Source organism: Halomonas sp. KX33721, from assembly GCF_001596805.1.
Classification (GTDB): Bacteria; Pseudomonadota; Gammaproteobacteria; order Pseudomonadales; family Halomonadaceae; genus Vreelandella; species Vreelandella aquamarina.
The window spans coordinates 1-57,173 of sequence record NZ_LVIA01000004.1 but is presented as its reverse complement, the minus strand read 5'-3'; the positions used below and the strand labels follow the sequence as shown (position 1 = coordinate 57,173).

Sequence of the window (57,173 nt, the reverse complement as noted above, 5' to 3'; positions counted from 1 at the left end):
TTGTATTCGCCGTCGAGCCTGCACCCCACCCCAACCTGATTGACCGCTATCTGGTAGCCGCTGAAGCTACCGGCATCGCGCCTGTGCTGGTGCTGAATAAAACCGATTTACTGCCAGACGATGGCGGCGAACTCGGTCAGCTGCTGGAGCGCTATCACCAGCTAGGCTATCCGGTGGTACGCACCACCACGGCCAACCCCGAAGGGCTGGACAAGTTGCGCCAGCAGCTCGCGGGCCGCACTTCGGTATTTGTCGGCCAAAGTGGCGTGGGCAAATCATCGCTGATTGACCTACTACTGCCCGACGAAACCCTGCGTATTGGCGCGCTATCGGAAGATTCGCGTAAAGGCACGCACACGACGACCACAGCGCGTCTCTATGCCATGCGCAGCGACGAAGTCAGCAATGGCGAACTTATCGACTCGCCCGGCATTCGCGAGTTTGGCCTGATCCATCTGGACGAGCAGGAAGTGACCGATGGTTTCATCGAGTTCCACCCCTATTTTGGCCTTTGCCGCTTCCGGGACTGCCGCCACCGCAATGAGCCGGGCTGCGCTTTACTGGACGCCGTCGAGGCAGGCAAGATTCATCCAGAGCGTTTCGCCAGCTATCGACGTATTCTCGATAGCTTGAATCCGCAGTGACGAACCTACAATGACCAGGGCAACACCGCCGTTAGCCTCGTTGCAGTTGTCTTAATGTTAAGGGAGCCGGATATGAGCACCGCCAGCCACTCATCAGAACACAATCTATTGCCACTCATCGTGGAGCCGGAGCAGTTACAAGAGCACTTACAGGCGCCTGAACTGCTGATTATCGATGTGCCCGCCAATGGCGAAAGCTACCGTCAGGGCCACGTTCCCGGCGCCATTTATCTGGATTTTCGCTACTTGATGCGCGGCGAAGGCCCAGTGCCGAACGACGTGCCGTCGGTGGAGTTTCTCTCCAAGTTATTCAGCGCGCTGGGATTAACCCGCGACACCCATGTAGTGGCTTACGACGACGAAGGCGGCGGCTGGGCAGCTCGCCTGCTCTGGACACTGGAGCTGATCGGCCACACCCGCTACTCCTATCTAAACGGCGGCATTCACGCCTGGCGCGACGCCGGTCTGGAAGAGAGCACCGAACTCACCGCGCCAACCCCCAGCGAATACCACGCCGAGATTCTTAACCCCAGTGCCGCCATCACTTGTGATGAGATCAAAGATAAGCTCGGCAACAAACAGTTTGCCATCTGGGACGCTCGCTCCAAAGCGGAGTACGACGGAGAACGCGGCAACAATAAACACCTGGGACACATCCCCGGTGCGGTGAACATGGATTGCTAGACGCCATGGATCGCAGCCGGGCGCTGAGAATCCGCGACTACGCCGAGCTCATGACCGAACTTAATGCCCTAGGGCTCACTCCCGATAAGGAAATTGCCACCCACTGCCAAAGCCACCACCGCAGCAGCTTTACTTGGCTTGTAGGTAAAGCGCTAGGCTTTAATATACGCGGCTACGCGGGTTCCTGGGGTGAATGGGGCAACCGCGACGATACACCCATCGAGAAATGAAGATATTACTGTGACCCTTTCCCAAAAAGCCTTTTCACTACTTCAATACCCCTTGCCTCAACACGCGCTGTCGCGTCTGACGGGTAAGTTTGCCCAGTGCGATACCCCCTGGGTGAAAGACACCCTGATTAAAGCGTTTATCAAGCGCTTTAAGGTGGATATGAGCCAGGCGCTGGAGCCAGACCCCACCGCCTACGCCACATTCAACGACTTTTTTACCCGCGCGCTGAAAGCGGATGCTCGCCCACTGGGCGAAGGTCTACTGAGCCCTGCGGATGGCACGCTTTCACAGTTTGGCCGCCTCACCACGGCGGGCAAACTGGTGCAGGCAAAAGGGCATACGTTTTCCGTCCAAACCCTGCTGGGCGGCGACAAAGCGTTAGCTGATGAGTTTTTGAACGGCAGCTTCGCGACGGTTTATCTCTCGCCAAGCGACTACCACCGCGTGCATATGCCAGTGACCGGCACGCTGCGGGAAATGATCTACGTGCCGGGGCGACTCTTTTCGGTCAACCAAGCCACCGCCAACTACGTGCCCGGCTTGTTCGCCCGCAATGAGCGTTTGGTGTGCATCTTTGATACCGAGCACGGCCCTATGGCGATGGTGCTGGTCGGCGCCATGATTGTGGCCGCCATTGAAACCGTCTGGTCTGGGCAAGTAACACCGCTGTCGGGCCACCCTCAGCGCATGCGCTTCGGGCAGCCGATTGTGCTGGAGAAAGGTGCTGAGATGGGCCGCTTCAAGCTCGGCTCCACCGTCGTGTTGTGTTTCGCTAAACCCGTGGCGTTTGGCAACCACGCGCTAGGGGCAACAGTGCAAATGGGGCAGAGCCTCGCCACCCCAACGCCCTGAGCCAGGCTGGCCGCGTTGTTAGCAGTTAGCCGTCGAAAACGCCAAGACCTCTTCCAGGCGCGCTTTACCCAGCGCTAATTGGATCAAACGATCCAGCCCCAGCGCCACGCCGGAAGAGGCTGGCAGCCCCTGTTCTAGCGCTGCCAGTAGATGAGCATCGACATCTACTTCAGGCAGCCCCAACCGGCGACGCTCGGCATTATCTGCGTCGAAACGCTGGCGCTGCTCCTCGGCATCGGTCAACTCATCGTAGCCATTGGCGAGCTCGATACCGTTCAGGTATAGCTCAAAGCGAGAGGCCACCCATTCGCCATCGGCATCCTGATGACGTCGCGCCAGCGCCGCTTGGCTCGCAGGATAGTCAACGACTACGCTAAGCTCCTGTTGCCCCAAGGTTGGCTCGATAACCATTCCCATGAGCAGATCCAGGCAAGTATCGCGCCCCTCCTCGGCTAGCGCTTGGGCCGACATATTGCCCCGCTCTGCTGCTAGCGACCGCAGCGTGACCAGCGACGTGGTGAACGGGTCTACCTCCAAGTGGCGATGAAAGAGTTCGCGATAACGGTAGTACACCACCGGGCCAGGTGACTGGGGCAATACGTGCTCCACCAGCGCCGTTGTCTCCTCTATCAACTGCGCCAGCGTGAAACCAGGGCGGTACCACTCCAGCATGGTGAATTCGATATTGTGCCGAGCCCCCACTTCGCCATCACGAAAGCTTTTTGCCAGCTGAAAAATGGGGCCGCTGTCGGCCGCCAGCAGTCGCTTCATATGAAACTCAGGCGAGGTTTGCAGCCATAGCTTGCGCTGACCTTTATCGGTGCGGGCAAGCGACGATAGCGACACTAGATGCACGTCGGTGCTGCCCCCTTGGCCGAGCACTGGCGTCTCCACCTCCCATATGCCCCGAGCAGCAAAAAAAGGCGCGCACCGTCGCGATCAAACGTGCGCGCTCGCGCAAGGTGCCTATCGTTGCCGTTGGCTGCCAGTTCAGTGTCATTCCCTTCTCCCTAACAACATAAAGCCACGCAACAGTATCGCGTGGCTTTATGAACGAAACGCTTAAGCGACTATGTCTGCCGCTTTTATCATCGCGCGGTTAAGCGCGTGATACGTACTCACCAGAACGGGTGTCGATTTTCAGCACTTCACCCTGATTGATGAACAGCGGTACGCGAACCACAGCACCCGAAGATAGCGTAGCAGGCTTAGAACCACCCTGTGCCGTATCGCCTTTTAGGCCTGGGTCAGTCTCTACGACTTCCAGCTCGATGAAATTAGGCGGCGTTACGGAAATGGCCTTATCGTTCCACAAGGTAAGAATGTAAGGTACCTGCTCTTTTAGCCACTTGACGGTATCACCCAGCGCTTTTTTCTCTACCGCATACTGCTCAAACGAGCCGTCGGTCTTCATGAAGTACCACATATCACCGTCGGTATAGAGGTACTCCATTTCCAGATCCATGACGTCAGCGCCTTCTAAAGAGTCGCCAGACTTGAAGGTTTTCTCACCCACACGGCCTGTCATCAGGTTGCGCAGCTTCACGCGGTTGAACGCCTGGCCTTTACCCGGCTTCACCAGCTCGTTCTCAACGATCGAACAGGGGTCGCCGTCGAGCATTACTTTCAAACCTGCCTTGAATTCGTTGGTAGAATAGTTCGCCATAATGCCTCTCAATGGTCTGTTTCAATTGTCTATGTCGTACGTGCGGCGATCCGCCAGCCACTTACGTTACCGTCAGTTGCGTCATTGCGAATAGCAACGCCGCTAAGTGCGCGCATGATAACCCGAAGGAGGGCTTTTTGCAGGAGAACATCATTATCGCTGGTCACCACGCCCATGCCCAGGTTTCAACCTCCTGGCAGCAGCAGCTTTCTCATGCGATTCGTGATCCCGACACGCTCTGCCAACGCCTTGGTTTAGACGCCCAATGGCTGCCCGAAGTGCAGGCCGGACATCGTCTGTTCGATATTTGCGTGCCCGACGCTTACCTTGCCCGCATTAAGCCCAACGACCCTAATGACCCGCTGTTGCGTCAAGTGCTGCCTATAGGCGATGAAACACTGGCCTCACCGGGCTACGTCACAGACCCGTTAGAGGAAGCCGACCACCGCCCCGTCAAAGGGCTGATCCATAAATATGCAAACCGGGTACTTCTGATAGCAAGCCCAGCCTGCGCAATCAACTGCCGCTACTGCTTTCGCCGCCATTTTCCTTATAGCGAGAACTCGCCTTCCCGCGCCCAGTGGCAGGAAGCGCTGGACTACCTACGTGCCGACACCTCGATTCACGAAGCCATCCTATCAGGAGGCGACCCCCTTGCCGCCAGCGACCGGCAGCTGGCGTGGCTGGTTGAACAGCTAGAGAGCATTCCTCACCTAAAACGGCTGCGCATTCACACCCGCTTGCCCGTGGTCATTCCCGACCGTGTGGATGAAGGCCTGCTGAGCTGGTTAGGCAGCACCCGCTTACAAAAAGTCGTCGTGCTGCATATCAACCACGCCAATGAGATCGACCAAGCCGTGGTGGATGCCTGCACGCGCTTAAAACAGGCAGGCGTCACGCTGCTAAACCAGAGCGTTCTATTACGGGACATTAACGACAACGTGCCTACCCTCGCAGCCCTCTCGGAACGGCTGTTTGAAGCAGGCGTGCTGCCCTACTACCTCCACGTACTCGACCCAGTTCAGGGCGCCGCGCACTTTGACGTGCCTGACAAAGAGGCGCAAGCGCTCATACAAGCACTATTGGAACACTTACCCGGCTTTCTCATGCCACGGCTGGTGCGTGAAGTGCCAGGTAAGATGAGCAAGACGCCTTTGTAGCGTTACGCTACAGGTTTGTGTGATTGTGGTGCGTCGCGGCAAATCTGCGCACCACGATAACGCATCGTGCGAGCACTCAACGTATAGAGAAGCATCGGAAACTTGATAACCCTTTAAAATAAAAAACCTTTTTCGATGGCGGCCGATTTTTTGCTGTGTAGTTAATCGTTACACATGGGGTATTGGCTGCCTTCGCTGCCACACAATCGAGTTTCCAATAGATCGCTAGGGTTCCGACGCCATCAATGATATGCCCCCGATGGACGTGGCTGGTCCGAGAGCGATCGACCTTGCAAGCGCAAGGTTACACGGCGGGATAAAAGCCCGGGAGGATAAGGCACAGTGATGAGCCGATGCCCCCTGAGTTTTTTCTTAGCCGCTGGAGGCTCTCATGACCCGTTCCAACCGCTCTGCCCTCAAAAGCCTGTCCCTAGCTCCGCTGACCGCGGCGCTACTAGCATCATCTTTGACGATCACACCTACCCAAGCGCAAGAACGCAGCGACTTTAGCGTCTGCTGGTCGATTTATGCCGGCTGGATGCCCTGGGCCTATGCCGACGTAGAAGGCGTGGTCAATAAGTGGGCCGACGAATACGGCATTAGTATCGATGTCGTGCAGGTGAATGATTACGTGGAATCCATCAATCAGTTCACTTCTGGCAACGTCGATGGGTGTGCCATGACCAACATGGATGCTCTAACGATTCCAGCGGCCAGCGGCGTCGACTCCACCGCACTGATTATCAACGATTATTCCAACGGCAATGATGGCATCGTGCTGAAAGGCAGCGATGACCTAGCCGATATCGCAGGCCGTCAGGTCAATCTCGTTCAATTCAGCGTCTCTCACTACTTTCTGGCCCGTGCTCTCGAAAGCGTTGGCTTGACTGAACGCGATATCGAAACGGTGAATACGTCCGATGCGGATATCGTCGGCCTGTTCGCGAGCGACACCACAGAAGCCGTCGCTGCCTGGAACCCCCAGTTAGGTGCCATCGAGGATATGGCGGATAGCAACGTGGTGTACACCTCAGCTGAGATCCCCGGCGAGATACTCGACATGATGGTCGTGAATACTCAAACCTTGGCGGATAACCCGGCACTGGGTCATGCCCTGGTAGGCGCTTGGTATGAAGTGATGGGACTCATCGAGGCAGATGATGAAAATGCGCTTGGCATCATGGCAGATGCCGCTGGCACTGATATTGACGGTTATCGTCAGCAACTTGCCGCCACCTACCTCTACACCGACCCCGCCGAAGCCATCGCGCTCATGGAAAGCCCAGAGCTACTCGACACCATGCAGCGAGTGGCTGAATTCAGCTTCCAGCACGGCCTACTAGGCGACATGGCACCAAACGCAGAAGTCGTCGGCATTGAGACACCCAGCGGCGTCTTCGGAGACGAGAGCAACGTGCAACTGCGCTTCGACCCCAGCTTTACCCAAGCTTACCTCGACGCTCAGTAACTAGCGCCATGGGAGTAGCCACGGCTGCTCCCTCTGCTTTTATCTTCGATGGACATCCGCCATGAAGCGACTCATTAATCTAGCCCCATCCCGAGGGAGCAGATGGCTGCTGGGACTGTTGCCTTTCCTGTTATTGGCCATGGTTTACCTGAGCCTTTCCAATGCCCGACTGGCCGAGAACCCTAATGATCGGCTACTGCCCACTCCGGCCACCATGGCAAGCTCATTTTATCATTTGGCCACCGCAGAAAACGTACGCACTGGCCAAATCGTTCTATGGACAGACACTTTCGCCAGCTTAGAGCGGATTCTCATTGGCGTGGCGATCAGCGCTTTCATCGGCCTCGTAGTGGGTATTTTAAACGGCGGCATTCCGCTCATCCGCGCCAAACTCTCACCGCTGGTCACCGTCGCGTCGCTCATCCCTCCGATGGCGATACTTCCGATTCTATTCATCGCCTTTGGCACCGGTGAGGCCGCCAAGATCGCGTTGATCGTGATTGGGGTGACGCCGTTTCTGATTCGCGACCTGCAAGGCCATACGCTGCGACTTCCCGATGAACAGCTGATCAAAGCACAAACCCTGGGAGCCAGCTCCTGGCAGGTACTGTTGCGGGTGCTACTGCCCCAACTCACGCCGCGGCTACTGAATGCCACTCGCTTGGCCCTCGGCAGCGCCTGGCTGTTTTTAATAGCTGCCGAAGCAATTGCCGCCCAAGAGGGGCTTGGTTACCGCATTTTTCTGGTTCGCCGCTACCTGTCGATGGACGTGATTCTGCCCTACGTGGCGTGGATTACGCTGCTGGCGTTCCTTCTTGACCAGATTCTCGCCTGGACATCGCGCCTTGCCTTTCCCTGGTACCACTCGGGCGAAGGAGACAAATCATGAGCCTACTGTCCGCCCAACGCCTAGAAAAGCACTACGGCCATCACGTCGTACTTGAAAATCTTAATTTCAGCGTCGAGCAGGGAGAATTTGTCACGCTGGTAGGCGCCTCTGGCTGCGGTAAAACCACGTTTTTAAAGATGCTGCTAGGCACCGAAGCCATTTCAAAAGGCAACCTTCTATTAGATGGAAAGCCCATTCCTAACGAACCCGGCCCAGACCGTGGCGTGGTATTTCAGAAGTATTCCGTCTTTCCACACCTGACTGTGCTGGGCAACGTGATGATGGCCGATGAGCTGCATAGTGCCAAGCTGCTTGGAAAAAGTTTTGGCACTGCCAAACGGCACGCGATTGCGAAAGCCCAAGCACGTATTGAAGAAGTTGGCCTAAGTCACGCGCTTAATAAGTATCCCCATGAGCTGTCCGGCGGCATGCAGCAACGTCTAGCCATCGCCCAGGCGCTCATGATGCGGCCACGCATGCTGTTGCTGGATGAGCCATTTGGTGCCCTGGACCCCGGCATTCGCCAGGACATGCACGAATTAATCACGCGACTTTGGCAAGAGCAGCAGCTCACCATCTTCATGATCACCCACGACCTAAAAGAGGCCTTTGAGCTGGGCACACGTCTATGGGTATTCGACAAAACCCGCCAAGACCCTCAAGCCCCAGAAGCCTATGGCGCCACCATTACCTACGATCTGCCCATTTCGAGAGACCGTCCAGCGACAGCCTTAACGGAAGCACTTCATCAGGGCGGTCTGAAAACCCACACTCAGGAGACGCTGCTATGACGAGCGCTGCCATGAATAGCGAACCGTACTACACCACCCATTTACCCGGCGGGCACCACTGGTCCCTTCGCCTACGTCGCGGCGCGACGCTAACCCTGACCGCCGAGCAAGCTGACACCAACGTAGGGCTACTCTGCTACAACCCAGAAAACCTGCTGGAGCGCCTGAACCTGCCGGACACCTTGAAGTGCCAGCACACGTTCAAACTGACCCAAGGCCACTGCCTTTACTCGGATATGGGCCGCATTTTTGCCTCGATCACGCATGATGATCTTGGCTGGCACGACAGCGTTGGCGGCAACCTGATGCCCCAGCATTTGCTGGCCAAAGGCTGGCAGCCAGTGAGCTACCAGCAGGCCCACAATGACTGGACACGCACCGGCTTCGACGCCTTCCTGGTCGAACTCGCCAAGTATGGGCTTGGCCGCCGAGACATGGCTGCCAATTTCAACCTGTTCTCTCGCGTCGAGAGCGATGACGAAGGCAAGCTGCACTATGTCAGCAACCACTGCCAGCCGGGCAACAGCGTCACGCTGCGCTTCGAAATGGATACCCTCGTATTGTTGCATACCTGCCCTCACCCGCTGGACCCTGCCACTGACTACCCGCGCCGTGGCGTCGATATCGCGTTAGGTACGGCTGAGCCACCGACAGAGGACGATCCTTGCTACCGCTCACGGCCAGAAAACGCCCGTGGCTTTGCCAATAACCGCCTATACCACCTCGGCCTTTAAGGGGAAAACCATGATTATCGAGAGTACCTTACGCCCCGAAAACGCGATTAGCCGCACTACCGTTAATGCGGGCGATCACTATATTGGCACCGTGAAGCAGGGCCAAACCTTGCGGATTTTAGACCTGGAAGGCAATCAAGCGGCTGACACGCTGTTCTTCAGCGCCGACGACATCGCCGAGCGCTACAGCGCCATGGATACCGTTCGCGAACAAGGAGCGGTCTATCTCACCGCAGGCTCCAAGCTGATCTCCAGCGAAGGCCGCACGATGCTTACCCTCACCGCCGACACCTGCGGCCGCCACGACACCCTAGGTGGCGCCTGCGCCAGCGAAAGCAACACCGTGCGCTACGACCTGGAAAAGCGCCATATGCACTCCTGCCGGGACAACTGGATGCAGGCCATCGCCAACCACCCAGAGTATGGCCTGACCAAGCGGGATATCACCCACAACATCAATTTCTTTATGAACGTGCCGGTCACCGCCGACGGCGGGCTGACGTTTGAAGACGGTATCTCCGCACCGGGCAAGTATGTGGAAATGGTCGCAGAAATGGATGTCATCGTGCTGATCTCCAACTGCCCTCAGCTCAACAACCCCTGCAACGGCTACAACCCCACGCCCATCGAGCTACTGATTTGGGGTTAAGTAATTCGCCCTAGGGACGACCCTAGAAGGCCAAACAACCTGCGGGACGACCCGCCTTTGTTTGCAGGCAGTGCCATGTCCATCCATAAAACGTTTAGCAAAGTCCTGATTGCCAATCGCGGCGCGATTGCCGCCCGTATTCTACGCACGCTTAAAGCTTTAGGCGTGGGGAGCGTGGTGGTGTACGCCGATGCCGACCGTGACGTCCCTTATGTGCATCAAGCCGATGAGGCCTACTCACTCGGAGAGGGGGCGGCTAGCGATACCTACCTGAACATCGACAAACTGATCGCTATCGCCCAACAAAGCGGTGCCCAGGCCATCCATCCTGGCTACGGCTTCCTCTCGGAAAACACGCGATTTATTACCGCCTGCGATGCCGCCGGGCTCGTCTTTCTAGGCCCCACCGCCGAGCAGATACAGCAGTTTGGCCTCAAGCACGAAGCCCGCGCACTCGCCGAAAAGGCAGGCGTACCGCTGGTGCCAGGATCACAGCTGCTGGAGACCCTCGAAGACGCTAAGCAAGCCGCCGAACGAATTGGCTACCCGGTCATGCTGAAATCCACTGCTGGTGGCGGTGGCATCGGCATGCAGGTCTGCCACTCTCACACGGAGCTGGCACGCGCCTTTGAGTCAGTGAAAGGCCTTGGCGAGCGCAACTTTGGCGATGGCGGTGTCTTCCTGGAAGCCTATATCGCACGTGCCCGCCATCTGGAAGTACAGCTGTTTGGCGATGGCCAGGGCAGTGTTATCGCCCTCGGTGAACGAGACTGCTCTACCCAGCGCCGCCATCAAAAAGTACTAGAAGAGTGCCCAGCCCCGAACCTCCCCGAAGCCGTGCGCCAATCACTGCACGCCACGGCGGTGCAACTAGGCAAAGCGGTCAACTACCGCAGCGCGGGAACCGTCGAGTTCATTTACGACGCCGAGCGTGAAGCTTTCTATTTTCTGGAGGTTAATACTCGCCTACAGGTGGAGCACGGCGTCACCGAGCTGGTCTACGGCGTCGATATCGTCGAATGGATGGTAAAGCTCGGCGCCGGAGAACTCCCTCGCCTGGAAACACTTGCCCAGACGCTCTCTCCCACTGGTCACGCCGTCCAGGCACGTCTGTACGCCGAAGACCCTGCTCACGATTTTCGCCCCAGCGCCGGGCTACTGACGGAAGTCATCTTTCCTGAAGCCAGCGGCCTGCGCATCGACCACGCCATTGAGGCAGGCCTGGAAGTGTCACCGCTATTTGACCCCATGCTAGCCAAAGTGATGGTGCATGCCGAAAGCCGCAAGCAGGCGACGGCACAGCTGGCGGATACGCTGGACAACACCAGCGTTTATGGCATTGCCACCAACCGTAGCTGGCTTGCCCACGTTCTGCGTGCCGAACGCTTTCAGCAGGCGGATATCGACACCCACTGGCTTACCACCCTGGCGTGGGCACCTCCCGCCATGGAAGTGATCGCCCCTGGCACGCTCACCACAATTCAGGATTTTCCCGGTCGCCAGGGTCACTGGGATGTGGGTGTGCCGCCTTCCGGCCCGTTTGACGACTGGTCGTTTCGCCTTGGCAATCGCCTGCTCGACAATCCCACGGATGCCGCTGGCCTAGAAATTACCCTCCAGGGCCCCACGCTGCGCTTTCACCGGGCCACACAGGTCGTGCTAGCAGGCGCCAAGTTGCCCGCCTCGCTGGATGGCAACCCCATTAATCACTGGGAAGTCATTGATGTGCCGGCCGGTGCCACGCTTACGTTAGGCAAGGCCACCGCTGGGGCACGCGCTTATCTTCTAGTGCGCGGCGGCATTGAATGCCCTCGCTATCTGGGCTCTCGCAGCACCTTCACTCTAGGCCAGTTTGGCGGCCATGGCGGGCGGGCACTGCGCAGCGGCGATATGCTGGAGCTGCCCACGCTGATGCCTGCGCCCTCACGCACGCTGGATAACGCGCTAGCCCCCGCCATTGGCAACGGTTCCGAAAGCGTGACGGAAATTGCCGTGCTTTATGGCCCCCACGGCGCGCCAGACTTTTTCACTGATAGCGATATCGAACGCTTCTTCGACCACGATTGGGAAGTGCACTACAACTCCAGCCGCACCGGTGTACGGCTAATTGGCCCACGCCCAGAGTGGGCACGGGCGGATGGCGGTGAAGCGGGCCTGCACCCTTCCAATATTCACGATAACGCCTACGCCTTTGGCACTATCGACTTTACCGGCGACATGCCGGTCATTCTTGGACCGGACGGCCCGTCACTGGGTGGCTTTGTCTGCCCGGCCACCGTGGTGCGCGCTGAACGCTGGAAGCTGGGGCAACTCACCGCTGGTGACAAGGTCCGCTTTGTCCCGGTAACCCTCACCACCGCCCGCGACTTAGAGGAGCGCCAACTCACTCAACTCGCGTCACTAGCACCTATCCCCAACGTTGCGTTAACCACAGAGCGGGCTAGCCCGATTCTACGAGATGTACCTGCCTCTGAGGCCGGTGAACGGGTCGTATACCGCCGTGCCGGAGATGACTTCCTGCTGATCGAATTTGGCCCCATGGAGCTGGATATCGCCCTCCGGTTCCGGGTTCACGCCTGGATGCTGTGGCTGCGTGAACATCCGCTTACAGGGCTTCGAGAGCTAACGCCCGGTATACGTTCTCTGCAAGTGCATTTCGAACCGCTAGAGCTGAGCCTTGACGATCTGCTTGTCCACCTACAACAAGCCGAGCAGGCGCTGGTGGATGTGGAATCACTGGAAGTAGAGTCCCGGGTCGTGCATCTACCGCTCTCCTGGGATGACCCCGCCTGCCAGGAAGCTATCGACAAGTATCAGCGCAGCGTACGCCCAGATGCTCCCTGGTGCCCCAGTAATTTGGATTTTATTCGTCGCATCAACGCCCTTGAAAGTGAACAGCAAGTGCGCGATATCGTCTTCAACGCCCGTTATCTGGTGATGGGCTTAGGAGATGTGTATTTGGGGGCGCCCGTCGCGACACCCCTCGACCCGCGCCACCGCTTGGTCACCACCAAATACAACCCCGCCCGTACCTGGACGGCGGAAAACTCGGTGGGTATTGGCGGCGCCTACTTATGCGTTTATGGCATGGAAGGCCCCGGCGGCTACCAGTTCGTTGGCCGCACGCTGCAGATGTGGAACCGTTACCGCACCACACAGTACTTCAATAACCCTTGGCTGCTGCGATTTTTTGATCAACTTCGCTTTTATGAAGTCAGCCACGAAGAGCTACAGCAAATTCGCCGTGACTTTCCCCACGGGCGCTTCGAGCTGCCTATTGAAACGGCCCGCTTCAAACTGGCCGACTACCAAGCCGATATCGATAAAAACGCCGACGCCATCGAGGCATTTCGCACTAAGCGCGAGGCCGCCTTCCAGGCAGAAATGGCAGCCTGGCGCGCCAACGGCCAGTTCACCTTTGAAGACCAAGCACCAGCTAGCGCAGAAGTCGATACTCTGGACGAAAATGAACTGGGTATCGAAAGCCCAGTGACCGGTAGCCTGTGGAAACTGCTGGTCAAGGAGGGGGAGCAGGTAGACGCCGGTCAGCCGGTGGCGCTGGTGGAGTCGATGAAAATGGAGGTAGAGGTCACGGCCCACTGCGCTGGGCGTGTTGCTAGGCTGCCGCTTGCAGAAGGTGCAGCCATTGGACCCGGCCAGCCTCTGGTGGTGCTCACCCAAGAAGAGGAGGCTGACGCATGAATACGTCTGCCGCAGACCAACGCTTAGCAGCCTTTCAGGAGATCCCCATTATCGACATTCATCCCCTGCTGCACGGGGATGAACAGGCACGCCGCGAGGTCGCCGCTGAGCTGGGCCGCGCCGCCCGAGACGTGGGCTTTTTCCAAATGGTGGGCCATGGTATTGATGGTTCACTGCGCGAAGGCCTGATTCATCAGGCCAAGCGTTTCTTCGCACAGTCTGAAGCGATCAAAATGGAGCGCTACATCGGCCTCTACCATCACCATCGCGGCTATGTGCCGCCCGGCGAAGAATCGCCAGACCCAGCCAAGCCCGACATGAAAGAGGCTTTCGACCTCGCTTTCGAGCTACCTAGCGATGACCCGGACGTGCTGGCCGGAACGCCACTGCTTGGCCCTAACCCCTGGCCTAACCTTGATGGTTTCAAGGAGCCAGTGGCCGCTTATTACGACGCGGCGTACCACGTCGGGCGCGCACTGATGGGCGGCTTTGCTATGGCGCTGGGGCTGGCTCCCCAGCAACTGCTTCAGCACGTCAATAAGCCGCCCAGTCAGCTGCGCCTGATCCATTACCCTTATAACCCTAATGCTGAGGATGCCCAAGGCATCGGCGCCCACACTGACTACGAGTGCTTTACCCTGCTACTGCCTACCGCGCCAGGGCTTGAGGTGATGAATGGGAAAGGCGAGTGGATCGATGTACCTTTCAAGGAGGGCGCGTTGATCGTCAATATTGGCGATATGCTTGAGATCTGGAGTAATGGCGAGTTTGTTGCCACCTCCCATCGGGTACGTAAAGTGAAAGAGGAGCGCTACTCGTTCCCGCTGTTTTTCGCCTGTGACTACCACACCGTGGTCGAACCACTCCCCGAGCTGGTCGCTCGCCACGGACAAGCCCGGTACTCAGCACTAAAAGCAGGCGACCACCTCTTCGCCCAAACCATCCAAACCTTCCGCTACCTGCGCGAGCGCTTGGAGAAGGGTGAAATTGCGCTCCCCGAAGGGACCCGGGAAGTGGGTAGTCTGGGCCAGCATGGTAAGCATAAGGAAGACCCCTTATGAACGTCGGCTTACCTGCCACACCTCAAGCATTTCGTGGCGTATGGCAGCGCACGCTCTACGATGAGCCCGCTAAAGCACCCTACCAACAGACCGACACCACTACTCAGGTTTATTGGCTTCAGGGCAAGCACTGGCATGCCGACCTGCGCCTGCCTGCAGACTCGCCTGACTTTTCAGGCATCACTGGTTTAGACGACTGCAACCGCCGCCAGCTTGAATGGCTGGCGAGACTCACTGCTTTTGCAGGTATTACCCAAATCGATAGTGAGCTAGGGGTATGCACCTGGCATCGCTATCAGGATCTATGCCCTAGCCTGGAAAAGGATGTAGGGCTACTGCGCTGGATTGACGGCACCATTATAGAAGAGCGACATCCGCACGATCAGTACGTTGAGCACTGGCAACAGCTTTCCAACGATGCCGTTGAAGACGTAATTCAAGACGCGCAGGGCCAACTGCGCTGGCTGCAAATCGGCGACCACGCTATGGCAATCACACCTCGCCCTTGGGCAGATAATGCAGACGCACTATTCGCCCCAATCAATAGCTTAACTGACAGCGCTCTTCTCTGGCGCGCCAGCCTATGCTTTGACTACTTAGAGCGTAGCCAAGACGGTTGGCGGGTAGTGCTATCTACCCAGCCGTGGCGGAAGGGAGTGATTTATGACAGTGCAGCAAACCGACTTCATTCTTCTTTAGTGACACCGATTTAATTAAGGAATTTATTATGACGCTTCCTATTGCACTCGATATTGCCAGCCTGCATGCAGCCTACCGTAGCGGCAAACTCACCCCTTCTGATCTTATCAGTCAGCTGTTGGCAGCGGCCGAAAACCACGGTAAAGAGCCCGCCTGGATTACCCGCTTAAGTCGCGAGCAGTTGGCGCCCTATTTACAGCGCCTAGAAGGTGAGTCACCGGAAACGTTGCCGCTTTACGGCATTCCCTTTGCGCTGAAAGACAACATCGACCTCGCAGGGATACCCACCACTGCGGGCAGCCCGGCCTATGCTTACACGCCCTCGGAAAACGCTTTTGTGGTGCAGCAGTTGATCGATGCGGGCGCTATTCCCATGGGTAAAACCAATCTGGATCAGTTCGCCACCGGGCTGGTAGGCGAGCGGGCGCTGGAAGTTTATGGCACCCCTGCCAATGCCTTCGACCCAACGCTGGTGCCTGGCGGCTCCAGCAGCGGCTCTGCGGTGGTTACAGCCGCTGGCATGGTCAGTTTTGCACTGGGCACCGATACGGCAGGCTCTGGCCGCGTGCCTGCATGCTTTCATAACTTATACGGAGTTAAACCGAGCTTGGGGCTGCTTAGCACCCGGGGCGTGGTACCCGCTTGCGCCACACTGGATACCATTAGCCTGTTTGCGCTGACCGCTGACGATGCCGCAAAGGTGCTGGATATTACCGCAGCCTATGATGCCGAGTGCGCTTGGTCGCGCCAGCATGACTTTGCCGTACACGGCAAACGCTACGGAAAAGCGCCCGCTACGTTTCGCTTTGGAGTGCCACTGGAATCCCAGTGGCAAACCGATGCGGCCTATACCCAAGGCATGCACCATGCAATTGCTGAGCTTGAAGCACTGGGCGGTGAAAAGGCCGAGCTGGACTGTTCGCCGTTACTGGCTGCTGCGCGCTTACTTTATGAAGGCCCCTGGGTGGCCGAACGCTACCATGTTATTCGTGAGCTAATGAAGAGCAACCCGGATGCGGTACACCCGGTGACTTTCCAAATCACCCAGGGTGGGGCAACGCCGCTGGCAGTAGACGCCTTTGATGCGCGCTATAAACTCGCTGAATATAAGCGCCAGGCCGACGCACTCATTAGTCAGGTGGATGTGATGCTCACGCCTACAACGGTGACTCACCCAAGCAAGGCCGAGGTGGCAGCGGACCCTATCGGTGTTAACTCCCGCCTGGGTACCTGGACCAACTTTATGAACCTGCTCGACTATAGCGCCCTGGCGGTGCCAGTGGGATTTAGCGAGCGCGACCTACCGGTGGGCGTCACGCTGTTTGGGCCAGCATTTGCAGACTTAACGCTACTCTCCCTCGCCCGCGCCCTTGAAGCGCGCCTAATGCTACCGTTAGGCGCAACCAGCATTCCACACCCGCCTTTAGAGGAACTACCCGCTCCTGCCCAGGATGGCAGCATGGAGCTGGTGGTGTGCGGTGCGCACTTAAAAGGCCTGCCGCTTAACCATCAGCTCACACAGCGGGGTGGCGTATTGGTGAGCACCACCCACAGCGCCCCGCGCTATAAGCTCTTTGCTCTGGCAGGTGGGCCTCCAAAGCGCCCGGCGATGCTTCGCGACGACACCGGCCAAGCCATTGAAGTAGAAGTTTGGCGTTTGCCTATCGAAACCCTGGGCAGCTTTTTAGCGGGCATTCCTGCCCCGCTCGGCTTAGGCCAGGTGGAGCTTGCCGACGGCAGTTGGAAGTGTGGCTTTATCTGCACCGCGGGGGCGCTAAATGAAGGCGGTGAAGCTGAAGACATCACCGAATTTGGCGGCTGGCGGGGGTGGTTGGCAAGTCAATCTTAACGCTGATATACAAGGCCCATGCACATGTAAAACATTGCGTATGGGCTTCTTTACACAAGCTCCTTCGCTTGCTCTTGAGTTCGCTTGCCAAGCGAACGATTAGCGGCTTTAAAACATACCCGCATCAGTGGCATCAACAGCCACAAAAGTGGTGTAAGTAGCCAGCGATAAATAAAGCGCGCAATGAACATTACCGGTAATAGCACAATTAACCAGACAAGAAACTGCCCGAGCCACGTTGGCCAGCCTAACCACTGAGATAGATTGGCACCCAATGCACTGACTAGGCTGGGGTGGCGAATGACCACATAAGCCGTGCCGGCTACCGCTGCAACTTTGGCCATGCGCGGCAGCGTTGCGAAGCGCCCGCTTGTGGCAACGATCCCTTGACGCACACCCGTGCGAGCGGCCTGTGCCTCAACGCTTCCCACACGAGCCGTACGAGCGGCTCTTCCAGCGCGGAGTACTTTCACGGCACTGGCCATTACCAGTAGATCAACACCCGCCCAGCCCAGATCGCTTGCGCCTATTGCCTCGCCACGCCGCCACTGGCTTTCCAGATCACGTAGGCCGCTAGTAAAAAAGTCGCCTACGCCGGAAACCAAGCGTTCGCCCTGCAGCCACGCTACGTTGCCTTCGTCATCCACGACAAACTGGTTGAGCAGCCCATGGCCGTTGCTGCCGAGTAACGCGATACCCATCTGGCCACGCCGCAAAGGGGTTAGCTCGGCCATGGCCGCCTCTACGTCTGCGTCACCTAGCTCATTGGTATCCGATGGCTCATCGCCCCACCAGCGGCTGACTTGCTGATAGCGCACTCCTATCCAGTGCTGAGCGCGCAGCGTCGTCACGTCGTGATCGCGGAAGTAGCTGATAGGCAGCACGGCATCCGCTCCGAAGCGCACCAGCACCTGTTGGAATTGGGGCGATAACCCATAGTCGAGAAGCGTGCTTCGAGCGATATCACCGTGACGTAATATCGCCAACGCGGCGCTCATCCATAGCGCTTGATCCGACGCATAGTGAAGAAACAGTGCGTTGATCTCAGCAGACTCTTCTTGAAACGTGGGCTCAAGAGCGGGCAGTGCCCGCTCTACTTCCAAGCGTACCAACGTCTCTTCAAACGGCTCATGGGAGGCCGTCTGCGAGAGCAGCCCAGCCAGGGCCATGGCGACTAATACGATGAACAGCCAAGGCCGTTTGAGCATTTACCCCAGCGACTCCGCCGTCACATTGGCAGCAGGCGCTTGGGTAAAGTGATGGCGATTGATTGCACTCAGCACACCTTTCATGGAGGCACTGGTGATACTTTCATCGGTGCCTACGCCGAACACGGCTTTGCCATCAATACGCACTTCCACGTAAGCGATCGCTTCGGCATCCGCCCCTTGGCCGCGGGAGTGTTCATGATAGTCAATGATTTCGACCTCTTGGCCGCTCGCCACCAGCGCCTTGATGAACGCGGCCAGCGGGCCGTTGCCTTCACCGGTCAGAGTCTGGCGTTGGCCGCCGTTTTCGACAATAGCCTCTAGCGCGACTTTGGGGCTATCTGGCTCGGAGGAAAGACGGTGATTCACCAGTGCCAGCGGTGACCGCTGCTCTAGATACTCATCGGCAAAGGCTTGGTAGATCATTTGTGAGGTGATCTCTTTGCCGGTGCGGTCCGCCACTTCCTGCACCACTTGGCTGAACTCGATGGAGAGCCTGCGCGGTAGCTCGATGCCGTGCTCCTGTTCTAACAGGTAAGAGATGCCGCCTTTGCCTGACTGGCTGTTCACGCGGATAACCGCTTCGTAGCTGCGACCTACGTCCAGCGGATCGATGGGTAGGTAGGGAACGTCCCACGGCGCTTCTGGATGGGCGCGACGGTCGGCCATGCCTTTTTTGATGGCATCCTGATGAGAGCCGGAGAACGCGGTAAAGACCAAATCGCCCACATACGGGTGGCGCGGGTGAACGGGCAGCTGATTGCAGTACTCGGCTTCGCGCATGATCGGGGTGATATTGGAAAAATCGAGCTGGGGGTTCACCCCTTGGGTATACATGTTCATCGCCAGCGTGACGATATCTACGTTGCCAGTACGCTCGCCGTTGCCAAATAGCGTGCCCTCGACTCGATCTGCCCCCGCCATCAACGTGAGTTCGGCCGCCGCCACGCCGGTGCCGCGGTCGTTGTGCGGATGAACGCTAACGATCAAGGTATCGCGCTTTTTGACATGGCGACAGAACCACTCAATCTGATCAGCGTAGTTGTTGGGCGTAGCGACTTCGACTGTGGCTGGCAGGTTGACGATCATTTTGTTGTCGACGCTGGGGCCAAAAGTGTCCATCACCGCTTCGACGATCTCGACCGCGAACTCCATCTCCGTGGTGGTGAATAGCTCGGGAGAGTACTGGAAGGTCCAGTTCGTTTCCGGGTTGGCCGCCATCAAATCGCGAATCTGCGCGGTGGCATCCACGGCAATTTGGATACACTCGGTTTTATCCACGTTGAACACCACCCGGCGGAACATCGGGTCGGTGGCGTTATAAACGTGCACGATGGCGTTCTTGACGCCTTTCAGCGCTTCGAAGGTGCGTTCAATCAGGTGCGGACGCGCTTGGGTCAGCACTTGAATGGTCACGTCTTCGGGAATCTTGTTTTGCTCGATCAGCGAGCGAACGAAATCAAAATCGGTCTGCGATGCAGAGGGAAAGCCCACTTCGATCTCTTTGAATCCGATCTTCAACAGCATGTCGAACAGGCGCTGTTTGCGCTCTTGATCCATCGGGTCAATCAGCGACTGATTGCCGTCGCGCAGGTCAACGCTACACCAGATGGGCGGTGTTTCGATACGTTGGCTTGGCCACTGGCGGTCAGGCAGATCCACGGCCACGAAAGGGCGATACTTTTTAGAAGGGTCGGACAACATCATAGCGGCGCTCCTGTCGTTAATCTGTTTTAGCGGAATCAGTAGGACTATTGGGGGGAGGCGAAGCTGTATTTCGCTCTGCCAACGCGGCTTCCATACGATCGAGCTGCGCTTTGAGCGAGTGAACGTCGCTACGCAGTGCCTGCAGCTGTGCAGGCTCCCCTTCGCCACTGTCAAAATCGAGCTGGGCACTCTCTTTCTGCATCACGTCCAGCACAATACCAATCATCATATTAAGAAAAATAAACGCAGTAAGGAAAATGAACGTCAGGTAGTAAATCCAGCTCCAGGCATATACCTCCTGGGTGGCGTACATCACGTCCGTCCAGTCTTCAAATGTGGCGATACGAAACAGCGTCAACATGGCAATGGAGATGTTGCCCCACAAAAACTCATCCACGTTGTGGAAGAGAAAGCTGCCCAACGCCGCGTAGATATAAAAGATGATAAACATGAGCAGCACCACGTAGCCCATGCGGGGAATCGATTTGACCAACGCGCCCAGCAGCATCTGCAGCTCTGGAATCATCGACACCAGGCGCAGCACGCGGAAAATGCGTAGTAGCCGCGCCAGCAGCACCATCTCTGAATCGTCCATAGGAATCAGACTGGCGGTGACGATTAAGAAGTCAAAAACGTTCCAGCCCTTCTTAAAAAAGCTGACTAAGTTGCGCTCGGCTGCCATTCTGATCAAAATCTCGACCAGGAAAAATACTGTGACTGCGACATCCAGGTAGAGCAACCACTGCTCAATTCGAGAGGTTTCTTCGTAGGTTTTCGCGCCAATGACCAACGCAGAAATGACGATAATGGAAATCACTACTCCCTCAAAAAGCTTGTTACTACGCAGCTTTTCAAAGCGGGCTTGCCAGGTATTGAAAGGTTCACTCATGGAACAAGGAGTCTCTAAACGGTTAACGTCAACACTTTATACTAAAATTACACACCTTCCATACAAGTGATATCCTGTTGTTTCACTTGATGTATCTTCGCCTCCAGGGCAACCCTCTTTGCTCTGGAGATTTTTTTGATTTTTTGCGCTGGATGACCTCATGACACTGCTGTGGATCGCCTTACTGCCGTTACTGGGCGTACTGGTGCCGGCACTGACTGCCCAACGCGGCCGCACTTGGTGCTCGCTCGCAACGGGCATACTGCCAGCAACAGCACTGCTACTTACGCTGCTGCAAATACCTGCCCTGATGGAGGGTGAAGCGCTGCGTTTTGCTGCCACCTGGATGCCCGCACTCGGCCTGGAGCTTGCGTTTCGTCTCGATGGCCTGTCGCTGCTCTTCAACCTGCTCATTTTGGGCATTGGGCTATTGATTCTATTGTATGCCCATTTTTACTTGGCAAGCGATGAGCCTTTTGGACGCTTTTACGCCTTCTTGATGCTGTTTATGGCCTCGATGGTCGGCATCTCGATGTCCGATAACCTTATCCTGCTCTGGCTATTTTGGGAGTTGACCAGTCTCTCCTCCTTCCTGCTGATTGGCTTTTGGTCTTATCGCAGCGATGCCCGTAAAGGCGCGCGCATGGCGCTTACGGTAACCGGTGCAGGCGGCCTAGCACTGCTAGCAGGCTTACTGCTGCTGGGCGATATGGCCGGTAGCTATCGGATGGATGACGTGCTGGCCAGCGGCGCCACCATCGTGGCTGATCCGCTTTATCCGCTCATGCTCGGGCTTGTACTACTGGGCGCATTCACCAAATCTGCTCAGTTTCCGTTCCAGTTCTGGCTTCCCCATGCCATGGCGGCTCCCACGCCCGTTTCTGCCTACCTGCACTCAGCCACGATGGTAAAAGCGGGTATTTTCTTAATGGCCCGGTTGCATCCCGCCATTGCGGATAGCGCGCTGTGGAGCGTGGTCGTGCCGCTGGTAGGTACCATCACGCTGCTTTACGGCGCGTGGTTTGCGCTGTTCAAAACCGACTTGAAAGGCATTCTGGCGTTTTCGACCGTCAGCCATTTGGGGTTGATCACCGTTCTGCTGGGCATTGGCAGCCCCATGGCCGTGTTGGCTGCGCTGTTTCATATTCTGAACCACGCTACCTTTAAAGCGGCGCTGTTCATGAGCGCGGGCATCATCGACCACGAAACCGGCACCCGGGAGCTGAAGCAGCTTGGCGGGCTCAGAAAGGCAATGCCCGTCACCGCACTGCTGACCACCTTAGCCGCCGCCGCTATGGCGGGGGTGCCGCTGTTTAACGGTTTCCTCTCGAAAGAGATGTTCTTTACCGAAACCCTCGCCACTCCAGTACTCGGCGGTTTGAGCTGGGTGCTGCCCGCCCTGGCGACGCTGGGCGGCATTCTCTCCGTCGCGTACTCACTGCGGCTGGTTCATGCGGTGTTCTACAAACCCGCCCGCGAGCAAACGCCGAAAGCTCCCCACGAGCCGCCCCACCTGATGCGCTTGCCCGTAGAGCTGCTGGTGGCGCTCTGTGTGCTGGTGGGTTTATTCCCTGCCTTTTTCGCGACGGGCATTTTGGAATTAGCCACTCAATCCGTTCTGGTCGAACCGTTGTCGTTCCATCTCGCCATCTGGCACGGCGTGAATTTGCCGCTGATGATGAGCTTGCTGGCCTTTGCAGCGGGCATTGCCATGTACTGGCGTCATGCCGATCTGCGCCGCTTTGTGCAGCCCTTCGCCAGTGTGGATGCGCGTCGCGTGTTCGAGCGGTTTATCATTACCGTGGGCTATCGCGCCGAGCAGATCATCACCAAGCTGGAAGGCAACTCGCTACAGCGCTATATGGGATGGTTGCTGGGTGCCGCCCTGCTGATGGGGCTGATCGGCCTTGCCAGCGTGCAAGAATTGACCGGCACCAAAGGCAACCAGCCGATAGATGGCGTGGTGCTGCTAGGCGCGGGCATGCTAATTTTTGGTGGTATTGCCACCGCCGCGACTCACCGCTACCGCTTAATTTCGCTGCTGATGCTGTCGGTAGTAGGTCTGTTTGTGGCCCTCACCTTCGCACGCTTCTCGGCCCCGGATCTCGCTTTGACCCAGCTATCGGTAGAAGTCGTCACCATGATTCTGCTGATGCTGGCGCTATTCTTCTTGCCACAAAAAACCCCCACCGAATCGAGCCCGTTGCGCAACGTGCGCGATATTCTGCTAGCCGGTGCGCTGGGGCTGGTGGTCGCCAGCTTGAACTACGCGGTGATGACCCGCGAAACGCTATCGATCTCCAACTTCTTCGTGGAGAACAGCAAACCCGGTGGCGGCGGCTACAACGTAGTCAACGTCATCTTGGTCGACTTCCGGGGCTTCGATACCCTGGGCGAAATTACCGTACTGGCCATTGCAGGCCTGGCTATCTTCAAGCTGCTCAACCGCTTGCGTCTGTTCATGCCCCACAGCGACGGTGAAGGCCGTGCTTGGTCGCCGGATCGCTACCCGGCCATTCTGACGTCTATCTCAATGACGCTACTACCACTGGCGCTGCTGGTCTCGGCCTTCATCTTCTTACGCGGCCATAACCAACCCGGCGGCGGCTTTATTGCCGGTTTGATCACTGCGGTTGCGTTGATCCTGCTGTACATGGCGCGGGGCGTTGAGTGGGCGCAGGAGCGCCTGAACTTCCCCTTCCAGCCGGTCGCCGTGGTCGGTGTGGCCATTGCCACGCTCACCGGGCTAGGCAGCTGGCTATTGGGCTATCCCTTCCTGACCTCGTCGTTTGGGTATTTCAGCCTGCCGCTGATTGGCACGTTCGAGCTTGCCACGGCTCTGCTGTTTGACTTGGGTGTGTACCTTGCAGTGGTAGGTGCCACGCTGATGATTCTGGCCAACCTGGGTAAGGTGACGACACCACACCGCCCGGTGACCGACCCGAAAACGTCAGACACCCACGACACGCCGAATGAAAAGGAATCCCACTAATGGAAATGCTCTACGCCATTACTACGGGCATCTTAACCTCCTGCGGGCTCTACCTGACGCTGCGTGGAAGAACGTTCCCGGTCGTTGTGGGCCTGACGCTGCTCTCCTACGCGGTCAACCTGTTCCTGTTCTCCATGGGCGGGCTGACGACGGACGGTGCTGCGCTGGTGAACGAAGGCTCTCAGTTTGCCGACCCGCTGCCCCAGGCGCTGGTTCTCACCGCTATCGTCATCGGCTTTGCCATGACGGCGTTCGTCGTCATTCTTGCCATGCGGGCGCGCAGCGAAGTGGGTAACGACCACGTGGATGGTAAAAAGGAAGACCGCGAATGATTCAGCATCTAATTGTGTTGCCCGTGGTACTACCCCTGGTCGCGGGTATTTTATTGCTTTACCAACGCCAGGGGCTGGCGCACTACAAGCGCGCTGTGAGCGTTATTGCCACCATGCTTCTGCTGCTGGTGTCGATTGCCCTGGTGCGCCAAGCCACCAGCGGTGAGATCACCTATTACGCCCTAGGCGACTGGCAGCCACCGTTTGGCGTTGTGCTGGTGCTTGACCGCCTCTCCGCGCTGATGGTGCTGCTCACGTCCCTTCTTGCCGTGGGTGCCGTGGTGTTTGCCTGCGGTGGAGACGACGAGAAAGGCAGTAACTTCCACGGTTTGTTTCAGTGGCAGTTGCTAGGCATCAACGGCGCGTTTTTGACAGGGGACTTGTTCAACCTATTTGTCTTCTTTGAAGTGCTGCTGCTGGCCTCCTACGCGCTGCTGCTACACGGTGGTGGCAAAGCGCGCATTCAGGCCAGCGTTCACTATGTAGTGCTTAACCTAGCGGGCTCGTCGCTATTTTTGATCGCCGTGGGCATTCTGTATGGGGCCACCGGCACACTCAACATGGCGGATATGGGCTATAAGCTTGCTAGCCTGCCCGCCGAGCGTGAGGGCTTAGTGACCGCAGGGGCGCTAATGCTGCTGGTCGTCTTTGGCCTCAAAGCCGCTATTTTGCCGCTCTATTTCTGGCTCCCCCGCGCCTATGCGGCGGCACCTGCCCCGGTGGCAGCGCTGTTTGCGATCATGACCAAGGTGGGCATCTACGCCATTCTGCGGGTCTATTCGCTGATTTTTGGCGAGCAGGCTGGCGGACTTGTGGCGCTAGAGCAGCCTTGGGTGTGGTGGTTAGCGCTGGCCACCTTGGCAGCCGCTGGCGTTGGTGTGATGGCCGCTCGCGATTTGCGCCTGCTGGTAGCCTACTTAGTACTGATTTCGGTCGGCACGCTGCTGGCGGGCGTCGGCATGCGCTCAGCAGAGGCCACCTCTGCCCTGCTCTACTACCTAATTCATACCACGCTGGTCACCGGTGGCCTGTTCTTGCTGGCTGAGATGATTGGCCTGCAGCGCGGCAAGCCGGGTACGCGCATCGTTAAAGGGCGTCCGCTGGTACAGGGTAACGCCCTGGCGATCACCTTTTTCATTGGTGCGATTGCCGTGGTGGGAATGCCGCCACTGTCAGGGGCACTGGGTAAAGCGATGGTGCTAGTAGCCGCAGAAGGCACTCAGCGCGTGTGGCTATGGCCACTGCTGCTGCTCGCCAGCCTAGCATCACTCATCGCGCTCTCCCGTGCAGGCTCTACGCTGTTTTGGCGCAGCCACCGGGGCAGCCCCAGCGGTAGCACCCTTTCGCGCTACCAGTGGATCGGCATGCTCTGGCTACTCAGCGCCGCGCCTTTACTGGTAGCGTTTGCCGGGCCGGTGAGCAGCTATACCCAAGCCACCGGAGAGCAGCTCGCCAACCCACAGCTGCTAATTGAAACGCTGCTGCCCGATGCAGGAGAGACTCCATGATTACCCCTCGCAAATGGCTGCCCACTCCAGTTCTTTCGATACTGCTGCTGTTGGTGTGGCTGCTGCTGGTGCGCAGCTACGCCTTTGGCCAGCTCGTTCTGGGGGGTGCGCTGGCTATTCTGATCCCTTTGTTAACCCACCGCTTTTGGGATGCTCGGCCACGCATAAGTAAGCCTATGATGCTGCTGCGTTTTGGCCTGCGGGTATTGGGCGATATCGTCACCGCCAACTTTGAGGTCGCGTACCTGATCGCTAACCCATGGCGCAAGCTAAAGCCTCACTTCATCGAGTACCCGCTGATGTTGGAGGAGCGTTTTACCATCACGCTGCTGGCCAGCACGATCAGCCTGACCCCGGGCACCGTTTCGGCCAACCTGCGAATGGATGGCAAATCCCTGCTGATTCACGCACTGAACGTGGATGATGAAGAAGCGCTCATTGAGCAAATACGCGAACGCTACGAACGGCCGCTCAAGGAGATTTACGAATGCTGAGTATTGCGCTCTATATCACCTTAGCGCTGGTGGTGATGGCCCTGCTAATGAACCTTTATCGGCTTACCGTAGGCCCCGATCTCCCTGACCGGGTACTGGCGCTGGACACCATGTACGTCAACTCCATCGCGCTAATCGTATTGCTCGGCTTGTGGCTCAACAGCAAGACTTACTTTGAGTCAGCGCTGTTGATCGCCATGCTTGGCTTTATCAGTACGGTAGCCGTGTGCAAGTACATTCTACGCGGGGATATTATTGAATGAGTCCGATTAATGAGGTGCGTTTATGCCATTCTTAGTTGAAGCACTGATTTCCCTACTGTTAATAGCCGGAGGCGTGTTTGTGTTTATAGGCTCGCTAGGCATGGCACACCTGCGCGATTTCTATATGCGCCTACACGGCCCTACTAAAGCCACTACGTTGGGCATCGGCTGCATGCTGATTGCCTCCATGGGGTATTTTTGGAGCGTCGATGGTAAGCCGGATATCCAAGAGCTGCTGATTACGCTGTTCCTGTTTATTACCGCCCCAGTAAGCGCTCACCTGCTGGCCAAAACCGGTTTGCATATGCAGTTAAAGCACAGCCAAAAAACCCAGGGCAAACCGGTCGAGTTGCGCTCTGAAGAGGTCGGCGAAAAGCCGGTACCTCATCCGGACAAAGGGCACGGCTAAGCTTCGCTGCCCTATTTTCTCAAGCGCTGGCAACCGCCAGCGCTTTTTATTGCCCGCTATGCTAAACATCTGAGCGAGCACCAAAAGTGTCAGCCTCACGCATAATCTGCTCTCAAGAGAAAGTAGTGGCGGATGCCACTTTCCGGTAAGCTCTTGCCGATTGATTTTTTGTGGTGAGGTACATCTATGTGGAGCCTACCCAGGCTATCTGCACTTTCATTATCCGCCTTGGTACTCGTAGGCTGCTCCGACCCGAAAGTCGATACGAGTTCCATGCCTGCAGCGGTGGTCTCAATCGAGAAAGTGCGTGAGTCGCTGCCCACCTATAAGCGCGACGAGTTTGATACCGCGCTGAAGATCATAGCCATGTCATCGTTTAACGGTATCGATCTCTTTAACCCCCAACGCATGAACGCTGCTGAAATTGCTGAATCGGCTAATGCCTATATGCACGGGCTAACGGGCGACGAAATTATTGAGCGCGCTGATGAGATGCTGCGTCAGCGGCGTGCTAGAGAGCGAGAACAGGCGCTACGCACGCTGAACCGGCTGGAAGCTAAACAGACTAGCGCCCAGCAAGCGCAGGAGCATTTAACACAAATCAGTATTGATAGTGCTCGCTACTACCTCAGCACCAGCCCCTACGGCGCGCTGGAACCCGTGATCGAGCTAACGGTGACGAACGGTGCTGATCAAGCCGTTTCAGAGCTCATGCTGCGTGGACTACTGGAAAGCCCAGAGCGGGAAATCGCCTGGGTAGATGAAACCTTCTACTACGTGATTGCCGGCGGTTTAGCCCCCGGCGAAAGCGCCACATGGAGCTTGGCACCCAACCGCTTTGGCCCCTGGGGCAATGATCAAATCCCCCGCAATGCCGAGCTATCGCTCACGCTGCAGGGCGTCAATAACGCCGAAGGCGAGCCACTATGGAACGCGCCTCCGCTGACCGAAAGCGAGACAGCCCGGCTAGAGTCGCTGCGCACCGAGTACGGCGGCATACGCCCCAAAGCTACGGATAGCCAAGCGGCAGACAGCTAAACGACGAACAGTTGATCAACAAAAACGGCGGTGCTAACAAGCACCGCCGTTTTACGTTGACCCGCGTCGTCTGGCTTAGCTTAGGTTAGCTCAGCGTCGCTATAGCCAAGCAGGTAAAGCACGCCATCCAACCCCGCGACAGAGATCGCTTGGCGCGCTTCGGCACGTACCAACGGTTTAGCGCGAAACGCCACGCCTAAGCCCGCCGTCGCCAGCATTTTCAGATCGTTCGCGCCATCGCCCACAGCAACGGTTTGCGCCAGCGGCACCCCTTCCCGTTCAGCGATTTGCTCAAGCAAAGCCGCTTTACGTTCGGCATCGACGATGGGCTCCTGCACCGTGCCAGTCACTTTGCCCTGCTGGATGACGAGTTCATTAGCATGAATTTCATCAAAGCCAAGCCGCTCCTGAAGGTAGCGAGCAAAGTAGGTGAAGCCGCCAGACAAGATCACCGTTCGGTAGCCCAAGCGCTTCAAATTCACCATCAGACGCTCAACGCCATCCATCAGCGGCAGCTCAGCGGCAATACTGGCCAACACCGTCTCTTCCAAACCCTCCAGCTTGCTCATGCGCTCGCGAAAGCTAGCTTTAAAATCCAGCTCACCGCGCATGGCGCGTTCGGTCACTTCCGAAACCTCGTGCCCCACTCCATGACGCCGCGCCAGCTCATCAATGACTTCCGCTTTAATCAGCGTGGAGTCCATATCGAAGCAGACCAGGCGAGGCGTGGCCTCGGGCCTTGCTGGCTGCACCACAAGATCCACACCGTGGGTTTCGCCTAGTTCCAACGCTGCCTGGCGCAGGGCGGTTAATTCGTCGGGCGCGCCGCTCAAATGAAGCTCCAAGCAATCCATGCCGCCGCCTTGTGCCGTATCTGCCAACGTCTGGCGACGCTCTTCCTGCAGGCCAAACTGCACCATTAACGCCGCCATCGCCGACTCTATTGTGGCGGTCAAGCGCGGCGCTAACAGAGTGACCAGAATATCCCCGCGTGCCATCCGTTACTCCCCTGCTTCTAAACGATCAACTTTTTGGAAACCACGCGGCAGCTTGCTGCCCCTTCTGCCACGCTCCCCACGATAATACGCGAGATCATCCGCCTTGAGGGTCAGTTTGCGCTTACCCGCATGAATGATCAGCTCTCCGCCTTCCGGCACAATGGCGATATCACGCAGGAACTCTTCGCGCCGCGCCGCCCGGGGGCCGGGGATATCGAGCATCTTGTTGCCCTTGCCCTTGGCCATCTCGGGCAACTGGTCTAGCGGGAAGAGCAGCAGCCGCCCTTCGTTGGAAACCGAAGCCACCCACAGCCCTTCGCCCTCCGGCACCTCAATGGGCGGCATGACGCAGCAGCCTTTCGGCACGCTAAGCACGGCTTTACCCGCTTTGTTTTTGCCGGTGAGCGCTTCGAGCTGGGCCACAAACCCATAGCCGCCGTCGCTGGCCAGCAGATAGCGCTTGGTGGGCGGCGCGAGCATCAGACCCGCCATCTGCGCCCCTGCTGCCACGTTCACTCGCCCAGTCACCGGCTCGCCCTGCCCTCGGGCGCTGGGTAAATTGTGCGCCGCCAGGGTATAGGCGCGGCCTGTATCGTCCAGCAGCACCAGCGGCTGGTTGGTTTTACCCCGAGCGGCTAGTCGGAAACGATCCCCCGCTTTGTAGGAGAGCCCTTCGGGGTCGATATCGTGGCCTTTGGCAGCACGAATCCAGCCTTTATCCGACAGTACTACGGTAATCGGGTCGGCACCCAGTAGCTCCACCTCAGAGAGCGCTTTAGCCTCGCTGCGCTCCACCAGCGGCGAGCGGCGGTCGTCGCCGTGCTCTTTACCCGCCGCGCGGATCTCTTTTTCAATTAGCGTCGTCAGCTTGGCTTCGCTACCTAACAGGCCTTGCAGCGTTTTGCGCTCTTTCTCTAGCTCATCCTGCTCGCCGCGAATCTTCATCTCTTCCAGTTTGGCAAGATGACGCAGACGCAGCTCAAGAATGGCTTCAGCCTGACGCTCGGTCAGGCCAAAGGTGCTCATCAGGGCAGGCTTGGGCTCATCCTCTTCGCGGATGATGCGGATCACCTCATCAATATTCAGGTAAGCGGTCAGTAGGCCTTCTAGAATATGCAGGCGATCTTCCACTTTGCCTAAACGGTGCTCAAGGCGGCGACGCACCGTTGCACGGCGAAACCGCAGCCACTCACCCAGCATATCGGTCAGCGGCATCACCCGTGGACGGCCATCCAGGCCAATCACGTTCATGTTCACCCGCACGTTCTTTTCCAGATCCGTGGTGGCGAACAGGTGCGCCATCAGCGCTTCGACATCCACACGGCTCGAGCGCGGCTCAATCACCAGGCGGGTTGGCTCTTCGTGGGTCGATTCATCGCGCAGGTCGGCCACCATAGGTAGCTTCTTCGCCTGCATTTGCCCGGCGATTTGCTCCAATACTTTGGCACCGCTGACCTGATAAGGCACGGCAGTAATGACGATATTGGCGTCTTCACGTACATAGCGGGCGCGTAATTTGACCGAGCCTCGGCCAGTCTCATAGAGCTTACGCAGATCCGCTTTCGGCGTGATGATTTCTGCATCCGTCGGGAAATCCGGGGCAGGCACAAACGCCATCAAATCCGCCGTGGTGGCCTCGGGGTTACGCAACAGGTGGCAGGTGGCTTCCACCACTTCCGAGACGTTATGCGGTGGAATATCGGTGGCCATGCCCACGGCAATGCCCGTGCCGCCGTTGAGCAGCACGTGAGGTAACCGCGCTGGCAGTACTACAGGCTCTTGCATGGTGCCATCGAAGTTCGGCGCCCACTCTACGGTGCCCTGGCCCAGCTCGCTGAGCAGCACTTCGGCAAATTTGGAGAGCTTGGCCTCGGTGTAGCGCATGGCCGCGAAAGATTTCGGGTCGTCTGGGCTACCCCAGTTACCCTGGCCATCCACCAGCGGGTAGCGGTAGCTGAACGACTGCGCCATCAGCACCATGGCTTCATAGCAGGCGCTGTCTCCGTGGGGGTGGAACTTACCCAGTACGTCACCGACGGTACGCGCTGACTTCTTGTACTTGGCATTGGCATGCAGCGCCAGCTCGCGCATGGCGTAGATGATCCGCCGCTGCACGGGTTTCATGCCATCGCCAATGTTGGGTAAGGCGCGGTCTAGAATGACGTACATCGAGTAGTCGAGGTACGCTTTTTCGGTGTAATCGCGCAGGGACAGACGCTCGACGTCGCCTTCCGCTACCTGAATATCCATGGTCATCGGGGGGTCATACCTCAATGTCTGCCAAATTACCGTAATCTTCCAACCACTTCTTGCGGTCGCTGGCGCGCTTTTTGGCGAGCAGCATATCCATCATTTCCAGGGTGCCGTCTCCCTCTTCCAGGGTGAGCTGCACCAGGCGGCGGGTTTCCACGGCCATGGTGGTTTCACGTAGCTGCAGCGGGCTCATTTCCCCTAGCCCTTTAAAGCGCTGAACGTTGGGGGTGCCGCGTTTTTTTCGCTAGCTGTTTCAAAATGGCGGCTTTCTCGCTCTCATCCAGGGCGTAATGCACCTCTTTACCCAGGTCGATCCGGTAGAGCGGCGGCATGGCCACGAAAACATGCCCGGAATCGACCAGAGCGGGGAAGTGTTTGACGAACAGCGCGCAGAGCAGCGTGGCGATGTGCAGCCCGTCGGAGTCGGCATCCGCCAGGATGCAGATCTTGTGATAGCGCAGCTTTTCAAGGTCGGCGCTGCCGGGGTCGGCACCAATCGCCACGGCAATATCGTGCACTTCTTGAGAGCCATAGATATCGTGGGTTTCGACTTCCCACGTATTTAGGATCTTCCCGCGCAGCGGCAGGATGGCTTGGGTGTCGCGATTACGCGCCTGCTTGGCACTGCCGCCTGCCGAGTCACCTTCCACCAGAAACAGCTCGCTCTGCGCCGGGTCCTGGCCGGAACAGTCCGCCAGCTTGCCCGGCAGCGCGGGGCCCGAGGTGACCTTTTTACGGGCGACCTTCTTCGATTTCCGCTGACGCTGCTGGGCAGCGCTGATCACCAGCTCGGCCAACTGCTCGGCCTGCTCGATATGATGATTCAGCCACAGCGAGAAGGCGTCTTTCACCACGCCCGAGACAAACCCGGCAATGGTGCGCGAGGAAAGCCGCTCTTTCGTTTGGCCGGCAAACTGCGGGTCAAGCATTTTCACCGAGAGCACGAAAGAGGCGCGCTCCCACAAATCATCGGCGGTGAGCTTGATGCCACGGGGCAGCAGACTGCGGTATTCACAGAACTCTCGCAGGGCGTCTAACAGCCCAGAACGAAAGCCGTTAACGTGGGTGCCGCCCTGGGGGGTAGGGATCAGGTTGACGTAGCTCTCAAGCAGCGCCTCACCGCCTTCAGGCAGCCACTGAATGGCCCAGTCCACACCGTGCTCATCGTCGCTGAAGTGGCCTACGAACGGCTCTTTGGGCAGTACTTCGTAGCCATCGGTGGCTTCGGCCAAGTAGTCGCGCAGGCCATCAGCGTAGGCCCACTCGGTTTTGGTGCCATCCGGCTCTACTAGCGTGACCGCTAAACCGGGACAAAGCACTGCTTTGGCGCGCAGCAGGTGTTTCAGTTTGGAAAGTGCCAGCTTCGGGCTGTCAAAATAACTCTCATCTGGCCAGAAGCGTACCAGAGTGCCAGTAGCGCGCTTGGGGGCTTTGCCGATTTCATGCAGTTCTTCGACCTTTTCGCCGTGCTCGAAGGCAATGGCATGGCGAGCACCGTCTCGGGTCACTTCGACTTCTAAACGCCGTGACAGCGCATTGACCACCGACACGCCCACGCCGTGAAGGCCGCCAGAAAACCGATAGCTCGAAGAGGAGAACTTACCACCCGCATGGAGCTTGGTAAGAATGAGCTCGACCCCTGAAACACCGTGCTCCGGATGCAGGTCGATGGGCATGCCCCGGCCGTTGTCTTGCACTTCAATGGCACCGTCACTATGAAGTACCACGCTGATGCTGGAAGCGTGCCCGGCGAGCGCCTCATCGACACTGTTGTCGATCACCTCTTGGGCGAGGTGGTTGGGCCGCGAGGTATCGGTATACATTCCCGGGCGCTTACGCACCGGTTCAAGCCCTGACAGGACCTCGATAGAACTCGCGCCGTACTGGGAGGCATCAAACTGGGTCATGTAACGTCGGTTCCTGAAAAAACATACTGAACAAAAGCGTACTGTCGGCTTCAATAGGAGCCGTCACAGGACGGCCTCTTGAGTACTCTTAAAATAGGGCCGCTTGGAAAAGCACATAGGATAGCTGAAAACCAAAAAGCTGTATATCCAGCCATATGAGTTGGGCGTCCTACTGCTGCCCTGCGGCCCAAAACGCTTCAATCAAGCCACGGCTGGAAGCATCCATACGGCTGATACTCTTTTCACCGTCGATAATGGCCTGGGTATCGGTGGCAATTTGCTTGCCCAGCTCGACGCCCCACTGATCAAAGGGGTTGATGTCCCATATCACTGCCTGTACGAACACCTTGTGCTCGTAGAGCGCAATCAGCGCACCGAGGGTCGCAGGCGTGAGCTTGTCCAGCAGCACGGTGGTCGAGGGCTGGTTGCCACGATAGCGCTTGTGTTCGGGACGCGGGCCATCCTCTTCCAGCGCATCGTCCCCCAGCATCAGCACGCGGGATTGTGCAAAGCAGTTGGCCAGCGCCAGACGATGCTGAGCCTTCAAGTGGCGGCGGGTGTCTGGGTCGTCCACCTCATCGTAGCGCTTCAAAGGCGCGATAAAGTCGCAGACTACCGGCTGGGTGCCTTGGTGCAACAGCTGGTAAAAGGCGTGCTGGGCGTTGGGCCCTAACTGGCCCCACAGCACCGGACAGGTGGAGTAGTTCACCGCTTGGCCCTGGCGGGTCACGGACTTGCCATTGGACTCCATTTCGAGCTGTTCGAGGTAAGCGGCAAAGTACTCAAGCCGCCCGTCGTAGGGCAGAATTGAGTGGGCGCGAATATCCAGAAAGTTCACGTTCCAGATGCCTGCCAAGCCCAGTAACACCGGCAGATTGTCCTCCAGTGGCGCATCGCGGAAGTGGCTATCCATAGCATGGGCGCCCGCCAACAGTTCGCGGAAGTTCTCCATGCCAATGACCAGCGCAATCGGCAGCCCAATGGTGCCCCACAGCGAGTAGCGCCCGCCGACCCACTCCCAAAACATCAGCTGGTGGTCCGGGGCAATCCCCCACTCGCTCATCTTGTCAGGGCTGGCGGATACACCAATAAAGTGCTGGCGCACAATCAGCTCTGCGCTGATCGGTTTGGCATGGGGGCTGACTTCTGGCAGGTCGGCGTGCTGTGTAAGCCGCCCGATTAGCCAGTCGCGGGCCGTGTTGGCGTTGGAGAGCGTATCAATGGTGGTGAACGACTTGGACGACAGCACAAACAGCGTGGTTTCAGGATTGAACCGGCTGAGGTAGTCCGCCAATTGGGAGCCATCCATCGTGGAGGCAAAATGCACCTCCACCGGGTGAATATCGCTGGGGCGATAGTCCGCGAGGGCATGGGTCACCATCAGCGGCCCTAAATCCGAGCCGCCCACGCCTAAATTCACCACGTGACGAATAGGCTTGCCGGTGGCCCCACGCCACTGGCCCGCATGTAGCCGCTGAACTAGGCGCTCCATTTGCGCCAAGCTGTCATGCACGGCCCCGACGATATCTTCGCCTTCCACTTCCAGGCTCGCATCCGCAGGTAGGCGCAAGGCGGTATGCAGCGCTGGGCGGTTCTCACTGACGTTCACCCGCTTACCGCTCAGCAGCGCCTCGATGGCCCCTGGCACGCCCGCCTCTTGAGCCAGCGCCAGCAGGTGCTCCAGCGTATCGTCGTCCCAACGCTGCTTGGAAAGATCGAGAGTGAGCCCCGCCACCTGACGAGTAAAGTGCTGCCAACGGCCAGGGTCATCCCCAAACAGGTTTTTCAAGTGGACATGCTTAAGCGCCTGGGCGTGCTGTGAGAGCGTTTGCCAAGCGGGTAGCGTATCGGGAGTTGCTGTTGCTGAAGCCATGTGCCTTCTCCTGTGGCGTCGTTCCGTGAGGCAGGAATCTGTGTTGATCAGGCCTGTTCTGCGTTAACAAGGGCGCGTAAACTACGCAGCCTCATTAACCATCCTGGCTTGCCCATGAGTGATGCATCTTACCGCGACGCTATCTTTTCAACACCCCTAGACAAGGTGGCTAGGTTCTCCTTTGACGAGCAGGTCGTCGCGTGCTTCCCCGACATGATCCGCCGCTCGGTGCCCGGCTACGGCCAAATTCTGGGCATGCTGAGCCTGATTGCCAAACGCCACCTGCGCCACGGTGCCCATGTTTATGATCTGGGCTGCTCGCTGGGCGCATCCGGACTCGCCCTGGCAGGCGCGCTGCCCGCCGATGCGTTCCGCTATACCGGTATCGACCTTTCCCCGGCCATGGCCGCCCGAGCCAAGCAGACCTTTCTCGATGAGTGCCCCGAGCACTCCATGCAGGTGGAAGAAGCCGATATTCGTACCTACGAGTATGCGCCTTCGGGGATGATTATTCTCAACTTCACGCTGCAGTTTTTGCCACCGGCCGATCGTGATGCGCTACTCACGCGGCTTTACAACACGCTTGAGCCCGGCGGCGTGCTGATTCTTTCGGAAAAAACCGTCGATGCCGACGAGCGCGACAACGCTTGGCGGGTCGAGCGCTACCACGACTTCAAGCGTGCCAATGGCTACAGCGATATGGAGATCAGCCAAAAGCGCACCGCGCTTGAGAACGTGCTGATTCCCGATACGCTCGATGCGCTGCACGAGCGCTTGTCGCTGGCGGGTTTTCCCCGCTCCATGACCTGGTTCCAGTACCTGAACTTCACCTCGCTGATCGCCTTTAAGGAGGGTTAAGGTGGCGCTACTCCCCGACGATCATCGCGTGCTGTATCAAGCGTTTTTTAGATCAGGCCACTCAAGATGCCTCGCTCACGCCCTGGCTTGCCAAGCTCCCCGAGCAGCTCTCCAGCGGGCTGGACCGCCAGCGCCACGGCGATCTCTCTGCCTGGGAAAAAGCCGTGGCCAAGCTGCCGCCATTGCCGGAAGAGCGCCGTGTGGATCTAAACAGCGACACGCTGACGGTGGAAATAGACCTCACCGACAGCCAGCAGCGCCAGTGCTTCAATCTGCTGCGCAAGCTGGCCCCGTGGCGCAAAGGGCCATTCAACCTGGGTGGTATCGAGATCAATACCGAGTGGCGCTCTGACTGGAAATGGCAACGCGTCGCGCCGCATCTCGCGCCGTTGAAGTACCGCAAAGTGCTGGACGTGGGCGGCGGCAGCGGCTACCACGCCTGGCGTATGGCGGGTGCAGGCGCGGCTTTCGTGTTGGTGATTGACCCTTCCCCACGCTTTTACTGGCAGTTTCAGGCGGTGCGCCACTTTGTCGGCAACGCCGATGAAGGACGTACACAGTTTCTGCCGGTGGGTATCGAGGACATACCGGAAAACCTGGGCTTCTTCGACACGGTGTTCTCCATGGGCGTGCTGTACCACCGCCCTTCGCCCCTTGAGCACCTGCAACAGCTAAAAGGCGCGCTGGCCCCCGGCGGTGAGCTGGTGCTGGAAACGCTGGTGGTAGAAGGCGATGAGCAGACCGTATTCGTACCCGGCGAGCGCTACGCCGCCATGCCCAACGTCTACTTTCTGCCTTCCTCCAAAGCACTGTGCCACTGGCTGGAGCGCTGCGGCTTCACCAATGTACGGGTGGTAGATGAAGCGATGACGACGCTCGATGAGCAGCGCTCCACCGAGTGGATGACCTACCAGTCGCTGGCGGACTTCCTCGACCCGAATGACCGCAGCCGCACCATTGAAGGCTACCCCGCCCCACGCCGTGCGGTGATTCTGGCGAACAAGCCGGAGTAGTGAGTGATGGCCGCCCACCATTTTTAAACCAGTACTTTTAAATCAGCACTTTTAAATCAGCGCCTTAAAATCACCAGCCAGCGACCCAGGTTCATCACGCTGGCTAGCGACGCGGCCACATAGGTAAAGGCGCAGGCGGTGAGTACGTGGCGGGCACCGGCCATATCGGCAGGCGGCACGTACTCTTTCAACAACGGTAACGCACGATTGAAACTGGCATCGAACTCCACCGGCAGCGTGACCAGATGCACCAGCGCGGCGGTGCCGAAGCTAATCACCGCCATGACGACTATCATCGCAAGCCCACCGGGTAGCCGCGTCAGCAGGAACAGAAACGGCGCGGCCATCATCAAAATAGCGCCTAGCTTTTCCGCTTTTTGCGCCACTTGCACCAAACGGCTGCGGGCCAGCAGCGGCGCATAACCTTCATGGTGCTGAATAGCATGGCCCACCTCATGGGCGGCAACGGTTACCGCCGTAAGCGAACGGCCATCGTAGTGATCGGGCGTTAAGCGTACACAGCGTGCCTCAGGGTCGTAATGGTCGCCCTGTTCGGTGCGCTCTACCCGTACGCCCTCCACACCCATACGGCGCAGCAGATGTTTGGCCAATTCCGCACCGGTACCTGGGTAATCATCACGCCCTCGGGTATGGCGCCTTAATACCCATTTTGCCCATAGGTTGGGCAGCACAAAAATAGCCAACGCCAGCACAATTAAGAGGATGAGCATCACAACACCGGAACCCGCCAAGTAAGAGAGACATCAACGCTCATTTTTACCACGAATGGCGGGGGAACACAGCTTAGTCAGGCTCGTTACGATGGGCTTCGACGTCGCGCTGAACCGCTTGCAGCCCGCGGGCGGAGATATCGCCTTTGGCGTGGGCATGCTCTGCCATCAAAATGCTATCTACGGCCAAGACCAGCTCACAATCGGTATGGGCTAACTCATCGCGCAGACGCTGAATGGCGGCTTCCCGCTGGGGGTCGCTGTCGACGCGGCGAATATAAATCGCTTTGATCCGATCCGGATAAGCTTTAACGACCTCCGTGTAGACTTCCGGGTCGTGCTGGCCGCTATCGCCAATCAAAATGCAGGGCATGTCGTCATACAGCGCCAGCATGCGGTCGATCAGGTCACGCTTATGATCCTCCGCTCGGCGGGGCCACGGCTTACGCCATGAGATCCCCCACTCCCGTAAAAACAGAATAGGACCCACTGGAATCCGGTTGATTTGGAAGAAAGCTTCCAACATTTCATAAATCGCCCACGGGCCACGAGAAACATAAAGAATCGGCCGCTCGGCCTTTTCGGTCTGCCCACGGTAAAGCGCCTGATAGAGCGATGCTACACCGGGAAACGCCGTCCGTCGGTGGGGCTTGCGCACAAACAGTCGGTAAAGCATTTTAAACTTTTCCGCCACGCCGGTGAACATCACCGTATCGTCGATATCGCTGATCACCAACAGGTCCGCCTCAGGAGGCGGTACGTACACTTCTACGCTGGTACGGATCGGTGGGTGCCCCTCGGCATGGACCAAAATATCGGCGCGATGCCAGGAAACATCGACCGGCAAAGGCGTACTAATCGGCAGGTGGGCATCAAAGTAGCCGTCTCGGTCGGTGGTTAAACAGAGCTCATTGCCCCCCACCCGAATATCGACTTTGGCATTGGCGAGGCCACGCCGGAACACTCGCCGCGCGACGTCGGCGGTATCGCGCAGCATACCGCGTCTAGGAATGGCACGGCCGAGTGCCGCTTGGCGGAACACCCGGCCCATCACAAAGATTTCCCGCTGGGAACCGTAACCGCGGTAGGGATGCACCATCATCCCGCTGCGGCCACTGTCCCGCTTCATCGGTTTTGCAACAACGTGGGCAAGCCTTTTGGCAAAGCTTGCCCACTGGTGATACCACGCCATTAAGCGTGCTGGCCTGAGTGGCGCCCTTCCTGCAGCTCTTCCAGCAGTTTGGAATTAAAGGCGTCCAGGTCTTTGGGTGTGCGGCTGGTCACGAGGCCGCTATCGACTACTACCGGCTCATCCACCCAGTTCACACCCGCATTTCGCAGATCTTGGGCGACACTCGGCACGGAGGTCATCTTGCGCCCTTCGACCACGCCAGCGTTAATCAAAATCCACGGCGCGTGGCAAATGGCGGCGACGGGCTTGCCCGCTTGGAAGAACGCTTTTACAAAGCTCAGGGCGTCTTCGTTCAGGCGCAGCTCGTCAGGGTTGAACAGGCCGCCGGGGAGTACCAGGGCGTGGTAGTCGGACTCGCTAACGTCTGCCAGTGCCTTGTCGGCCTCGTAGGTATCGCCCCAGTCGGTTTCTGCCCAAGCGCGAATGCCCTTGCCTTCCGGCGAGACAATATGCACTTCAACACCCTCTTTTTGGAGCGCCGCGCGAGGCACGCTCAGCTCGGACTCTTCAAAACCGTCGGTGGCTAAAATAGCAACACGTTTACCATTCAGTGCTTGATTCATCGTGCTCTCCTTTTCGTGATGATCTTTTCGTGATGAGGTTACGTCTACAACACCTCTCCAGTGTGGCGCATCTTATACAATCGTCAAGCGTAGAGGCCGAATCAGACTAGTCGCTACGCGCTTAAGCGTTGTACAACACGCGGCCTAGCTGGCTCACATCATACCCTCTTAGCGTACTCGCACGCTGGGCAAACCGGGGCTCTCTGGCAAATTCAAACAAGGCTTGGACGGCAGGCTCAAAGTAGCTGCGACGATGCATCACCAGATCAAACGACTCCTCCACCAGCGGGATAAAGTCCAGCTGCTGGCGTTGCGCGGCAGACTCCATCCCCAGCCCAACATCGGCTTCACCTTGGGCAATGGTCAGCGCTAAATCGTCCTCGCTGAGCGCAGGATGTGCCGCCCATCTCAGCGCTTCGGGCACAATGCCCGCCTGCTGCAGCATGCAGTTCAAGAGCTGCGCGGCCCCTGCGCCTGGCTGGCGGTGGGCAAGCATGGCTTTGCGCTTGGCAATGTCGCCTACCGACCGAATGTCCAATGGATTCCCCAGCGCCAAGAGCAGCCCCTGGCGGCGCGTGGCCCAGTGCAGCACGATCAGATCGCGCACTCCGCCTAGGCCCAACGCAGCAGGTTCGTTATAGCGCTCAGAAGCCGCGTCGAGCAGATGGATCCCCGCTAGCATCGCCCTGCCTTTCAGCAAGCGGCGCACGCCGTCGCCACTGCCTTGACACAACGAGGCCAAGTCACTCCCGCTCTCTCGCACAGCCCACTCCAGCAGCGGGTCTTGGCTGCCCGCCAATACCGGCGGAGGCGGCTGCCGCTGCGCCTGGTCGCCTTCCAAGTGGCTAAGCACCCACATATCAATATGCTGTCGAGGAAACAGCAGCTTTCCCGTCGCACGGCTGCAGGGGATATGGCCCTGACGCACCAGGTCGTACACCTTGCGCTCTTTCAAACGCAGATAATCCGCCACCTCAGCGGTAGTCAAATAGTCGTTTGGCATCGCTCACCCTGCATTTAGCTGCGTATGGCTGCATATATTTCAGTAGCCAATGCATAACATCAAGTAAACGTACACTATGCAGCCTACTGAATACACTTTGCTCACCCGTTTCTTCCGTGGCCATCGCACTGGCATGTGCGCGACCCAACGCTTCTACATCAGGTACTTATGTCAGCAAGTGATAACCCTTTTTATACGGCGCTCGCGCTGATTCTGGGCATGGACTCAGATTTGATCGACATCGTGGTGCTCTCTTTACAGGTGTCGCTGGTCGCCGTGCTAATCGCCAGCGCCTTGGCGCTGCCAGTGGGAGCGGCGCTCGCCCTATGGCGTTTTCCTGGGCGTAACGGACTGATCGTCGTACTCAATGCACTGATGGGGCTACCGCCGGTCGTGGCAGGGCTATGTGTCTATTTGCTGCTCTCCCGGGCAGGACCATTAGGCTCGTTTGGGCTGCTGTTCACGCCCAGCGCCATGGTGATTGCTCAAGTCATCCTGGTATTTCCGATTATCGCTGCGCTGACGCGCCAGCAGGTGGAAGCCCTGCAGCATGAGTACGCCGAGCAGCTACGCTCGCTGGGGCTGACCCAGCTACGCATGATGCCCACCCTACTGTGGGATGCGCGCTTTGGCCTGCTGACGGTGATTCTAGCGGGCTTTGGCCGGGCCAGCGCCGAAGTGGGCGCGGTGATGATCGTCGGTGGCAATATCGACGGCGTGACTCGGGTGATGACCACCAGCATCGTGCTGGAGACCAGCAAGGGGGATCTTCCCCTGGCGCTCGGGTTGGGCATCGTACTGCTGACGCTGGTCACCCTCATCAATGCGCTGGCCCATGCGGTCAGTGAAGCGGCCAAGAGGCGGTTAGGATGAATGCACCGCTCACTACCTCCTCTTTCACCTCACAGGCCGATGTGCCAGCCCTGCACTTTCAGCAGGCGAGCTTTACCCATCGTGGACACGCCTTGTTGGTGCCCACCACCCTCACGCTGTCTGGCTGTCAGCGCACGTTGATCATGGGGCCTAACGGGGCGGGTAAAAGTCTGTTCATGCGTTTGGCTCACGGTCTACTCCGCCCTAGCAGCGGCCACGTTAGCTGGGAAGGCGTACCTCCCGTGCAGGCCATGGTGTTTCAGCGACCGGTGCTGCTGCGTCGCTCGGTGATCGATAATCTGATCTACGCCCTGGCCGTCAAACGCGTGCCTCGCCGGGAGCGTAAAGCACTCGCCTGGCAGGCACTGGAGAAGTTCGGCTTAGCAGCTCTGGCCAAGCGCCCCGCGCGGGTGCTGTCTGGCGGCGAGCAGCAGCGGCTCACCCTGGCCCGCGCTTGGCTGTTAACCCCTTCCGTGCTGTTTTTGGATGAACCCACCTCCGCCCTTGACCCCGCCGCCATTAAGGCGGTGGAAGATGCCGTGAACGAGTTTCACCAAAGCGGCACGCGCATCGTCATGACGACCCACGACCTGCATCAGGCGAAGCGGCTCGCCGACGATGTGCTGTTTATGTACGGCGGCCAGGTGCTGGAGCACACCAGCGCCGAGCGATTTTTCGACACCCCGACCTCCTCGCAGGCCAGGGCGTTTATCCGGGGCGAACTGGTTTGGTGACCCCCAATCAGCGTTGAACAACACCCAAAGGAGCAGACCGTGAAGACAACGACCACGCTTATCACCGCCAGCGTATGCACGACCGCCTTGGCCTGGAGTGCTTCGCCACTCGCGGATGACGACTTCATTACCCTCGCCTCCACGACGTCCACCGAGAACTCAGGGCTGTTCGATGCCATTATCCCCACGTTCACCGAGGCCACCGGCATCGACGTGCGCGTGGTGGCCGTCGGCACCGGGCAAGCATTTGAGATCGGCCGCCGTGGTGATGCTGACAGCCTACTGGTACACGATACGGCAGGCGAGGAGCAGTTCGTGGCGGACGGTTACGCCACGGAGCGTTTAGACGTCATGTATAACGACTTCGTGATCGTAGGCCCCAGCGACGACCCAGCAGGCATTAGCGACAGCGAGAGCGTGGCAGACGCCTTTGCGCGTATCGCCGAGAGCGAGTCACCGTTTGCCTCACGAGGCGATGACAGCGGCACGAACCGCGCCGAACTGCGCTTGTGGGAAGATGCGGGCGTGACACCCCAAGGCGAGTGGTACCGCGAGCTGGGCAGTGGCATGGGCCCGACCCTAAACACCGCTGCGGGTATGGACGCCTACACCTTTACCGACCGCGCCACCTGGGTCGCGTTCGATAATCCGCAAAACCTCACGCTGCTGTTCGAAGGTGACGAAGCGCTGTTTAACCAGTACGGCAGCCTGCTGCTCTCGGAAGAACGCCACCCGCACTTAAAGCATGATTTAGCCGCTCAGTGGCACCAGTGGCTCGTATCTGAGGAGGGTCAGCAGGCGATTGCTGACTTCGAGGTAGGCGGCCAACAGCTGTTTTTCCCTAACGCCAAGTAGTCTTTTGCAGAAGAGCCTTTGGCGGTATTGGCATACACCGCCACTGAGGCAAACGCAACAAGGCCTGCTGCACCAAGTGCAGCAGGCCTTTGTTTTATGGCTATAATTTTAGGATTATGATTTAGATAACGCGGCGTCAGCTCAGCGGCTCAGCAATTCGCGAACATCCTTTGCTTCCCAATGGGGGAAGTGCTTGCGTACCAGCGCGTTCAGGTCACGCTCAAAGGCGGCCCAATCGGTGGTAGCGGCCTGTTCACGGGCGTTAGCCACGCCGCGAATCATACCGGCACCTACCGTCACGTTGGTCAAACGGTCAATCACGATAAAACTGCCGGTACCCGGGCTAGTACGGTAGTCGTCTACCGGAATGGACGCCGTTAACTCCACCTCGCAGCGGGCGATGGCGTTCAGCCCCAGTGAATCGGTAGCGTGCTTTTCCAGCGTATTAACGTCGATCTGGTACTCAATGGCACTCACCTGCCCCGCTAAGTCGCGGGTGGCGAGCTTGATGTCGTAGAGCTTGCCGGGCGTGAGAGCGTCTTCGTGCATCCACACGATGTCGGCGCTGAACACGTTCGAGATCGGGATGTCAGCATCCGCGCTTACAATCCAGTCACCACGAGAGATATCAATTTCATCTTCCAGAGTCACGGTAATCGCCTGCCCTGGGTAGGCGGCGTCTAAATCACCATCAAAGGTGACCACGCGTGCCACGCGGGATGTTTTACCGGAAGGCAGGACCTTCACCGCTTGCCCTGGGCGCAGGACACCGGCCGCCAGGGTGCCGCAATAGCCGCGGAAGTCCAGGTTGGGGCGGTTGACATACTGAACCGGCAAACGCAGATCGGTGAGGTTCTGATCGCGACTGACTTCGACGCTTTCCAGCAGCTCAATCAGCGTTTTGCCTTCGTAGCGCTGACTATCGTCAAAGTACCAGGGCGTTTGCTCGCTGGGGTTGACTACGTTGTCGCCGTTGAGTGCTGATATCGGCACGAAGCGGATATCCGGGGCTTGCAGGTTCTTAGCGAACGCCCGGTACTCCTCGACAATCTCGTTAAAGCGCGCTTCTGAGAAGCCCACCAAATCCATCTTGTTGACCGCAATCACCAAGTGCTGAATGCCCAGTAGGTCGGCAATGAAGCTGTGGCGGCGTGTCTGGGTCTGCACGCCGTAGCGCGCGTCGATCAGAATAATCGCCAAGCTTGCGGTGGAGGCACCGGTCGCCATGTTACGGGTGTACTGCTCGTGCCCAGGGGTGTCGGCAATGATGAACTTGCGCTTCTCCGTCGAGAAGAAACGGTAAGCCACATCAATGGTAATGCCCTGCTCGCGCTCGGACTGTAGGCCGTCCACTAGCAAAGCAAGATCCACCGCATCCCCAGTGGTGCCGCTGGTTTTAGATGCCTTGGTAATCGCTGCCAACTGATCTTCAAAGATCATTTTGGAGTCGTGAAGCAGCCGCCCGATGAGCGTAGATTTACCATCGTCGACGCTGCCGCAGGTAATAAAGCGCAGCAGGTCTTTGTTTTCGTGCTCGTGCAGGTATTGCTCGATGTTATCGGCAATTAACGTTGACTGGTGCGCCATTAGAAGTACCCCTCACGCTTTTTCTTCTCCATGGAGCCGGCCTGATCGTGGTCGATGGCACGGCCGCTGCGCTCGCTGGTTTTGGTCAACAGCATCTCTTGGATAATTTCCGGTAGCGTTGCTGCCGTGGATTCCACCGCGCCGGTGAGCGGGTAGCAGCCAAGGGTTCTAAAACGCACCCACTTCTCCTCCGGCACCTCGCCTGGGGCCAATGGAAGGCGGTCATCGTCCACCATGATCTGCATACCGTCGCGCTCAACCACCGGGCGCTTGGCGGAGTAGTACAGCGGCACAATCGGAATCGACTCAAGGTAGATGTACTGCCAGATATCCAGCTCGGTCCAGTTGGAAAGCGGGAAGACGCGAATCGATTCGCCTTTATTGACCTTGGCGTTATAGACGTTCCAAAGCTCAGGGCGCTGATTTTTGGGATCCCAACGGTGGTACTTGTCGCGGAAGGAGTAGACGCGCTCTTTGGCACGGGAGGCTTCTTCGTCACGACGCGCACCGCCGAAGGCAGCATCAAACCCATACTTATCCAGCGCCTGCTTGAGCGCCTGGGTTTTCATAATGTCAGTGTACTTCGCGCTACCGTGATCAAAGGGGTTGATGTTAGCTGCCCGCCCCTCTTCGTTGGTGTGCACAATCAGCTCCATGCCCGCCTCTTCCGCCATACGGTTGCGGAAAGCGATCATTTCGCGGAATTTCCAGGTGGTGTCCACGTGCATCAACGGAAACGGCGGCGTGCCAGGGTAAAAGGCTTTACGCGCTAGGTGCAGCATCACCGAGGAGTCTTTACCGATGGAGTACATCATCACCGGATTGCGAAACTCTGCCGCTACTTCCCGGATGATATGGATCGATTCAGCTTCGAGCTGCTTCAGGTGGGTCAGTCGGGCGGCATCCGGTGCGATGGGCACCTCTTGCGTCGCCGCCGACGGCGCAGAAAACTGGTTCATTACCTACTCCCTCACAAAACGGTGCTTGCTTTTGTGGGTAGGGTAACGCTATGCCAATAATAACCCAAAAGAATTAATAACTATCTTTTTATATCTATAACGCCTAACAGGCTCTTTAGACAACCACACGCTCAATCCAGGTCTGCCACTCGTGAGCGTTGAAATCGACCACGCGATAGCCAGGGCGTGAGGCTTCATCGATGGCAAACTGCTCCGCTCCCGGCAAAAACTGGTCAGCCATGGCGGGGCAACCGTAGACACCAATATCGGTGCCAGCTGCTTGATGATGCTGGGCGTAGGCTTGGTGAGCATGGCCAAACAGGATCATTTTCACCTGCGGATAGGCACTGAGTAACTGCCAAAAAGCGTCGCGGTCTTGCAAGCCAATGGCATCCATCCAGGCAGCACCTACCTCCACAGGCGGGTGGTGCATGGCAATAAGGGTTGGCCGGTCGTCTTGCTCAAGCCGTTCTGCCAAAGCGCTTAAGGCAACACTCCCCAGCTCGCCGTGGGGTTTGCCCACTACCTGGGTGTTGAGCAGCAGTAAGCGCCATTGCTCCAAGTCCACTTCCTCTAACAGCGGATGTTCGGCGGCCATCAGCTCTGGCTGGTCATGGTTGCCAGCAATCCAGAACCACGGGCATGGCAGCGCCGAAAGCGCCTCGCAAGCAAGGGCGTAGGAAGCGGCGGTTTCATCCTGACTGATATCACCCGTGAACACGACGACATCGGGTCGTTCAGTAATCACAGCCTCCAGCACACGTTGAAACTGCTGCCAGGGAATTCCCGCCCGGGAGCGTGCCTGCTTATCGGCATAAAGATGGGAATCGGTGATTTGAATCAGCCTCATGACAGTAGCTCCATTAACGACATTCCATCAACGCAATTCGGGCATGTCCACAGCATGGCCGTGGGCCAGCCCGTGGGCCAACCACTCACCCAGGAAGCAGTTGAGCTGCAGCTTTTCATCCGGCTGGTGCATGCGGGCATTGGGGTAGCGATAGCGGCCGCTAAAATGGCGCTCGCGTTGAAAGTCGACCACTTCCGCCATACGCACATCATGGTAGAGATGTACGCGCATGCGCGGGCCTTCGATCACTGCGTCCAGCGGCCCGCTCTGGGTCACTTCCACCAGGGTGGTATAGGGGGCTTCCTGCAGTATCGCTAAATGCAGATCACCAAAGTGCTGATGGTCGCTGTGTAGTGCGATATCACGGCGCTGACCGCTCTCCATATCCCCTACTAGGCGCAGCAGGCGCAGATAGTTAGCGCTACATTCGCCCTGCAGGGTTTTTAAATCGGTGACGTAGGCGGCTCTTGCCATGATGACTCCTTACTAGATTCGCTTGGCGTCAATATTCGAGAGGGCGGCGCGTTGAGACGCGGCACGCAGCGATGCCCGCTGCCCCGCCAGCCAATGCAGCCCAATCAAAGACATGGCGTTGTCGAGTCTTCCCTGCTCTAGGAGTTCCCAAGCGGTGGTAAACGTTACAATGTGCACGCGGATATCTTCGTGCTCATCTTCGACCCCATACACACCGCCTAAGCCGTGAGTATCCACCAACCCGCAAAAGAGCGTCACACGTTCGTTGCAGGCACCCGGGCTTGGGTAGTAGGTATGCAACTTGGTTAATTGCCCCACTTGGCAACCCGCTTCTTCCATGGCTTCGCGACGGGCTACGTCTTCCAGGGATTCATCCTTATCTGCCAAGCCTGCCACGAGTTCTAATTTCCAGGGAGAGGTCGGGTCGTCAATTGCCCCAGCGCGAAACTGTTCGATGAGTACCAGGGCATCACGGGGCGGGTCGTACAGTAGCACACCCACTGCATCGAAACGGTTATGCACTTCTCGGCGCATAGTAGCGCTCCAGCCGCCTTCAAACAGCCGGTGGCGCAACTCCAGTGCTTCTAGGCGAAAAAAACCTTGATAAAGGGTGTCGCGTTGGATGAGTTCGACATCATCACGACCAAGCGTAGGGCCCATACGGCACTCCCGATGATAACAATCGAACTATTATCAATGCTGCCCACCGGGAATACCAATGCGGTGATTAACCGCGTGTCATCGTCATCGAAAGGATACTGGCTACGTTAGAGCTGGCTGAGTAGAGCCTCGGCATCCCGTCGTAGTGCTTCATCTGACACTTGGCGATTCTCTCGGGCCGTGCCGTTCACCGCGCGCTGGGCATGCTCCCGTGCCGTCTGAGTGTTGCCCTCTTCTTTTAAAAACGCCGCGTAGTAGTAGTTCACGTCGATGCCGTCGGGGCGAAGCTCAAGCGCGCGCTGGAACATGCGCTCGGCAGTATCGCTGTTACCAAATCCCAGCGGGCGACCTGGGGCACGGTCATATAATGCGCCCAGCGTGACATAGGCCGAGCCGTTGCCACCGGTGGGGTCAATCTCAATGGCACGCTCCAGCACATCACGAGCGTCACCCGCCGTACCCAAAGCTCCCAAACCGCCGCGCTCGCGGGCGTAAGAGGCCAGCACAATGCCCTGCCAAATCAGCACCTCGGCTTCATTAGGATGCTGGCTTGCTAGCTGTTCGGCTTCGCTGGCGAGCGCTTTTAGCGTATCTTCCCTCTGGTTGGCAGGCATTTCCGTTACTGTATGCTCCCAGCGGTTTTTCAGCGAGAAAACTTCCCCTTCAAATGCTGAGGCATTGAGAGGCGCCAGGGCCAGCGTGCTGCCCAGGGCTGCGGCGATTAATAAGCGAGATAATGGAATAGCGCGCATAGTCACTCCAGGTTTGTTGTTGTAACGGCTGTATTCATAAGGCTCTGTAAGCCAAGTACCGGCTTACTTAGACAATGTAACGAACGTTTGAATGATTCGCCAGAGAATCGCGACTTTGTTATAAAACATTCCCGTAGCGTAAGCTTGATGCCCTGGTAGGAAAGCCCTACAAGGCACTTAAGGAGAAGATTGGCTTATGAAAGGTCGCAATATGACCCGCTGGCGGGATCCGGCCAAAGATCCTCGCCAAGAACCGAAAAGCCATTTGATTACTGCAGAAGGTGCCGCCCGTCTACGCGGCATTTTGGATCACCTTTCGCGGGTAAAACGCCCTGAGCTATCAGCGAAAGTGGGCGAAGCCGCAGCCCTTGGAGACCGCAGTGAAAACGCGGATTACACCTATAACAAAAAGGAGCTAAACCGGGTCATTGCCCGCATCCGCTATTTAACCAAACGGCTTGATGAGCTACAGGTAGTGGATCGTCTGCCCGCTAACACAGATAAAATCTTTTTTGGCGCGTACGTAAGCTTGGAGGATGAAGAGGGAGAAACGCTGGATATTCGTATCGTCGGCCACGATGAGCTCGATACCCAAAAGCGCTGGATCAGTATCGACGCCCCCCTGGCGAAGGCGCTGTTGGGCAAAGAGGTCGATGACGACGTCACGGTGCTCACCCCCAACGGCGAAACGTTCTATACCGTGACGGCCATTCGCTATGGCCATCCGTAACAGCTATTTAGTAGCGCGATACACCCGAAAACGGCGGTTATCGGATAGCGTCTCAAAGCCACCCAAGGCACGCTGCAGCCGCTCAGGGTAAGGCAGGAACGCATTGGCCACCAGAATGAGCTGTCCTTTTGCATTGAGATGCTCCGGCGCCTCGTCGATTAACCGCGTGCTAGGGCCATAGCTAATATCACGCTCCTGGTGAAACGGCGGGTTACTGACGATGACATCAAATCGCTCACCCTCCAGCGCTGAGTAAACATCGCTCTCCAGCACCGTGCCATCCAGCGCATTGTCGTGAAGGGTACGGCGGCAAGCTTCGGCGGCAAAGGCGCTGACATCGACAGCCGTGACCGCATGGCCGCGTTTCGCAAGCCAGGCGCTGATAATGCCGTCGCCGCAGCCCATATCCAGCACTTTCAGCGTTTTTTTCGGTAGTGCTTCTTCTAGGGCTTGCAGCAGCAACTGCGTTCCTTCGTCGACTTTGCCATGGCCAAACACGCCAGGATGGCTCACTAAGCGCATATCCAGGGCATCAAAGGTTTGCCAGGCACTATCGGGCGCTTCCCTTTTCACCGTTCGGGTGGCAAACAGCGAGCAGCGGCGGGCGTTATCGAGCTTGTCACAGCTCATGCCCAGCTCGTCTAGCATCTTGGGAACACGTTTGATGCCCCCTTGGTGCTCACCGACGATATCGAGCGGCGTATTGTCAGGCAGCACGTGGCAAAGCCACTCAAGCCACCACTTGCCTAGCTGGTGGGCTTTGGGCCAGAACAGTACCACCTGCCCCTCGGGTAAGTAGTCGAACGGCTCGAAAGGGCTAACGGCTAGGCGTCCGCTGGCCTGCCACTGCTGCCGCAGAGCGACATTGTCGCTCACCATCGCGGTGGAGTGGGTTAACAGCCATGCATCTTCCGGGGGCGCGACAGGCCATAACCGGGCGGCCTGCCCATAGTAACGTTCAAGCAGTTGGCAGGCGGGCAGTTGTGCACTCATACATCAGCCTCAGGTTTGGTAACGGTATAAAGTAAATAGCGGCCTAAGCGCCAATGAGGGTCTTGCTGGCAGTACTGCTTTTCAAGCGCTAGCAGTGCTGCTTGATCGCTTGCCTTCTCTGGGGCCTGGCGCACGTAATCCTGAAAAATACGGATGCCCGCAACGCTCTCGATATGTAAGCCGTTCTGGCCCACCCACTGGCAAATTTCATCATGGGTAACTGGGGAGATCGGCGTTAAGCGCTGGCGCTTGCCCTTGCCTTCTAACTGGTCACTCAAGGCTTTTTGATAGTTGCCCTTCACCACATTAGAAAAGCGCAGCGCGTCGCGGTTAAACACCATCAGGCTGAGTTGACCACCAGGCGCCAGCAGCGTTGCCAGGGTTTGCAGCGCTTGCTCAGGATGGCCCAACCACTCCAATACCGCGTGGCAGGTGATCAGCGGCCAGGGGCCGGGGGCTTGGCTCGTCAGCGCCTGTAGAGGAGCTTCCACATAGCGAAGCTGCCCCAGAGGCCACACCGCAGCGGCCTCTTGCTCAGCGTGCCACGCCTTAGCGTGGGCCAGCATATCGTGGGAAGGCTCTGCCATGCTGACAGTGTGACCGCGTGCCGCGAACCAACCGGAGAGCTGCCCCAACCCACCGCCGACATCCAGCACCGGCTGAGCCTGTAAGTGCAGCATTTGCGGCAGAAGATAATCCAGCATCGCGAGGCGCAGCTCGCCCCGGGGTGCTTGGTAGAGCGAGCGAGAGAACTTATCAGCCAAGCCATCAAAGTAGCGGTCGCCAGCGTCGGTTAATTCGTAGGTCGGGTGCATGCCTCTAGCCACCACAGTTTAAAGGGGCGCTAGTTTACCCGTTATCGTCAGGAAAATCGCACCCCAGGCAGCATGGTTGAGCAGTCCAAGCGCGATGGTCACAGCTAGGACTAGAACTGCTCCCACTCACCCGCAGACGACTGTTTGGAGGGCAGCACTTTGGCGGCTTGCACCACCGCTGGCAGCTGCCAACGGCTTTTTCTCTTTACGCTCACCATTACGTATATACTGAGCATCATGGCCGCTAGCTACTGCTCGCTGGACGACACGGCTCCTTCCCATACTTCACAACGGTCGCGGCCGTTATTCTTAGCTTTGTACAACGCTGTGTCGGCTAAGCGCAGTAGCCTTTTAGGGTCCATGGTGTGAGCCGGATACGTGGCGATTCCGCAAGAGAGCGTAATGCGTCCAAGCGGCTGATGAAGGTGACTCAACGCTTGGTTACGCTGTGCCTTCAGCAGTTTCTCGGCACGCGTCTGGGCCTCGGCCGTTCCGGTGCCCGGTAGGAGTGCGACGAACTCCTCGCCCCCCAACCGGCACACCACGTCCGTACCGCGAAAATGCTTCTTTAACAGCGCCGCGACCTCGATCAGAACGGCATCGCCAGCGTCGTGGCCAAAGTTATCGTTCACTTTCTTGAAATGATCGATATCGATCATCAGCAGCGAAAGCAGGCTTCCCTTACGCTGCGCGAGCGCCATTTCCTGATGTAGCAAGGCGTCGAAATGGCGACGGTTATTGAGACCGGTCAGGGCATCCTGAAGCGAGAGCCCCTTGAACTGCTCGACCAAGGTATCTAGCTCTGCCGTCCGCGCCATCACCTGTGCTTCTAGCGTCTGGTTGGCCACAGCAAGTTGACGCTGCGAATGACGGTAGTGCCACAGCGAAATCCCCACGATAGCCAAAGAGAAGCCCAACGCCCCATAGCTCAGTGGCACGTCGCGCCGAGGTATCAGCTCGTGCGCCACCAACATGTCCAGCAACAGAAGTGGCGCAAACAGCAGGAAACTAGTGACGAACAGCCGCTGCTCCAAATTCAAACGACGCACCCGCAGCAGCGCCAGCAGAAGCATGAGGGGGAGCGTGAGCAACAGCAGCACATCGAATATGGGGAACGTCAGTGCCAAGTTCACCACGCCAAGTGCGACCAGACCAATCGAAACCACGAGGTACGCCAAATGGAGCTGCCATAAACGTCTCATCCAGCGCTTTGGTACACCCTCCAACCAGTGGCTCAGCAACAAGCCTATGGCAATGGGCAGTGTAAAGTAGCTGGCGGCTCTTAAAATGTCCCAGGTAAGCGGCGCGTCTGCCAACAGCTGCCGAACGGGGGTCTCTGCCAACAGCATCAACCCTGACGAAAACGCAAACAGCGCGATGGCGAAAAAGCCCCGACGCTCAGGCCCAATCATAGCAAAAATCGCTGCCAACATCGCCAGTAGCAGGCTGAAGGCACTCACCGCAAGGTCCTGTACCGAAGCGTGGAGCATCCCCTTCAGCGCATCGATACGATCGGTGATCTCTACATCGCCCCACAGCCCGATGCTGGTGTAATCGGAGTGGATACGCAGCGCCAGCGTCTTGCCCGCCGAATTCTCCGGTAGCGGAACCAAATGCCACGGCCAACCGATGAAACGAGGTGCCTCCATATCGCCATGCTGATAAATCAGCGTGCCATCGAGGTAGATCTGCCCCACCAAGTTAATGCTGGTAATGTGCAACACCGGGTCACGCCACTCCCCCTCTGGCAAGACCGTTTTAAACCAAACAGACTTCTGGCCGTTGCGCTCCGGTGGGTTAGAAGGAAAATCGATGGGGCTCCAAGGCGCGTCATCTTCTAAAGGAGCATCTCCCCAGCGATACTCCCAATCGGTCAGCGGTGCAGGCGCGCTAGCGTAGGCCAAAGAACCGGACAGCAACAGCAAGCCAGCCATTATTCCTACGCATAAAAAGCGCAACAAGACGTTGAGCGTACCCATCCGATCCCCTAGCTGGCGTGACCCACCAGCTCACCCTATTTTTTATTAACGCTAACCTTATACACTCAAAATTGCGTTGATAGCACGTTTGATGCGTTTCAAACGCCTATTCGTTGGTGGCGTTAATCATTATCCAATCGCTATGTTCGATATAAATGCCACTCGTTTTCGACCCGGCCATCCGGCAGTCGACAGTAACGCCCCGTTCCCAAAGTGATTTCGCGGGTGAGGCGCTCGCCGCCCAGGCTGACGCAATACGCCGCAGCTGCCGCCCAGCGCAACGTGCAGCGGCTTGCCACGCTCATCAACGATCTGCTGGATATGGAGAAATTGGTGGCAGGCAAAAAGTAGAAATGGGTGAGCACTGGCAAGCCAAAGAGAGCAAAACGTTCCAACTGTACGAAATCGCCAAAGCCAATCTCAAAAAAGACGCGACACCCAACTTGGACGAAAACGAGAAGTTCAGTGGATAAGCCGTTCATGAAGCGCCCGGCTGCCTGGGCGCTTTGTTCGATCGCGTGGATGACAACGCTCTGGATAACGCATGCGCCCGCCTCCTCCGCCGACGCAGCCATCAAAAGCTGGATCGAAAGCCCAGGCCACTGCCACAACCTCATGAACGATGCCTTTACCGATATGGGCATGGCGCATGCAGAAGATAGTGACTCGCGATTTACGCACTACTGGGTGCAAACACTAGGCGCGCCGCGCTAGTGGTTAGAAATGAAGAAGACATGGAGGCGTTTGGCGTCCCTGGCAGGAGTCGAACCTGCGACCTGCCGCTTAGGAGCGGGATTTAAGCCTGTTTTTTGCATTATTTAGCATCCCTTTAACAAACCGCCAAAATACATAAAATCAATAAGTTAATAACAAATAGCATCCTTTTGTGTCTTATACTTTCCCGCGCTATACTGCAGTTTCTGTGGGGGCGCCTGTGGGGGCGGAAATTCCCCATACAGGAGACATAATGCTAAGCACTGAAAAACAGGTCATTGCCTTCAAGCCCGCTGAGGGCAAGGCCAAGGTAAGAGAAGGCGTTACTAATCGTGGTGTTGGTGGGTTGGCACTGGAAGCCCGTAGCGACCGTGAAGCCAAGGCGTGGCTTTATCGTTACCGCATTAACGGGAAACAATGCGAGCTACAACTAGGCACTTATCCGGCCATGAAATTAACCGAGGCTCGCCAAGCCCACCGGGAAGCGGTGAAGGTCGTAGAGCAAGGCTTAGACCCGCGAAAGCAACGCGCGTCTGAAAAGGCCACCAATCTAGCCGCGTGGACAATGCAGGATGCTTTCAACCGCTGGATAGAGCATTACCAACAGCAACCGGGCCGCAACAAGCAGCCACCTACCGCCAAGACGGTAGGCCAACAGCATGGCCGTTGGCGGCGTCACCTTGCACCCCGGCTGGCTGATTTTTATGTGCGTGATGTATCCCGGCGTTTACTTATCGATGTGCTAGAACAGGCATCTAAAAATGCCAAAGTAGAAGCCCGCCATAGCCTGAACCTACTGCGTCAACTGCTACGCTACTGCCAGAAACGGGAACAAATCGACGTTAACCCCACCGATGGCCTGACACCTGCCGATATTGCTGCGTCTGCGTCTGCCCCGCGTCAACGTCACTTACCCCTGCCTGAATTGCGCCAGCTATGGCAAGCCATAGACGACGCCCGCGCGGATAGTGAAGGCAAAGCCACTACCGCCGTGCTGAGCGTTCCGGTAGCCAATGCGCTGAAGCTTCTAATCCTAACCGGCGTCCGCCGTGGCGAGGTGGCTTTCATGCGCTGGGATGAAGTCAAAAAGGATACATGGACAATTCCGGCTGAGCGCACCAAGTCCCGGCGACAGCACCAAGTTCACCTTTGCCCGCTGGCACGCAAACTACTGGCAGAACAGCACCAACTAGCCGCCGGGGAGTTCGTTTTCACGTCTACTCAAGGCACCGGCAAGGCCCTACACCCGGATAGCCTGAGCACTGCCGTTGCCCGCTTACAGGGCCGCGCTAGAAAGGAGCACGACGAAACTGCCCCGCTCTATCACCTGGAGCACTTCACAACCCACGACTTGCGCCGGTCGTTTGCCACCCAGGCCACAGAAATACTAATGGCTGACCCGCTGCTGGTGGAAATGATGCTAGCCCATGCACCGCCTAAGCTGATGGGCACCTATAACCGCGCCGCCCGCTGGAAGTCCCAAGTAGATGTTTGGCAACGCTGGGGGGAAACCGTCGCCAGCAGGGTGGCAAGTGACCCCGGCTCGAACGTGGTATCACTTCGGGGAGGTGTAGCGTAATGACACCTGAGCAAGAAGCTGCAATTGCAAAAATTCCTCAATACTTAGAGGGCTGGCAGAGTGAAAAGGGTGAAAAAATAGCTGCTTTGGTTTATTGCTGGCTGGCTGGCACTGAAACCACCCGTGACGATAAAGACAGAATAACTACTCGCCCGACAGGAAAAGAACCTGACAAAGTCGTCCAAGCGGCAAAAGAAGACCCAGCCGCATGGGAAGCCTCTCGAATGCTAGTTGCTGGCCTTGCTGAGCAAGAAGAACCTATACCATCGCCACTACTTAGATTTACCGCTGCTGTAATGCGTGACCAATGGCCTAAGCCGAGCGGCGGGCGCCCAAAGCATAAGAATTTGGCCCGTGATTTACGTATAGCTAACGCGGTCTACATGCTTAAATGTGCGGGCATACAGTTGAGCCAAAATGACGAGACACAAGCAACCAAGTCAGCCTTTCACCTAGTTGCGCGACATGCAGCGCTTAGCCCTAGTGCTGTAAAAACAATATGGCGAAATATAGGCCCACACGTTATCGAAAGTAGAACTAAAGGCCCTTTTTATTTTCACGATCAACCCTTGAAGCTAAAGTTTTAGCGAGGTTAAAAAACTACCCCCCTATTGTTCCCCACGCGCCAAGCCTTACATGCCCTTAGTCTCATAAGCGTCTAATTGATACCGGGGGCAAACCATGACTACCCAAGCAACCTTTCTTAAAGATACCGAAGCCTGCCAGCGCTACGGCGTTGCCCGTTCAACGTGGTGGCGTTGGCTGGCTGAAGGCGTCATACCCTCACCCGTGAAGATTGGCCCGCGCGCTACTCGCTGGCGCTTATCTGACCTTGAAGCATGGGAAGCGCAACGCGGGGAGGCGATGTCATGAACACTCAACAGAAAGCCCGGCTGGGGGGCCGGGCCGTCTCGTCGTTTTCTACTGCTGTCGCGCCTTATCATTATAGCACCATAGAGCAAGCACTGAATGATGCCTTAGCCGCCTATGGAGTTAATGGGCTGGTGATTCATGCTGATGGAAACATTCACCGCTTCGACAGTATCGACAAGCCCAAGGGCAACCGAAATGGCTGGTATGTTTGCCCATCGCTGGAAGTTGCTGTTTTTGGTTTTTGGCATACCGGCGAGCAGCATAGCGTTAGCATAACCGGAGAACATGATCCTGCCGCCGCTGCTGAGGCCCGACAGGCTGCACAGCGCGCCAGAGAACAGCGTGATGCCGAGCGACGTGCTCAACAGGCCAAGACAGCCGAACAGGCTCGCCACTGGTGGGCAATGGCTGGAGCTGCCGATCCGTCACACCCCTACCTGACAAAGAAACGCCTAGCCCCGCATGGCTTGCGCCAGCACGGCAGCATGCTACTGGTACCCTTGTACGCAGATGGCGAATTGGTCAACCTTGAACGCATTTTTCCAGATGGAGAGAAGCGACCACTAGCAGGCGGTCGTGTTAAGGGCGCAGCTAGCCTAATAGGCTGCCTCGCTGGCGCTGAGCGTGTATTGATAGCAGAGGGATGGGCAACTGCCGCCGCGCTGTATGAAGCTGCTGGAGCGCCTGTCGTGGTCGCTCGCAATGCGGATAATCTGGAAACCGTAGCGCGTCGATTGCGCCAGCGCTTACCGGATGGTGTTTCTATCACCATCGCCGCTGATGATGACCGCTTCACCGACAACAACCCTGGCGTTACCAAAGCGCAGAGTTATTGGTCGGGTAGACCGGACGATTGCTCGTTCCGGCCCCCCACAGATCCGAGCGTGCGCGATTGACGCACTCGGCTCCTCAACCGTCAGGTTCACACGAAGGACGCTCGGTGCACGATTCTCGCTCGCGGTAACGGGAGTGTCAGCAACAGTTGCCTTGCCTTCTCCCACGGGAACCATCCTCTCTGTGATCGCCTCCTGAGCCACTTGATCCAGGTTGTCTGAACCCTGTATTGGAAGCGTTGCAGAGACTCGATGTTGTGGGTTATCCCGTAGTACGCATAGTGCCCCATAACCTTTCGACAGAGTTGGCGGTGCTGATCACGCAGGGGCAGGTGGCGGTTGGCTCGGCACCACAGCGAAATTCGCTTCAGGCCTCGCTTGAACCGGTCCTTGGCCGTTTTCTGCTTGATGATCCAGCGTCCACGCAGGGACTTCCCCCAGTAATAGGTAAAGCCCAGGAAGTCGAAGGTCTCGGCCCGTAGCTCGCGATGTGGCCGAAACCGTACCAGCCGAGTCTTGGTCGGGTGCAGGGTAAGGCCGAAGCGCGCAAAGCGCTTGGCCAGTACCTCCAGCACCTTGCGGGCATCAGCTTCGTTGCTGAAG

The 57,173-nt window shown here is 57.7% G+C and carries 50 protein-coding genes, 5 pseudogenes and 1 riboswitch (1 of these 56 running past the window's edge); of the genes and pseudogenes, 31 read left to right on the top strand and 24 right to left on the bottom strand.

Features of this window, described 5'->3' with window-relative positions; all coding sequences use genetic code 11:
- The 3 genes and pseudogenes from rsgA to asd form a co-directional block, all read left to right on the top strand.
- Positions 1–644: the 3' portion of a small ribosomal subunit biogenesis GTPase RsgA gene (gene rsgA / locus A3220_RS01310; RefSeq protein ID WP_062372577.1), read on the top strand. The gene continues 379 nt to the left of window position 1, outside the view; only the last 644 of its 1,023 coding nucleotides appear in the window; its start codon lies off the left edge, out of view; it ends in the stop codon at positions 642–644.
- Between the two features lie 72 nt (positions 645–716).
- Positions 717–1,558, top strand: a pseudogene (locus tag A3220_RS01305) (sulfurtransferase).
- A gap of 10 nt (positions 1,559–1,568) precedes the next feature.
- Positions 1,569–2,411: an archaetidylserine decarboxylase gene (gene asd, locus A3220_RS01300; protein WP_062372575.1), complete on the top strand. Its 843-nt coding sequence runs from the start codon at positions 1,569–1,571 to the stop codon at positions 2,409–2,411.
- Positions 2,412–2,429: 18 nt separating this feature from the next.
- Here asd and epmA read toward each other — a convergent pair.
- Together epmA and efp are read right to left on the bottom strand one after the other, a co-directional pair.
- Positions 2,430–3,411, bottom strand: a pseudogene (gene epmA, locus A3220_RS01295) (EF-P lysine aminoacylase EpmA).
- A 99-nt stretch (positions 3,412–3,510) separates the two neighbouring features.
- A complete protein-coding gene (gene efp, locus A3220_RS01290) occupies positions 3,511–4,077 on the bottom strand; it encodes an elongation factor P (RefSeq protein WP_054641005.1) in 567 nt (188 codons plus the stop codon).
- A 137-nt stretch (positions 4,078–4,214) separates the two neighbouring features.
- Between efp and epmB the strand changes: the two genes are divergently transcribed.
- From epmB to atzF, 10 genes are all read left to right on the top strand, one after another.
- The gene (gene epmB / locus A3220_RS01285) at positions 4,215–5,237 is read left to right on the top strand and encodes an EF-P beta-lysylation protein EpmB (protein WP_044629084.1); all 1,023 of its coding nucleotides are present in this window, start codon (positions 4,215–4,217) and stop codon (positions 5,235–5,237) included.
- Between the two features lie 214 nt (positions 5,238–5,451).
- Positions 5,452–5,570, top strand: a riboswitch (guanidine-I (ykkC/yxkD leader).
- 58 nt (positions 5,571–5,628) lie between these two features.
- Positions 5,629–6,705, top strand: a complete 1,077-nt coding sequence (locus tag A3220_RS01280; protein ID WP_058576414.1) for a putative urea ABC transporter substrate-binding protein — start codon at positions 5,629–5,631, stop codon at positions 6,703–6,705.
- A gap of 61 nt (positions 6,706–6,766) precedes the next feature.
- On the top strand, positions 6,767–7,594 hold the full coding sequence (locus A3220_RS01275) for an ABC transporter permease subunit (protein ID WP_058576413.1): 828 nt from the start codon (positions 6,767–6,769) through the stop codon (positions 7,592–7,594).
- Entirely contained in the window at positions 7,591–8,385 is a 795-nt protein-coding gene (locus A3220_RS01270; RefSeq protein ID WP_058576412.1) for an ABC transporter ATP-binding protein, read from the top strand. Before A3220_RS01275 ends, A3220_RS01270 begins: the two co-directional genes overlap by 4 nt.
- Positions 8,386–8,396: 11 nt before the next feature.
- Positions 8,397–9,119: an urea amidolyase associated protein UAAP1 gene (locus tag A3220_RS01265; RefSeq protein ID WP_164834370.1), complete on the top strand. Its 723-nt coding sequence runs from the start codon at positions 8,397–8,399 to the stop codon at positions 9,117–9,119.
- A gap of 10 nt (positions 9,120–9,129) precedes the next feature.
- Positions 9,130–9,768 (top strand): urea amidolyase associated protein UAAP2, encoded by a 639-nt coding sequence (locus tag A3220_RS01260; RefSeq protein WP_058576410.1) that lies wholly within the window; start codon positions 9,130–9,132, stop codon positions 9,766–9,768.
- Between the two features lie 75 nt (positions 9,769–9,843).
- Positions 9,844–13,470 (top strand): urea carboxylase, encoded by a 3,627-nt coding sequence (gene uca / locus A3220_RS01255; RefSeq protein ID WP_062372572.1) that lies wholly within the window; start codon positions 9,844–9,846, stop codon positions 13,468–13,470.
- Positions 13,467–14,531, top strand: a complete 1,065-nt coding sequence (locus A3220_RS01250; protein WP_062372569.1) for a 2-oxoglutarate and iron-dependent oxygenase domain-containing protein — start codon at positions 13,467–13,469, stop codon at positions 14,529–14,531. The genes uca and A3220_RS01250 overlap by 4 nt, the downstream gene beginning before the upstream one ends.
- On the top strand, positions 14,528–15,244 hold the full coding sequence (locus tag A3220_RS01245) for a hypothetical protein (protein WP_062372566.1): 717 nt from the start codon (positions 14,528–14,530) through the stop codon (positions 15,242–15,244). The genes A3220_RS01250 and A3220_RS01245 overlap by 4 nt, the downstream gene beginning before the upstream one ends.
- 14 nt (positions 15,245–15,258) lie before the next feature.
- On the top strand, positions 15,259–17,079 hold the full coding sequence (atzF, locus tag A3220_RS01240; RefSeq protein WP_062372563.1) for an allophanate hydrolase: 1,821 nt from the start codon (positions 15,259–15,261) through the stop codon (positions 17,077–17,079).
- A 50-nt stretch (positions 17,080–17,129) separates the two neighbouring features.
- Here the strand turns inward: atzF and A3220_RS01235 are convergent, their stop codons facing one another.
- From A3220_RS01235 to A3220_RS01225, 3 genes are read right to left on the bottom strand one after another with little or no spacing between them, the layout of a single operon-like run.
- Positions 17,130–18,287, bottom strand: coding sequence for a hypothetical protein (locus tag A3220_RS01235; protein ID WP_062372560.1), 1,158 nt, complete (start codon positions 18,285–18,287; stop codon positions 17,130–17,132).
- Positions 18,288–19,994, bottom strand: a complete 1,707-nt coding sequence (gene leuA / locus A3220_RS01230; RefSeq protein WP_062372557.1) for a 2-isopropylmalate synthase — start codon at positions 19,992–19,994, stop codon at positions 18,288–18,290.
- 16 nt (positions 19,995–20,010) lie between these two features.
- Positions 20,011–20,883 (bottom strand): ion transporter, encoded by an 873-nt coding sequence (locus tag A3220_RS01225; protein WP_062372554.1) that lies wholly within the window; start codon positions 20,881–20,883, stop codon positions 20,011–20,013.
- A gap of 160 nt (positions 20,884–21,043) precedes the next feature.
- Between A3220_RS01225 and A3220_RS01220 the strand changes: the two genes are divergently transcribed.
- The 7 genes from A3220_RS01220 (at position 21,044) to A3220_RS01190 (ending at position 27,919) form a co-directional block, all read left to right on the top strand.
- Positions 21,044–23,875 (top strand): monovalent cation/H+ antiporter subunit A, encoded by a 2,832-nt coding sequence (locus A3220_RS01220; RefSeq protein WP_044629078.1) that lies wholly within the window; start codon positions 21,044–21,046, stop codon positions 23,873–23,875.
- The gene (locus tag A3220_RS01215; RefSeq protein ID WP_044629077.1) at positions 23,875–24,207 is read left to right on the top strand and encodes a Na+/H+ antiporter subunit C; all 333 of its coding nucleotides are present in this window, start codon (positions 23,875–23,877) and stop codon (positions 24,205–24,207) included. The genes A3220_RS01220 and A3220_RS01215 overlap by 1 nt, the downstream gene beginning before the upstream one ends.
- Positions 24,204–25,715 (top strand): monovalent cation/H+ antiporter subunit D, encoded by a 1,512-nt coding sequence (locus A3220_RS01210; RefSeq protein ID WP_062372551.1) that lies wholly within the window; start codon positions 24,204–24,206, stop codon positions 25,713–25,715. The genes A3220_RS01215 and A3220_RS01210 overlap by 4 nt, the downstream gene beginning before the upstream one ends.
- Complete coding sequence (locus tag A3220_RS01205) at positions 25,712–26,209, top strand: Na+/H+ antiporter subunit E (RefSeq protein ID WP_044629075.1); 498 nt, start codon at positions 25,712–25,714, stop codon at positions 26,207–26,209. The genes A3220_RS01210 and A3220_RS01205 overlap by 4 nt, the downstream gene beginning before the upstream one ends.
- Complete coding sequence (locus A3220_RS01200) at positions 26,203–26,472, top strand: K+/H+ antiporter subunit F (protein WP_044629074.1); 270 nt, start codon at positions 26,203–26,205, stop codon at positions 26,470–26,472. Before A3220_RS01205 ends, A3220_RS01200 begins: the two co-directional genes overlap by 7 nt.
- Positions 26,473–26,494: 22 nt before the next feature.
- Entirely contained in the window at positions 26,495–26,881 is a 387-nt protein-coding gene (locus A3220_RS01195; protein WP_062372548.1) for a Na+/H+ antiporter subunit G, read from the top strand.
- 186 nt (positions 26,882–27,067) lie between these two features.
- Positions 27,068–27,919, top strand: coding sequence for a DUF6694 family lipoprotein (locus A3220_RS01190; RefSeq protein WP_354702713.1), 852 nt, complete (start codon positions 27,068–27,070; stop codon positions 27,917–27,919).
- Positions 27,920–27,999: 80 nt separating this feature from the next.
- On the opposite strand, the gene serB is transcribed toward A3220_RS01190, so the two are convergent.
- The 4 genes and pseudogenes from serB to pgi form a co-directional block, all read right to left on the bottom strand.
- Positions 28,000–28,917 carry a phosphoserine phosphatase SerB gene (serB, locus tag A3220_RS01185; RefSeq protein WP_062372542.1) on the bottom strand — a complete coding sequence of 306 codons (918 nt, stop codon included), beginning with the start codon at positions 28,915–28,917 and terminating at the stop codon, positions 28,000–28,002.
- Positions 28,918–28,920: 3 nt separating this feature from the next.
- Positions 28,921–31,173 carry a DNA topoisomerase IV subunit A gene (gene parC, locus A3220_RS01180; RefSeq protein ID WP_062372539.1) on the bottom strand — a complete coding sequence of 751 codons (2,253 nt, stop codon included), beginning with the start codon at positions 31,171–31,173 and terminating at the stop codon, positions 28,921–28,923.
- Between the two features lie 7 nt (positions 31,174–31,180).
- Positions 31,181–33,077 (bottom strand): annotated as a pseudogene (parE, locus tag A3220_RS01175) (DNA topoisomerase IV subunit B).
- A gap of 169 nt (positions 33,078–33,246) precedes the next feature.
- Positions 33,247–34,950, bottom strand: coding sequence for a glucose-6-phosphate isomerase (pgi, locus tag A3220_RS01170; RefSeq protein WP_062372536.1), 1,704 nt, complete (start codon positions 34,948–34,950; stop codon positions 33,247–33,249).
- Positions 34,951–35,064: 114 nt separating this feature from the next.
- On the opposite strand from pgi, the gene cmoA reads away from it, so the two are divergent.
- Positions 35,065–35,808: a carboxy-S-adenosyl-L-methionine synthase CmoA gene (cmoA, locus tag A3220_RS01165; RefSeq protein WP_054641011.1), complete on the top strand. Its 744-nt coding sequence runs from the start codon at positions 35,065–35,067 to the stop codon at positions 35,806–35,808.
- Between the two features lies 1 nt (position 35,809).
- Positions 35,810–36,821, top strand: a pseudogene (gene cmoB, locus A3220_RS01160) (tRNA 5-methoxyuridine(34)/uridine 5-oxyacetic acid(34) synthase CmoB).
- A gap of 56 nt (positions 36,822–36,877) precedes the next feature.
- Here the strand turns inward: cmoB and A3220_RS01155 are convergent.
- From A3220_RS01155 to A3220_RS01140, 4 genes are all read right to left on the bottom strand, one after another.
- Positions 36,878–37,552, bottom strand: coding sequence for a zinc metallopeptidase (locus tag A3220_RS01155; RefSeq protein WP_054641026.1), 675 nt, complete (start codon positions 37,550–37,552; stop codon positions 36,878–36,880).
- Positions 37,553–37,625: 73 nt separating this feature from the next.
- On the bottom strand, positions 37,626–38,744 hold the full coding sequence (locus tag A3220_RS01150; RefSeq protein WP_062372534.1) for a phosphatase domain-containing protein: 1,119 nt from the start codon (positions 38,742–38,744) through the stop codon (positions 37,626–37,628).
- Positions 38,744–39,307: a type 1 glutamine amidotransferase domain-containing protein gene (locus A3220_RS01145; RefSeq protein WP_054641013.1), complete on the bottom strand. Its 564-nt coding sequence runs from the start codon at positions 39,305–39,307 to the stop codon at positions 38,744–38,746. The genes A3220_RS01150 and A3220_RS01145 overlap by 1 nt, the downstream gene beginning before the upstream one ends.
- A gap of 121 nt (positions 39,308–39,428) precedes the next feature.
- A complete protein-coding gene (locus A3220_RS01140) occupies positions 39,429–40,310 on the bottom strand; it encodes a helix-turn-helix transcriptional regulator (RefSeq protein WP_062372531.1) in 882 nt (293 codons plus the stop codon).
- 168 nt (positions 40,311–40,478) lie between these two features.
- On the opposite strand from A3220_RS01140, the gene A3220_RS01135 reads away from it, so the two are divergent.
- The 3 genes from A3220_RS01135 to A3220_RS01125 are packed head-to-tail and all read left to right on the top strand — an operon-like array spanning position 40,479 to position 42,772.
- Entirely contained in the window at positions 40,479–41,183 is a 705-nt protein-coding gene (locus tag A3220_RS01135; protein WP_054645031.1) for an ABC transporter permease, read from the top strand.
- Positions 41,180–41,917, top strand: coding sequence for an ATP-binding cassette domain-containing protein (locus tag A3220_RS01130; RefSeq protein WP_054641014.1), 738 nt, complete (start codon positions 41,180–41,182; stop codon positions 41,915–41,917). Before A3220_RS01135 ends, A3220_RS01130 begins: the two co-directional genes overlap by 4 nt.
- A 39-nt stretch (positions 41,918–41,956) precedes the next feature.
- Positions 41,957–42,772 carry a substrate-binding domain-containing protein gene (locus A3220_RS01125; protein ID WP_062372528.1) on the top strand — a complete coding sequence of 272 codons (816 nt, stop codon included), beginning with the start codon at positions 41,957–41,959 and terminating at the stop codon, positions 42,770–42,772.
- Positions 42,773–42,913: 141 nt separating this feature from the next.
- On the opposite strand, the gene cysN is transcribed toward A3220_RS01125, so the two are convergent.
- From cysN to A3220_RS01095, 6 genes are all read right to left on the bottom strand, one after another.
- Positions 42,914–44,359: a sulfate adenylyltransferase subunit CysN gene (gene cysN, locus A3220_RS01120; protein ID WP_062372526.1), complete on the bottom strand. Its 1,446-nt coding sequence runs from the start codon at positions 44,357–44,359 to the stop codon at positions 42,914–42,916.
- Positions 44,359–45,318 carry a sulfate adenylyltransferase subunit CysD gene (gene cysD / locus A3220_RS01115; protein WP_062372523.1) on the bottom strand — a complete coding sequence of 320 codons (960 nt, stop codon included), beginning with the start codon at positions 45,316–45,318 and terminating at the stop codon, positions 44,359–44,361. The genes cysN and cysD overlap by 1 nt, the downstream gene beginning before the upstream one ends.
- Before the next feature lie 115 nt (positions 45,319–45,433).
- Positions 45,434–46,168, bottom strand: a complete 735-nt coding sequence (locus A3220_RS01110; protein WP_062372520.1) for a phosphodiesterase — start codon at positions 46,166–46,168, stop codon at positions 45,434–45,436.
- Positions 46,169–46,195: 27 nt separating this feature from the next.
- The gene (locus A3220_RS01105; RefSeq protein WP_054641017.1) at positions 46,196–46,642 is read right to left on the bottom strand and encodes a DUF1249 domain-containing protein; all 447 of its coding nucleotides are present in this window, start codon (positions 46,640–46,642) and stop codon (positions 46,196–46,198) included.
- Positions 46,643–46,654: 12 nt separating this feature from the next.
- Positions 46,655–47,302 (bottom strand): NUDIX domain-containing protein, encoded by a 648-nt coding sequence (locus tag A3220_RS01100; protein ID WP_062372518.1) that lies wholly within the window; start codon positions 47,300–47,302, stop codon positions 46,655–46,657.
- A 107-nt stretch (positions 47,303–47,409) separates the two neighbouring features.
- Positions 47,410–48,054: a TRAP transporter TatT component family protein gene (locus tag A3220_RS01095; RefSeq protein WP_062372515.1), complete on the bottom strand. Its 645-nt coding sequence runs from the start codon at positions 48,052–48,054 to the stop codon at positions 47,410–47,412.
- 196 nt (positions 48,055–48,250) lie between these two features.
- Here A3220_RS01095 and greB point away from each other — a divergent pair, with 196 nt between their 5' ends.
- Complete coding sequence (gene greB / locus A3220_RS01090) at positions 48,251–48,784, top strand: transcription elongation factor GreB (RefSeq protein ID WP_074210417.1); 534 nt, start codon at positions 48,251–48,253, stop codon at positions 48,782–48,784.
- A 3-nt stretch (positions 48,785–48,787) separates the two neighbouring features.
- On the opposite strand, the gene A3220_RS01085 is transcribed toward greB, so the two are convergent.
- From A3220_RS01085 to A3220_RS17700, 4 genes are all read right to left on the bottom strand, one after another.
- The gene (locus tag A3220_RS01085) at positions 48,788–49,777 is read right to left on the bottom strand and encodes a class I SAM-dependent methyltransferase (RefSeq protein WP_062372512.1); all 990 of its coding nucleotides are present in this window, start codon (positions 49,775–49,777) and stop codon (positions 48,788–48,790) included.
- Positions 49,774–50,592, bottom strand: coding sequence for a methyltransferase domain-containing protein (locus A3220_RS01080; protein ID WP_062372510.1), 819 nt, complete (start codon positions 50,590–50,592; stop codon positions 49,774–49,776). Before A3220_RS01080 ends, A3220_RS01085 begins: the two co-directional genes overlap by 4 nt.
- A gap of 248 nt (positions 50,593–50,840) precedes the next feature.
- Complete coding sequence (locus A3220_RS01075; RefSeq protein ID WP_252860395.1) at positions 50,841–52,526, bottom strand: GGDEF domain-containing protein; 1,686 nt, start codon at positions 52,524–52,526, stop codon at positions 50,841–50,843.
- Positions 52,527–52,711: 185 nt separating this feature from the next.
- The gene (locus A3220_RS17700) at positions 52,712–53,188 is read right to left on the bottom strand and encodes a DUF333 domain-containing protein (protein ID WP_252860394.1); all 477 of its coding nucleotides are present in this window, start codon (positions 53,186–53,188) and stop codon (positions 52,712–52,714) included.
- Here A3220_RS17700 and A3220_RS01070 point away from each other — a divergent pair.
- The 5 genes from A3220_RS01070 to A3220_RS01050 all read left to right on the top strand — a co-directional run bounded on the left by A3220_RS01070 (position 53,109) and on the right by A3220_RS01050 (position 56,633).
- A complete protein-coding gene (locus A3220_RS01070) occupies positions 53,109–53,285 on the top strand; it encodes a CAP domain-containing protein (protein ID WP_230844938.1) in 177 nt (58 codons plus the stop codon). The two genes, A3220_RS17700 and A3220_RS01070, sit on opposite strands and share 80 nt — an antisense overlap.
- Positions 53,286–53,538: 253 nt before the next feature.
- Entirely contained in the window at positions 53,539–54,864 is a 1,326-nt protein-coding gene (locus A3220_RS01065; RefSeq protein ID WP_062372501.1) for a site-specific integrase, read from the top strand.
- Positions 54,864–55,451, top strand: a complete 588-nt coding sequence (locus A3220_RS01060) for a hypothetical protein (protein ID WP_062372499.1) — start codon at positions 54,864–54,866, stop codon at positions 55,449–55,451. Before A3220_RS01065 ends, A3220_RS01060 begins: the two co-directional genes overlap by 1 nt.
- A 94-nt stretch (positions 55,452–55,545) precedes the next feature.
- On the top strand, positions 55,546–55,737 hold the full coding sequence (locus A3220_RS01055; protein ID WP_062372496.1) for a helix-turn-helix domain-containing protein: 192 nt from the start codon (positions 55,546–55,548) through the stop codon (positions 55,735–55,737).
- On the top strand, positions 55,734–56,633 hold the full coding sequence (locus tag A3220_RS01050) for a toprim domain-containing protein (protein WP_062372494.1): 900 nt from the start codon (positions 55,734–55,736) through the stop codon (positions 56,631–56,633). The genes A3220_RS01055 and A3220_RS01050 overlap by 4 nt, the downstream gene beginning before the upstream one ends.
- A 26-nt stretch (positions 56,634–56,659) precedes the next feature.
- Here A3220_RS01050 and A3220_RS17390 read toward each other — a convergent pair.
- Positions 56,660–57,173 (bottom strand): annotated as a pseudogene (locus tag A3220_RS17390) (hypothetical protein); the annotation flags it as partial.

Excerpts from the sequence above, each read along its gene's own strand:
- efp (WP_054641005.1), bottom strand. The coding sequence starts at position 4,077 with ATGGCGAACTATTCTACCAACGAATTCAAGGCAGGTTTGAAAGTAATG.
- A3220_RS01280 (WP_058576414.1), top strand. The coding sequence starts at position 5,629 with ATGACCCGTTCCAACCGCTCTGCCCTCAAAAGCCTGTCCCTAGCTCCG.
- A3220_RS01275 (WP_058576413.1), top strand. The coding sequence starts at position 6,767 with ATGAAGCGACTCATTAATCTAGCCCCATCCCGAGGGAGCAGATGGCTG.
- A3220_RS01270 (WP_058576412.1), top strand. The coding sequence starts at position 7,591 with ATGAGCCTACTGTCCGCCCAACGCCTAGAAAAGCACTACGGCCATCAC.
- A3220_RS01265 (WP_164834370.1), top strand. The coding sequence starts at position 8,397 with ATGAATAGCGAACCGTACTACACCACCCATTTACCCGGCGGGCACCAC.
- A3220_RS01260 (WP_058576410.1), top strand. The coding sequence starts at position 9,130 with ATGATTATCGAGAGTACCTTACGCCCCGAAAACGCGATTAGCCGCACT.
- uca (WP_062372572.1), top strand. The coding sequence starts at position 9,844 with ATGTCCATCCATAAAACGTTTAGCAAAGTCCTGATTGCCAATCGCGGC.
- A3220_RS01250 (WP_062372569.1), top strand. The coding sequence starts at position 13,467 with ATGAATACGTCTGCCGCAGACCAACGCTTAGCAGCCTTTCAGGAGATC.
- A3220_RS01245 (WP_062372566.1), top strand. The coding sequence starts at position 14,528 with ATGAACGTCGGCTTACCTGCCACACCTCAAGCATTTCGTGGCGTATGG.
- atzF (WP_062372563.1), top strand. The coding sequence starts at position 15,259 with ATGACGCTTCCTATTGCACTCGATATTGCCAGCCTGCATGCAGCCTAC.
- A3220_RS01235 (WP_062372560.1), bottom strand. The coding sequence starts at position 18,287 with ATGCTCAAACGGCCTTGGCTGTTCATCGTATTAGTCGCCATGGCCCTG.
- leuA (WP_062372557.1), bottom strand. The coding sequence starts at position 19,994 with ATGATGTTGTCCGACCCTTCTAAAAAGTATCGCCCTTTCGTGGCCGTG.
- A3220_RS01225 (WP_062372554.1), bottom strand. The coding sequence starts at position 20,883 with ATGAGTGAACCTTTCAATACCTGGCAAGCCCGCTTTGAAAAGCTGCGT.
- A3220_RS01220 (WP_044629078.1), top strand. The coding sequence starts at position 21,044 with ATGACACTGCTGTGGATCGCCTTACTGCCGTTACTGGGCGTACTGGTG.
- A3220_RS01215 (WP_044629077.1), top strand. The coding sequence starts at position 23,875 with ATGGAAATGCTCTACGCCATTACTACGGGCATCTTAACCTCCTGCGGG.
- A3220_RS01210 (WP_062372551.1), top strand. The coding sequence starts at position 24,204 with ATGATTCAGCATCTAATTGTGTTGCCCGTGGTACTACCCCTGGTCGCG.
- A3220_RS01205 (WP_044629075.1), top strand. The coding sequence starts at position 25,712 with ATGATTACCCCTCGCAAATGGCTGCCCACTCCAGTTCTTTCGATACTG.
- A3220_RS01200 (WP_044629074.1), top strand. The coding sequence starts at position 26,203 with ATGCTGAGTATTGCGCTCTATATCACCTTAGCGCTGGTGGTGATGGCC.
- A3220_RS01195 (WP_062372548.1), top strand. The coding sequence starts at position 26,495 with ATGCCATTCTTAGTTGAAGCACTGATTTCCCTACTGTTAATAGCCGGA.
- A3220_RS01190 (WP_354702713.1), top strand. The coding sequence starts at position 27,068 with ATGTGGAGCCTACCCAGGCTATCTGCACTTTCATTATCCGCCTTGGTA.
- serB (WP_062372542.1), bottom strand. The coding sequence starts at position 28,917 with ATGGCACGCGGGGATATTCTGGTCACTCTGTTAGCGCCGCGCTTGACC.
- parC (WP_062372539.1), bottom strand. The coding sequence starts at position 31,173 with ATGACCATGGATATTCAGGTAGCGGAAGGCGACGTCGAGCGTCTGTCC.
- pgi (WP_062372536.1), bottom strand. The coding sequence starts at position 34,950 with ATGGCTTCAGCAACAGCAACTCCCGATACGCTACCCGCTTGGCAAACG.
- cmoA (WP_054641011.1), top strand. The coding sequence starts at position 35,065 with ATGAGTGATGCATCTTACCGCGACGCTATCTTTTCAACACCCCTAGAC.
- A3220_RS01155 (WP_054641026.1), bottom strand. The coding sequence starts at position 37,552 with ATGCTCATCCTCTTAATTGTGCTGGCGTTGGCTATTTTTGTGCTGCCC.
- A3220_RS01150 (WP_062372534.1), bottom strand. The coding sequence starts at position 38,744 with ATGGCGTGGTATCACCAGTGGGCAAGCTTTGCCAAAAGGCTTGCCCAC.
- A3220_RS01145 (WP_054641013.1), bottom strand. The coding sequence starts at position 39,307 with ATGAATCAAGCACTGAATGGTAAACGTGTTGCTATTTTAGCCACCGAC.
- A3220_RS01140 (WP_062372531.1), bottom strand. The coding sequence starts at position 40,310 with ATGCCAAACGACTATTTGACTACCGCTGAGGTGGCGGATTATCTGCGT.
- A3220_RS01135 (WP_054645031.1), top strand. The coding sequence starts at position 40,479 with ATGTCAGCAAGTGATAACCCTTTTTATACGGCGCTCGCGCTGATTCTG.
- A3220_RS01130 (WP_054641014.1), top strand. The coding sequence starts at position 41,180 with ATGAATGCACCGCTCACTACCTCCTCTTTCACCTCACAGGCCGATGTG.
- cysN (WP_062372526.1), bottom strand. The coding sequence starts at position 44,359 with ATGGCGCACCAGTCAACGTTAATTGCCGATAACATCGAGCAATACCTG.
- cysD (WP_062372523.1), bottom strand. The coding sequence starts at position 45,318 with ATGAACCAGTTTTCTGCGCCGTCGGCGGCGACGCAAGAGGTGCCCATC.
- A3220_RS01110 (WP_062372520.1), bottom strand. The coding sequence starts at position 46,168 with ATGAGGCTGATTCAAATCACCGATTCCCATCTTTATGCCGATAAGCAG.
- A3220_RS01105 (WP_054641017.1), bottom strand. The coding sequence starts at position 46,642 with ATGGCAAGAGCCGCCTACGTCACCGATTTAAAAACCCTGCAGGGCGAA.
- A3220_RS01100 (WP_062372518.1), bottom strand. The coding sequence starts at position 47,302 with ATGGGCCCTACGCTTGGTCGTGATGATGTCGAACTCATCCAACGCGAC.
- A3220_RS01095 (WP_062372515.1), bottom strand. The coding sequence starts at position 48,054 with ATGCGCGCTATTCCATTATCTCGCTTATTAATCGCCGCAGCCCTGGGC.
- greB (WP_074210417.1), top strand. The coding sequence starts at position 48,251 with ATGAAAGGTCGCAATATGACCCGCTGGCGGGATCCGGCCAAAGATCCT.
- A3220_RS01085 (WP_062372512.1), bottom strand. The coding sequence starts at position 49,777 with ATGAGTGCACAACTGCCCGCCTGCCAACTGCTTGAACGTTACTATGGG.
- A3220_RS01080 (WP_062372510.1), bottom strand. The coding sequence starts at position 50,592 with ATGCACCCGACCTACGAATTAACCGACGCTGGCGACCGCTACTTTGAT.
- A3220_RS01075 (WP_252860395.1), bottom strand. The coding sequence starts at position 52,526 with ATGGCTGGCTTGCTGTTGCTGTCCGGTTCTTTGGCCTACGCTAGCGCG.
- A3220_RS17700 (WP_252860394.1), bottom strand. The coding sequence starts at position 53,188 with ATGAGGTTGTGGCAGTGGCCTGGGCTTTCGATCCAGCTTTTGATGGCT.
- A3220_RS01065 (WP_062372501.1), top strand. The coding sequence starts at position 53,539 with ATGCTAAGCACTGAAAAACAGGTCATTGCCTTCAAGCCCGCTGAGGGC.
- A3220_RS01060 (WP_062372499.1), top strand. The coding sequence starts at position 54,864 with ATGACACCTGAGCAAGAAGCTGCAATTGCAAAAATTCCTCAATACTTA.
- A3220_RS01055 (WP_062372496.1), top strand. The coding sequence starts at position 55,546 with ATGACTACCCAAGCAACCTTTCTTAAAGATACCGAAGCCTGCCAGCGC.
- A3220_RS01050 (WP_062372494.1), top strand. The coding sequence starts at position 55,734 with ATGAACACTCAACAGAAAGCCCGGCTGGGGGGCCGGGCCGTCTCGTCG.